Raw genomic sequence first — 57,671 nt, 5'->3', positions numbered from 1 at the left:
ACTGACAGAACAGGCAACCCAAGGTTGCAGACCCCGGTTGTAAGTAGCACTCATGCCCAGAGTATGATTATTCGATCCTGTTCCATTATCCCAGTTGTTGTAGGGGCCATATCCCGGAGCTGTTGATGTAGCAGCACTTGTTCTGTAATTCGGACTAAATGGGCAAGTAACATAATTATTTAATTGAGGACCGACTACATCCAGAAGTACCGCAGAAGTGGACGGATTCAGCAGACGCACCCGGATAAAATCATAATTTGTGGTGCTGCCATTAGCGCCGCTATCCCAGCCTTCCGGCTCAAACCGGATAATCATATTACCGGGGCTGCTGGCTGGTACAGTAATACTTTTTGTTAACGTGGCTGTTCCGCCTGAATCTGTGTTTGTCCGATACCCGATCAAGTAAGAGAATTGACCGGTATTGGGAATACCGCTGGTGTTTACTGTGGTTTGATCTGCAACTGTGACAGTCTCTGACGGACGAATCTGGATATCCATATTGCCATTCGTGCGCGTACTGGCATTCCAACCGGGCGGCGTAGCCGTACCTGTGCCGCCTCTTTCAAAATTACCGTTAATAGGCGTTTGCGGGTTAGTCGCTTTAGGGCCATTAGCCGCTACATCAAAATATAAGTAGTAAGTAGCGGGGCCCGCATCTTCCAGAATAAAACGCACTTCACCCCGGCTATTGCCAGTGGCATCCGTTGTCCCTGCGTAGATTGAATCCGTAAATTCCTGAATAGTACTCAGCGTTGTACCGTCAGCACGCGTCACTCGAGGGGAATTAACATCAAACGTCCCCGCTGCCCCCAGTGTAGTCAGGAGCGCAGCAAAATCAACATCCGCTTTAATGGTACTGTTTACGGTAGTACCTGCCGGGATATTAATGGGAACGCGGTAGCTCCATGTAGCATTAAACCAGGCAGCAGATGCGAAGACCGGCATAAATAATAAAACAGCCAAAATCTTTGCATACCAACTACTTGGCAATAGTAAGCGAGAACACAAGCTGGAAAAAATCCGCTTCATGACTCTATTTTCAACTGCAACTGAATTTATTCTGCTCTGCAGCATTTTTTAATCATTTCCCTTGGCAACGAAGGCTTCCCATTTCCGCAATTAACACTCAATACAATTCACGCATGTAAATCAATTCATTCGCGTTTTTATAAACGCCAAATGTGGCGCGCACACGCGGATTCTGGTTGTAACTGGTTCCCGTCCACTTTCCTTGTAAATACAGTTGATTGGCTGCTGTGGCAGCTTGCTGCGCGGCGGGTAATGGGGCAACACAAGTTTGCCCGGTTGCGGCAGCCCCCAGATTAACTGTCACGTCTACGCTACCGTTATTACCCGCCCCGGGTTTGAACAGCTTCAGATTGCTTTTACCTGAACTCAGACGGCCACTGATAGAGATCGCCGTTTTGCAAGCGCTCAAGTTGGCAAGATAATTCCCCATAGTGACATTGGTCGCGGTAATCATGGTGCAGTTGTCCGCCGAATTCGTCACAAAAACTGTCCCATTCCAATATTGCGCTTCTGCGGGAATCGGTAAATCCAGCAACTCCGAGCCAAACGCATTACCCAGCCTGAAGCGCCCATAGCGAAATTCATTGCCGGAGTCGAATGCAATACCGCTACCTGTTCCATTGAATATGGCAGGGGTTGTGGTACTAATCGTGCCATTACCTGCCACTCCTGCTTCACTGGTATCGGAAACACTCATATTCAGGGAAATGCTGGCATTAAAGGGTGACTGAGGTGTAGTCAGGTTACGGACATAGGCCAACAGATCTGTAATCGCTACATTTTCGCTGCCGGTACCGTTATTGTTTGGCGTAACGGTCGGCACTGTAACCAGACTGACATCCAACGTACCTGAAACGCTGCTGTAGGCAAATGCAGGCGTGGGACGCCATAACGCCCCACTATAGTTCTGGGTTGTGGCCCCGGCAAAATTTCTGGCCGTAATCAGTGCCTGTGGCGCAGTGGTATAGCCAAAACTTTGACCGATGTACGTAAAAGAACGGGAGGGACAGGTTGCGTCATTGAAGGTTTTGAACGCAGGCGTGTTATTTGTTATTACGCTAAAATAATCAGGCACAAAACGTCCGACATTGATGGCAGCGGACTCGATATAACGTTCAGTAGTACTGGAATCTGCAACATCCACATCGGCAAAGCTGGTATCCACCAGCTTCATGGTAAACGCACCCGCTTCACTGTAACTGGCTGTCGTCGAAGTCACTACTCCTGAAGCTGCTGCCCAGCTCCCTGGCGCCAAGGTACCCAGCGTGCAGGTAGTAGGGGTACCTGGCAACAGACATACTGTCAGCATGGCTCCGGGGCTACCACTATAATTCGTTGTTGTTATTCCTGAGGCATTGATGGCTGTCGTATCCATGCGGAAAGGGCGACCGGCCTTATGGACATTGCCGCCTGATACTGCCGTGTTATTGAGGGACCGTGCCGTGCCAGCCGTCACGCTATCTGCATCGCTGATGCTGACACTGCCTAAACTGGCTGGCCGGATGGCGAAATTATCTGTGGAACAAGATAAGACTGTAGGCGATACAGTTGGATAGCTGATCCTTACCCGCACGTCTTTCCACGCGTTGCTTACCGCTGCAAAACTGACAGTAGACCTCCCCCCACTTATTGCCGAAGAAATGGTTTGCAGAACGGTTGAACTTACAGGGCAGTTATTACCATCGAGACCAATACCGGTTGTGGTATTACCGAGCAATTCCACTTTCACCGTATTGCTAAAGGTGCTGGCCTGAACACCCCCACTGATTGCTACCACATCAAGGTTAAATGCGCTGCCTGCGATTTTTGTCTTGATCACCCCAGTCGTTACATTGGCCGCAGTGCTCGTTTCGAAAGCGTTAAAACTGCCTGGCGCAGAACTCGCCACCGTGACCGCAGCGCTTGCGGTATTGTTTGCTGTATTGGAATCAGGATTATCGGCAGAAACGGTGGCAATATTAGTCCATGTTCCCGCACTGGCACCATTGGCTATTATACTCAGGGTCTGCGAACCGTTTACAGCCAGCGTACCTAATGTCCAAAGCCCGCTTGCGGCACTATAAGTGCCAGATGTAACCGTATGCGACACATAAGAAAGCCCGGCAGGAAGCGAATCACTAATAATAAGTGTGCTGGCAATATTGGGGCCCAGGTTGGTCACTGTCACCGTGAACGTAACGTTGGCGCCTAGCAGTATACTGCCGCTACTGGCCGTTTTCGTCACCCTCAGGTCTGTCGTTGCTCCGCCTGGCGTATTCCCGCCACAGCGTGTTTGAAAAGAATTAGATCCGGTTCCTGGTGTGTTTCGCCAAGGACCTACACCGTCCGGACTACGGTCCACTCCTTTCTGAGCGGGATTGATTAGCAAATCAGTAGGGGGACTAATAAAAGAGCAAGTAGGATAAGGCGAATAATAGCCTGAGACTGGGAAAGACTGTCTTGCTCTAAGAATATCCACAACATCATCATTCGCATCCAGCAGAACAATGTCTGCATCCTTAGGCGAAGTGGAAAAACTGAACACATAATACTCATCGCACTGTTCTGTAGTCGGAAAATTCTGTTGCAAATACGTTCCCACTCCCGAGTAGACCCGCACTTTCCAGCCCGTCAACGGTGTAGCAATATTGAGGCGTTTCACTTCAGAAAAATTGAGCTGGTAATTGTATTCATTCAGGGTGGCTTTGCCAATATCTGGCGAACACGCACCAGCAGCCAGCGCCGACATAGTCCAGAACATCAGGAAAAAACTCACTGACAGCAGCCGGATGCACTGCTTGAAGCCGAAACTCAGATTGGCTATTCCATGCATAAACTTGCCATGCTTATTTACCTACAGTCGCTTTCAATTGGCGCTCTACATAGGTAGCGGCACCCACTGTTCCCTGAGTGGCAGTGGCGGTAATTTGATAGAGTGTCACGCTGCTTCCCCCTTCCGTGTAGGGGCCATAGGTTGCACACTGGACCGTCAATGAGAACCCCGAAAGCCCTCCGCCAACCGGAACCACGGTACTGGCTGCACAACTTCCCTGAAGTGCTTTGTAAGCACCCCATTCAATGCCGGTTCGAGCAGCCTGATACGCTTTTGCTCCCTGCAAATCCTGAGCAGAAGTCATATGCTGCACGGTCGAAAAAGTCAGCATGAAAGCACCCAGTGATGCCAGTACAACCAGCAGAAAAATTGCGGCAACTATGGCAAACCCGCGCTGCGGGGTGTTGATAGCTGAAATTTTAGAATCAGGGCACATTGCTGACATGCACCTCATGATAAATGCTGACCGTTTCACCCACTTGCGTTAATTGCAGCCAGGCTGAAACCAAGCCGGCACGCTGGGTAACCACCAATGCGTTATAAGAAATCGAACACCCGCTAACACTTCCCGCCAACAAGGAGTTGGCTGTTCCCCCAGGAAAACTGGTTGGCTGAGCTGCCTGAATCGAATAATTCCAGTAACGTGTCAATTTACCCGTGACAGGATCACACACGTAAGAAACAGGGTAAGACACAATCTGGAAACGGTTAGCCGGAGAAGCAAAGGGAAAAGCTTTGGCTGCAATTTGAACATTATTGCCTGTCACACCGGTAATGGCGCTGCTGTTATCGCCACTATATGCGTCAGCCCCAGCCATCCCCAGATTGTAAACAACCACCAGATTCTGCTCGCCCGCTACAGTAGCAACTGGAGGTCCCAGCACATCAAAACTACTATCCGAGCCTGTAAAGTCGAGAATATCACCCGCAGGACCGTCAGCCCGATAACGCCCGCCACCACTGGTTTGCAAAAATTCCAGGTAATAGACGCCACCCGACTGGGTAACGCGAACACTATTCGGAAGTGCCAGTCGCAAATCACGGGCAATACGGCGAGTTGCCGTATCGGCAATATCCGTCAGTTCAGCACGGCGTGCCGAATCAATATAACCTTGCACAGGAATTTTAATAAACACTGCGACCATTGCGGAAACAATCCCGGTAAGCGCGATCACTATGATCGCTTCTATCAGGGTAAATCCCCGTTGAGATTTCATCATATGTGTCAGCATGTCATCACGGAACTGCATTCGGAGCGTATCGAAAACGATAGCCAGTCATGGGAATATCTATATTGCCGGAAGTCACCCTGACATCGATCTGCAACACATCCGCAGCTGGCAGCGAAAAAGCGGCACCCGCCTGGGAAATGGTCACTGTCGCAGTAAATCCGGCAAGCCCTGCAATCGGGCTATTATTGATATCTACAATCGGATTCATGGTAAAACCGTGATAGTCATTGACGTTATCAAACTGGGGGGCGGCATATCGAGTTTCACCTTCCGGCCCCATAGCCTCTACGGTGGTAGCACACCCCCCGGCGCCTACAAACGCCCCAGTTGCAGTGGCTGCATTAGTATCATCCGGATCGCAATAGGTAAAGGGTTGCAGCTCAATTTCTTCCAGCAGGGATTCGGCAACCGCCTGGGCCTGTTTACGCACCATGGGGTCAGCACTATTTGCGGTAGTCACGTTCATGACAGACAGAATTCCTGCCACACCTATACTGATGATCATGATAAACATGATCAATTCCACCAGTGATACCCCTTTCTGACGGAATGCCATTTTATTAAGCACAATCTCAGGAATGCACATAGCCTGTATCCTGCTCTATGATAATACTGCCTGAAGTACCGGCCACCTGAATGGTCTGACCAAAGTTCGCTTGCCCCAAAGCATTAAACTGGAAATTGCTGGGAGTAGCCTGAAAACTCACACCAGAAAGTGCTGTAATTAGAAATGGGGTTCCACCTGACGGGCTTGTCAAGTTAAGGGTACATGCTCCTGAACCAGCTGCGGCCGCTATGGTCAGTGTCACAGTAGAGGCTGTGAATGTCACACACACGGTCCGCCTTTGCGCAATTGCTGACTTTTGAGCATATCGCAGTGCGGAGAGAGTTTGGTCATAAAACCCTCGTTGGTCGTAAATTTGCCGATCAAAAAAACGCGGCAACGCTGTTACCGCCAAAACCCCAATTATGACAATAACAACCACCATTTCTATTAACGTAAAACCTGCTATCTGTTTATTTTTATTGAGCATTATAATTTAGATACTCGTCAAAACAATCATAAGCTTACAGCGTCTCCACATACAAACCATATCATAGTCCTCTGCAAGAAATCACTGCGTTTCAGCACAGAAACGACATCATTTCACAAGAAATAAAGGGGCACTTCCGCGCCCCTTTAATCCCCACCATTAGGGGTTCTACCCCTGATTAAATTTCCAAATTTCGCAACTTTATACGCAGAAAATTATCTTTTACTACTTTACGCACTAAACTTAAACACCAGTCACACTTGCAGTGGTCGTAGCGCCACCAGAAGTTTGAGTAATAGTACATGCTACTGTTGTATCCACAGCAATAGCAGCGGCTGTAAGAGTATAACCTGTCGTCAACCCGCCTTGCATGGCGCTTGCAATATCAGTGCAATTAGCTACTGGGACCCCTTTTGCACCTGCGCTGGCCTTACGAGCTCCATAATTAATGACACTAGCGGATTCAACTGCACCTTTTACGCCTTGTAGTGCAGCAGCCTTAGCCTCAGAAGATAAATCAATAAATTTCGGCAGGGCGGTCGCAGCCAAAATCCCCAGAATTACGATTACCACTACCAATTCAATCAAAGTAAAACCTGTTTGACTCGTTTTCATTTCCAATTTCCTTTTCACTTTTAAAAAATTCAACTCAAAAAGTTGCTAACTATAAACATAGCAAGTTACATGCCAACCAGTTTGTAAACGCCAATTCTATGCACAAGTAGCCAATGTAGCCGTAATCGCATAAGTTGGTAATGAATTTGCCGCAGCCGCCGCAGTATAGGAGATAGTGCAATCCGTTGCCGCAGCTGCGCCTGTATGATTTGCATCTGGCGCGGCAATCCGGGGCGCCGTTAATCCTGCTATCACATAGTCCGGAGCCACCAATCCTGCCAGTGGAACAATTGTCGCCACGTTAGGATAACCGTTAGTATAAACAACAACGGTTCCCTCGATGATGATGTTCGGGACAGGCGTTCCTGTGAAACTTGCGTCAAAACCGCGCGTAATCAATGTCGCATGGGCCATTGCTGCAGCGGATTTCACCGCACCCATTGCACCATTCATTTTAGCTAAACGGGCATCGGCTTGTAGTGCGGTAAACCTTGGCAAGGCAATCGCTGCCAAGATACCTAGAATAGTAATAACCACCACCAACTCAATCAGCGTAAAACCACGTTGAATTTTTTGCATTTCTTTCGCTCCTTACTTACGATAATTCAAACAAATCTTTCAATCACAAAAAACCATTTCAACTTCTTATCAATTAAAACCATTGATAAGATTCTATCAATACCAGTTTTATGCTGGCAAAGGGTTGATCAACGCCGACACCCGGTGGGTTACGTATGAGCTTCACCTGATACCGCACCTGTTTTTCCCCAGCAATTCCAGATTGGAAATGATTTCCGTTTCTTACCAAGTAAACAAGTGTATGTCTTGTTAAGTCGTAATACCAGCTTCCTGCAGGAAGCTGTTTAGGGTTTGCATTCTTAAATTGCCCAACGTAATTGCCTGGTTTATTCTCTACCCAATCAAACGGATTTTCCAGCGCCAACTTACTATACTCTTGAGCACGCCCTTCAATTAACAGTTTAGCCATGCGCAAGCGCAGTCCACTCTGAAGCTCAGTTGCCTTGTATTCCATATCGGCCTTTTCAGCGAGTTCTTGATAGTAAAGTAAACGATTTATTAAAACGATCGCCAAAATACTGATCAACACCGATATAACCATCAGCTCAAAGAGCGAGAAACCTTGGTGTTTAGAGACACCAACCACGCTCTTCTGCAATTCCTGCTTTAGTCCAAACACACCGTTTTCCTATAGCTCGGGAATTATTTATGCATTGCAACTTTTCCCAGGTCCCATATCGGCAAAAATACACCCAACGCCAGAATCAACACAAGTATACCTAAACCAACAATCAGAATAGGTTCAATTTTGGATGAAAGCGTTTTCAGTTCGTAATCCACTTCGCGCTCATACATTTGGGCAATCTCATCCATCAGGCTGTCCAATTCTCCTGTTTCTTCCCCAACAGCGATCATCTGCAAGACAATAGGGGTGAACACACCCGATGTTGTGGCGGTACGCAATATGCTTTCGCCCCGTTCCACTCCATCACGAATCTGGTCTACACGGCTTTCAATGTGCGCATTATCCACTGTTTGTGCAACCACATTCAGCGCTTGCACAATGGGCACACCGCTTCTGCTGGCCAATGCAAAACTACGGGCGAAACGTGCCAAGGTGCCTTTCAGTATGATCGGCCCGATAATCGGAATCTTAAGCTTAGCTTTATCCCACTTATAACAGCCCTTGGGGGTGGCTACGTATAGTTTAAAACCGAATATTGCGCCCACAATTATCGCGATCACCAACGGCCAGTAGTGCACCGTAAAATTGGAGAAATTGATCAGAATTTGGGTCATAAAGGGCAGCTTGGCATTGAAGCCGGCATACACTTTGGCGAAAGCGGGAATAACAAACAGGTTAATCACCCCGATTGCCACCACCATGGCAATTACAACAAACATCGGATAACGCATTGCTGTGCGAATTCGCTCGCGCATTTCTCTTTCAAATTCCAGGTGATCAAACAACCGCAGAAAAATTTCTTCCAGCCGCCCTGTCATTTCTCCCACACGCACCATACTGATATAAAAAGGAATGAACACTTCCGGATGGCGTCGCATCGCGGCAGAAAGTTCGCGCCCGGCATCCAGCGATTCGCGAATATCCTGCAAAACCCGTGCAAATGACTTGTTGATGGCGGATTCCTGCAATCCAGCCAGCCCGCGCATTATGGGCACCCCTGATTTTAACAAGGTGTAAAGTTGACGACTAAAAAGCTGCACATCAATAGAACGTACTTTTTCTTCGCTAAACCGTTCCCACCAACCTCTTTCTGTGCTTGTTACTGTCTTCTTGGTCAGTAAAATTTCAATAGGGGTCACACCCGTACTAAATAGCTGATCAGCTACCGCACTGCTATCGACACTTTCAAGTACCCCCTGGATCAGTTCCCCCCGGGAATTACGTGCTTTATATGCAAAAAATGGCATTAGTATCCCTGCGCGGAATAAAACAACTTCCGGGTGATCAATAGCGCTACTTTTTCTATTTCAAAGATTTCCAGAACATGCACTTTTCTGTTCCTTTTTATCTTAATCATCGAACTGATTACTAATACGCATTGCCTCAGACACCGTAGTTTTACCCGCTAAAACCAGTGCTACGGCATGGCGTCTTAATGTCTCGCCAGCCATTTGGGCCTGCGCCACTTTCAAGAAGTGTGCCGGGTCGTGGTGGTTTGCTGCATCAGCCACTGCTTCGGTCATTTCCAGCATTTCATAGGCACCGGTTCGCCCACGGAATCCTGTTCCATTACAATGAGAACATCCACGCCCATGCAGGTATTTACGATCTCCAACAGTATCTTTTAATTCGCTTTTCAGCCATTCGCGCTCTGTTGGCTTTAGCTCATAGGGTTCTGCACAGCTTTCACAGATAACGCGCAATAACCGTTGCGCCAACACTGCTTGCAGTGACGTTGCCACCATATATCTTGGCACCCCCATATCCAATAAACGAACCGGGGTGCTTACCGCGTCATTGGTGTGCAATGTTGACAACACCAAGTGACCGGTCATGGCGGCGCGCATACCAATCTGAGCGGTTTCCTGATCGCGCATCTCACCCACCAGCACTACATCCGGATCTTGTCGCAAAGCGGAGCGAAGCACTTTGGCAAAGGTCAGATCAATTTTGTCATTTACCTGCACCTGATTTATGCCGGGCAATCGGTATTCCACTGGATCTTCTACCGTTATCAGCTTTCGTTCAATCGTGTTCAGTTCCGATAACGCACCATACAGAGTGGTCGTTTTACCACTACCGGTTGGCCCTGTAACCAGTACCAATCCATTTGGACGCTGCACGATTGTGCGAAACCGATCCAGCATAGCTTTTGGCATCCCGATCGAATCCAATCGAAGTGCGCCCCCACTTTGATTCAACAACCGCATTACAACGGACTCACCATATTGGGTAGGCATGGTGGAAATACGCACGTCAACATCCTGCTGTTTGACTTTAACGGCAAAGCGTCCGTCCTGGGGTAATCGTTTCTCGGAAATGTCGAGGCCGGCTGTAAGTTTCAGGCGTAGGGCCATTGCACTGGCAATCTTGATATCCGCTTCGGTTTGCAAATGCAACAAACCATCGATACGGAAACGAATTTGAATACGGGTTTCTTGTGGTTCAATATGGATATCTGACGCTCTGACCTGCACGGCGTCATCAAAAACCGATTGCAATAGTTTAACAACTGGCGCTTCTTCCTGACCTGCTGCCGCGCCAATAGTGCCAAAATCAATGACTGTGTCGCCAAGCTCTTCTTCTAGTTTCTTCGCAAAATCGGTAATTTCTTCTGTTCTGCGATAAATACGATCAATGTTCTGAAGCAATTCCCCTTCATTCACCACCGCCAGTTCAATGTTGCGTTTTACCAAGCGGGAAATTTCATCATAGGCAAATAAATCTGTAGGGTCTGCCATCCCGACCAGGATAGCAGAGCCTTGGTCTTCCAATGGAATAGCGCGAAAACGGCGGGCCTGAACTTCTGGCAGCATGTGCGCCACTTCACTTTTCAGGTTATAAAACTTCAGATTGATATAGGGAATATTAAGCTGCTTGGCCAAAGCACCAGAAATTTGCTCTTCGGTTACAAAACCGTTTTCCACAAATACCCGTCCGAGCTTGCGCCCGGAACGTTTTTGTTCTGCCAGTGCCATATTCAGCTGTTCTTCAGACAACAGCTTCTGCTGCACTAAAATCTCACCTAAGCGGACTTTTTCCGGCCGTGCCATAACTATTCCTCTATGATTGCTTAGGTTACAAAATCCAGATTTGCAAATTATATGCCATCACAGCACATCTATAGTAAATTATTATGTTATCGTCGCATTTCATTGAATCTTTAGATTAACTTTTTTCCCTTCATCACACAAGCCAATGTTTGACATCATTTTATATCAACCTGAAATCCCCCCAAATACCGGCAATATCATCCGCTTGTGCGCGAACACAGGTACCGGACTCCATTTAGTTAAGCCACTTGGCTTCGCACTGGAAGACAAGCAGTTGCAACGAGCGGGTTTAGACTATCACGAGTATGCAAAACTGGTGGTCTACGAAAACTGGGCAGAATGTATGCAGCACTTCGCAGGAAGGCGGCTATTTGCCGCAACCACGAAAGGATCTAAACGTTTTAGCGATGTTGAATATGTAAAGGGAGATGTATTTGTATTCGGGCCGGAAACCCGAGGGCTGCCTGCCGATATTCTTGAGTCCTTTTCAGCGGAGAATCGCATTCGCTTGCCTATGCTCCCCCACAGCCGCAGCTTGAATCTTTCCAACTCAGTTGCAGTGACTGTTTTTGAAGCATGGCGCCAATCAGGATTTGAAGATGGCGTGTAATTTCACTGTCGGCTTAGATTTTCTGCCTTTTGGTCCCGGTTCAGCAACGCCTCAACGGCAGTTTTAGCCGGCAATCCTTCATACAGCACCTGACAGACTGCTTCTGTAATCGGCATTTCCACATTCATTTTGCGTGCCAGGTTCTGTACTTCACGAGCGGTAAAAACGCCCTCAGCAATATGCCCTAATTCTTGCAGCACTCTTTCCAGGCTTTCACCCTTCGCCAATTTCAATCCCACGGAACGATTACGCGATAAATCTCCGGTACAGGTCAGAATTAAATCGCCCGCGCCAGTCAGCCCCATAAATGTTTCTGGCTGGCCTCCCAAGGCCATGCCGAGTCTTGTCATTTCAGCAAGACCTCGTGTTATCAACGCCGCGCGAGCGTTATAGCCAAACCCCATACCATCCGATATACCCGCTGCAATGGCCATCACATTTTTAACGGCGCCACCCAATTCCACTCCAATCACATCTTCACTGGTATAAACCCGTAAATGCGTTGAGTGAATTTGCGCAGCGGCTTCTCTGGCAAAAGTTTTATCTGTGGATGCCAGCGTTAGTGCCGTAGGGAGCCCGGATGCAACTTCCTGCGCAAAACTCGGACCAGATATCACGCCACATGGCATAGCATGCCCAAGTTCTTCCGCATAAACCTCATGAAGCAGTTTCATTGTTCCGGACTCAAAACCCTTACAAGCCCAGATCAACGGCACTGACAGGCCGGTAGTTGCAATTTCACGAAGAAGCGGTCGAAACCCCGCTGTAGGGACAACGGCTAAACTAAGATTAGCCGAATGCAGCGCTTTAGACAGGTCGGACTCAACCTGCAACTCAGATGGATAAGTAAAACCTGGTAAATATCGGCTATTACAACGAGCCTCTGCCATTTCAGCCACTTGAAGCGCATTGCGCGCCCACAAAGTAACCTCATGCTGCTTGGCCAAACTGATTGCCAATGCCGTTCCCCAGGCACCTGCACCTAAAACTGCAATTTTCATTCTGGTTCCGACTATTGAACTTGGTATGATAAGGATTCATCACGCTGAAATCCGTACACGTGCATCATATGCCCCACACTTGGGAAATAGGTATATACCCGTTTTGACCATCACGATGACGAACTTTGACCCAGCCAGGCGTAGAAAACTCGAGCAGTTCCAATGCAACACGCTGCTCAGCCTGAAAGGCTAGTGGCGACTTGCTATCAGGCGCTTGCATAATATCGGCAAGCGGCACATTGACCATAACCGTACGCTTTTCGCTCAGCTTTTCTTTTTCTACCCAGGTCAGATCGCCACTGATATCGCGAACCTTGGCCCAATGCTCCAGACTAACAACCACTTCGACCGGATAATATTGGCTTGCAATAAACAAGCGGTTAGCTTTCAGCGAAGGCGCATCATACATTATGGTGGCATTTGCGGCGATGGAACGAAACTCCAACGCCCACGTTGTGGTACTCAGCAACAAACAGGCACCTAACACTCCTGACAGGAATATCAGTGCCTTATTTTTCATGCCACACACCCTTTAACACACACTGTATTAATGAGTCGTACCAGCTGCTGCTGCCTGATCTTGTTGAGCCTGTTTCTGCTGTTGATACAAACCCTCAAAATTCATCGGGTTCAAAATAACAGGAGGAAATCCTGCGCGTGTTACAGCATCTGAAACCACTTCACGCACATAGGGGAACAAAATATTCGGACAGGCAATGCCCAGAATAGGATCCATTTCTTCAGCGGGTACGTTATTAATACGGAATATTCCGCCCTGAGTGGCTTCAATCAGAAACATGGTTTTTTCCTGCAATTTCGCAGTAATGGTCACGGTCAATGAAGTCTCATAAATACCTTCACTCACCACACCTTGTTTGGTGTTCAATTGCACATCAATTTGAGGCGCTTCGCGCTCCAGAAAGATTTGTGGTGCATTTGGAATTTCAAGGGAAAGATCTTTCAGATACAGTTTTTCAATGGAAAAAACGGGTTGTTCTTGTTCGCTCATTTTTTTGGGTCTTTTAGAATAAAAATAGTACTGTTAATGGAATGGATGGGTAGCCCACCCGGTTGAATCATTTTATATTTATAATTTTTCACTTTGAAGACATCATAGTATCTTCAATCTTTCTTGGCAAAACGTCAACGTACAAAATATATTTCAGTGCTGCTTTAACCAATTAACCAAACTAGGGCCATCAAGCGCTCCTGACACCCTGTCTACTTCAACGCCATTTTTGAACAGCGCCAGAGTAGGAATACTTCTGATTTGATATTGGCTGGCCAATGACTGTTCTTGCTCGGTGTTTACCTTGGCAAAACGAAATTGTGTTTTAAGTTGCGCAGCCGTTTGCGTGAAAATGGGTGCCATCATCTTACACGGACCACACCAGGAAGCCCAGAAGTCCACGATTACAGGCAGATCATTTTTCGCAATAAACCGCGCAAAGTCTTTCTGACCTAATTCTACTGGTATGCCTTCCAGAATGGGCGAACTACACTTCCCGCACTTTGGGCCTTGCCCCATGCGTTCTTGTGGTACGCGATTTATAGCCTGACAATGCGAGCAAACAATATTTATCATAAGTTTTAAATATAGTACAAGCAATCCATTACAGAAAATGAATCAAGTTTAAGCTTTCAGCAACTCATCCAGCTTGCCTTCCACATCTAACTCAGAAAGGTCATCAAATCCACCAACATGGAAATCGCCAATATAGATCTGAGGCACTGTGCGGCGTCCGGTACGTTCCATCATTTCTTCACGTTTACCCGGTTCGACATCAACACGGATCTTAGTCACTTCCGAAACGCCTTTGCGTTGCAACAGGCGTTCTGCCATGGTGCAATAAGGACAAACCCCGGTACAATACATACTTACATTTGGCATTTCATTTCCTCTCTACGGGCATATTTGCCTGTTCCCAGGCCAAAATACCCCCTTTCAAATTATATACTTCCGTGAACCCGCTCTTGGCCAAAGTCCTGCAGGCACTGGCAGAACGTGCACCGCTACGACAACTGATCACAACGGGCTTTTCTTTGTATTTAGTCAATTCCTGTAAGCGGCTTGCTAGCTGCCCCAGCGGAATGTGTTTGGAGTTTGGGATACGACCTGCGGCAACTTCCTTGTCTTCACGTACATCCAGTACCAGCGCATCACGATGATTCATGAGTTGAACTGCTCCGACTGAATCCACTTCTTTCACACCGGAAAGTCTTCCACCGAAGGTGGTCCACAGCAGCATCACGCCACTGATCACAGCCAATCCGAAGAGTCCCAGATTATTTTGCAAAAAATCCAACCTTAATACCCCTTAAAAATAATCAAGACCCGCAGGTTTCTTTTACACCAAACTTCTTGAGAATGGTGTCCATCGGACAAAACTTGGTAAACCCACTCTGAAACAGGTTAAATCCTACAAATAATGTAAACCACAGCCAGTTTACATTTTGGAAAATGGGACTACCTTGAACACCTAAAGCCAATGATAACATTACAAAAAAACCTGCGACAATGCGCACAATACGATTTACAGTCATACAATTACCTTTCAAAAATCAAAAATAAAAACTCAGCCAACTTTTTCGTAGCGACGATACATTAAAGCGTAATACAGTACGGGAATCACAACCAGTGTTAACAATGTGGAGACGAGAATACCAAAAATCAAGGAGATGGCTAACCCATTAAAAATGGGGTCATCCAGAATGAAGAACGCACCAAGCATGGCTGCCAGACCCGTCAATATAATTGGCTTGGCTCTGGTTGCACCGGAACGGATGACTGCCTCCTGAAACGGCATGCCTTCTGCTACCTGAAGATTAATAAAATCTACCAGCAAGATGGAATTACGCACAATAATACCTGCAAGCGCTATCATACCGATCATTGAAGTTGCGGTAAACTGCGAGCCCAGCAAAGCATGTCCCGGCATAACACCGATAATCGTCAATGGTATTGGCGCCATAATAACCAGTGGCACCAGGTAAGACTTGAACTGCGCCACTACCAGCAAATAAATCAGTATCAAGCCCACAGCGTAGGCTATTCCCATGTCCCGGAAAGTTTCATAGGTTACCTGCCACTCGCCATCCCACTTAATACTGAATTGGCTATAGGGGTCTTCCGGCTGCTTGATAAAGTATTCACCCAGTTTTCCGCCTTCGCTCAAATTCATACCCAAAGTTTTGGTGCGAATATCAAACATGCCATATAACGGGCTATCGAGCTTGCCTGCCATATCTCCTACTACATAGACCACAGGCAGCAAATCTTTATGATAAATTGATTTCTCTCTCTCCGTGGGAACAGCCTTTACCAGTTCGGATAAAGGAACCAGCGCACCATCGCGCGCGCGCACTGTCAACTTGAGCAATTCTTCCATGCTGCTTTGTCGCTCTGCAGCCAACTTAATTCGCACCGGAATTTCGTATTTCGAAAATCCACTGTGCACAGGGGTCACATCTTCACCTGACAACCCCATTTTCATGACTGCAACAATATCCTTTTGTGCAACGCCTAGGAGCGCTGCTTTATTCTGCTGCACCGTCAGCACGAATTTTTCCGAATTTTCTTCTACCGTGTCATCAATCGCAACGATGTCTTTCGTACCAGCAAATACTGCCTTTACCTTCCCGGCCACACCAATCTGCCCTTGGTAATCCGGCCCGTAAATTTCAGCGACTATAGGAGACATTACCGGTGGACCTGGCGGTACTTCAACGACTTTTACTCTTGCACCATGCGCATTGGCAATTTTTTCTAGCTGAGGACGTACTGCCTGGGAAATTTCATGACTTTTCCGCTTACGCTCATGTTTATCCGTCAAATTAACCTGAATATCCCCAAGTTCACCACCACTACGCAAGTAATACTGGCGTACCAGCCCATTAAAACTGATGGGCGATGCTGTACCAGCATAAACTTCATAATCCGTCACCTCTGGCACGGTTGCCAAATAAGCACCCATTTCCTGCAACACACCGGCAGTTTGTTCCAAAGGCGTGCCTACTGGCATATCCACCACCACTTGGAATTCTGATTTGTTATCAAACGGTAGCATCTTCATAATCACCAATTTGAAAACCACCAGAAATATTGCCAGTACAATTGCGATCAATATGCCAAACAGTAATTGTTTGCGTTTGGCTGAGCCTTTTTCACGGTTAAGAAACGGTGTTAAACGCGCACTGAAAAACTCGTAAAGTTTGGAATTTTCCCCTTCAGCATGGGCATGCTTATGTTTGCCTAATAATTTCAGGGCAAGCCACGGCGTTACAATGAATGCAATCGCCAGGGAAATCACCATACCAATACTGGCATTTATCGGAATCGGGCTCATGTATGGCCCCATCAAACCGCTGACAAATGCCATAGGCAACAACGCTGCAATGACTGTAAAGGTAGCGAGTATTGTCGGCCCCCCCACTTCATCTACCGCATTAGGGATAATTTCCGCCAGGGTGCCGCTGTCCAGTGCGCGACGGCGATGAATATTTTCTACCACTACAATGGCATCATCTACCAGGATACCAATGGAAAAAATCAGGGCAAACAGTGATACACGGTTAAGCGTAAAGCCCCATGCCCAGGAAGCGAACAAGGTAGCCGCCAAGGTGAGCAATACTGCCGTCCCGACAATGAGCGCTTCGCGTTTGCCCAGTGCAAACAGCACCAGCAATACGACTGCAGAGGTTGCGAATATCAGCTTCTGTATAAGTTTTTTGGCTTTATCGTTAGCCGTTACACCATAGTTTCGTGTTTCAGTAACATTCACTCCGTCCGGAATCACGGTTCCTTTGAGTTCTGCAACCCTTTTCAACACGTGATCAGCAACATCTACAGCATTCTCTCCCGGCTTCTTTGATACGGAGAGGGTTACAGCAGGAAATTCTCCTTGCTGAGATATCCCTTTTTTAGCTGCTGCAGGCCCAGTGCCAATCCAGATATATCGGCTCGGCTGATCCGGACCATCGATCACTTGTGCCACATCTGTCATGAAAACAGGTCGATTCTCAAATACCCCCACAACCAGTTGTTTTACATCATTCGCGCTTTCCAGAAAAGTGCCTGTCTGGACCAGCAATTCCTTATTCTGAGAAACCAATGACCCCGAAGGTTGTGACGCGTTACTAACTTGAAGGGCATCGCGGATGTCCTGAGCAGAAACATTAAAGGAGTTCATGCGCTCAGGATCCATCACAACGCGCACTACGTGATTCGGGCCACCGATAGTCAATACTTCACGTGTACCCGGGACGCGCTTGAGCTCTGATTCCATGGCATGCGCGATGTGCTGCATTTCAAATGCGCCCTGTGCAGCATCCGAAGCCCATAGCGTCAGTGTGACAATCGGTACATCATCAATACCAACCGGCTTAATAATCGCCTCGCCCACCCCCAGATTGGGTGAAACCCAGTCCCGATGAGACTGAATGGCATCATAAAGCCTGACTAGCGCTTGGATACGGTCTTCACCAACTTTGTACTGGATAGTCAATACTGCCATGCCGGGTTTGGATACGGAGTAGACATGCTCCACACCCGAAATTTGAGACAAAACCTGTTCCGCAGGCATTGCAACGAGCGATTCCACATCCTTCGCTGAAGCGCCAGGAAAGGGTATAAAGACATTCGCCATGGTCACGTTGATTTGCGGTTCTTCTTCTCTTGGGGTAACCATTACCGCAAACAACCCAAGCAGAATCGCAATTAACGCGATCAAAGGCGTTAATTGTGAAGTAAGGAAGAATTTAGCTGTACGCCCGGAAATACCCAATTTCAATGTCCAATAAAGTGAAGAAGCATGAAAGAGGAAGATAGAAGTGAAGAATATATTTCAAAATTCAATTCAGCCTCCACGGATCTTAATTTTTGCCTTTAATTTTCTCTAGTGAATTGGTCATTTTTTTAGCTGCTTCAAATAAATGCCAGCCTTAACGGGCTCAGTCGCTATGATTTCCCCCGGCATCAAACCTGCCAGCACTTCAATTTCTGCTTGCCCTGCCGACTCTCCCAATCGCACATACCGTAAATGAATCTGTTCTTTTTTGTCCACGACATAGACAGCTGTCACTTCGCTACGACGAATCACTGCTGAGTCCGGCACCAGCAGTTTGCGCGTGCGTCCTACAGTGAAATGAGCGCGAGCATACATACCAGGGATGACATCTTTGGTATTTTCAGGGAGATCAAGACGCACCCGTGTGGTGTGAGTGCGCGCTTCTGCAGCAGGCAAAACACTGATAGTTGTCACCTTGACCCATTTATTGAGTGCAGGAAACTCTACAGTTGCCCGGGGAGATTGCCTGACTTCCGGCAACTTATACTGGGGAATGCTGGCCACAACACGAAGGTCCTTAGGATCAAAGCCTGTCATTAGCGGCTTACCGGGGCTGGCCATTTCTCCCAATTCCGCATGTCGGGCTGCAACAACGCCACTATATGGCGCCACAATAGTGGCAAAACCTTTGGTTGTCGCCGCTACCCCTGCGCCAGCCAACGATGCCTGAGCCTGGGCCTGTGCAGCCTTGTATTCACTCAAGGCTTTATCCAGCGCTGCCTGACTCACGAATTTTTGCGCCACCAGTTGTTTGGTACGATCATAATTGGCTTTTGCGTTCTGCAAGGAAGCCTGTGCCTGCGCCACTTGCGCCTGACTTCCGGCAAGTGCCTGGCTGGCCTCGCGCTCATCAATACGCACGAGCACCTGACCCTTTTTTACAAAATCGCCCGCATCAAAATTAATTTCAACGATACGCCCCGAAATCTGGGAAGAAACAGTCGCTTGCTTTACTGCTTCTACCAGCGCTTCAGCTGCATAGGTTTGATCCACTTCTTTAAACTGTACTGGCGCTACTGCAAAAGGCAATGCAGCATGAGACAGGACAGGGGACATTAACGCTAGCAATACAACGTGTTGAATGGAGACAGTCACCCCAAGAAAACCAGTTTTTTCAGGAAGCGCAGAATGCGCTGACCGGATAAGATTCCGGCTTATTTCCACAAGGTCACTTATTTTGAACACAACACCCCCTATGTGAATGGAATATTAGTCTATACTAATACTAATACTAACTTAAATTCAAGCCACAGAAACACATCGGCGCATCTGGCGCATTATTTAAAGCACAGGTAGTGAGGGTATCCTCTTCAAAAATCAGGCCAATACTTGCTGCAACCTCAACTCTTCTGGAGACGATACCAACAGATGATAGAAGCTACAAATTCAAATACTGACTACGAAATTATTTTGCAAAGCCGCAAAAAACATCGCGCATCATACTGATTAATTTCAAAGTGCGCGTATCACCAACACGGTAATAAACGCGGTTTGCATCCTTGCGGGTACGCAACACTCCTTTATCTCGCAGAATCGCCAGATGTTGGGAAATGTTACTTTGAGAAGTGCCAACATTATCAACAATGTCTTGCACGCTGACTTCCTTGTCGCCAAGAACGCACAGAATTTTCAGCCTAAGCGGGTGAGACATCGCTTTCATAGCACGAGAAGCCTGTTCAATATGTTCGTCTTTGTCGATTAATTCAACTTGATCAAAACTCATCTCTTTCTGCTATCCTGTCAATAATTACTAAATTTACAATAAGTATAATGCGTTTATTATTAAAATATTATAAAATAATATATCATTTAATACACTGTCGTATCAAAAAATTAATCCCAACATGAATGTAACCCCTGCTTTACTCATCATTTTGGACGGCTTTGGCTGTCGCCACAATGGCAATGACAATGCTATCGAAAAAGCAAATAAACCCCACTGGGACGCCCTCTGGAAAAAAAATCCCCACACAACCATTCAGGCTTCTGAGGCTGCGGTTGGACTGCCAGCGCAACAAATGGGAAACTCCGAGGTAGGCCACCTGAACATTGGCGCCGGTCGAGTGGTATACCAAGAGTTTACCCGGATTGACCGCGCAATCAACAGCGGGCACTTCTTTTCGAATCCTACACTTAAAAATGCAGTAGAGCTTGCTAAAAACAATGGCAAGGCCCTGCACATTTTAGGCTTGCTCTCCGATGGCGGCGTGCATAGTCATGAACTCCATATTCATGCCATGCTGGAAATGGCGGCACGAAACGGACTCAAAGAAGTCTACCTGCATATTTTTCTGGATGGGCGAGACACACCGCCGAAAAGCGCTGAACCCTATATCAAGAAATTACAGGAGAAATGTGACCAGCTTAAAGCAGGTCGCATTGCTTCGATGATTGGACGCTATTTTGCCATGGACCGTGACCGTCGCTGGCAACGGGTCAAATCCGCCTATGACCTGTTAACCCAGGGGAAGGCTGAATATCAGGCAAAAAGTGCACTGGAAGGTTTGCAAATGGCTTACGACCGAGGCGAAAGTGACGAGTTCGTTAAAGCCACGGCCATTATTCCTGAAGGTATGGAACCAGTCCGTATGGAAGATGGTGATGCCATCGTAGTGATGAACTTCCGGTCAGACCGTGCGCGTCAGATTTCACGAACATTTATTGAGCCTGATTTTAATGAATTCGAACGTGAATACGTACCAAAGCTAGGCGTATACTGTACATTAACCAGTTACAACGATGAATTTGACATCCCTGTTGCTTATCCGGCAGAACGTATTCGCAATGGTTTTGGAGAATATATTGCGCATCTGGGGCTTAAGCAGTTACGTATTGCAGAAACTGAAAAATATCCCCACGTGACATTCTTCTTTAATGGTGGCGAAGAAAACGCTTACCCAGGTGAAGAGCGAATATTGATTCCTTCGCCAGATGTCGCAACCTATGACATGCAACCAGAAATGAGTGCCTATGAAGTCACCAGAAAACTGGTTGCCGCAATAGAGAGCCGAAAATTTGATGCTATCATCTGTAACTACGCCAATGCTGACATGGTTGGCCACACCGGCAATCTGGAAGCCGCCATCAAGGCGATCGAAGTACTGGATGACTGCATAGAAAAGGCTGTTAAGGCCATGCAAAGTATCGGCGGGGAAGTCTTAATCACTGCAGACCACGGCAACGCGGAAATGATGAGCGATGAGGCGACACAGCAGGCACATACTGCACATACGCTAAATCTTGTTCCACTTCTCTATATTGGAAGAAAAGGAGCTCATATTGCTGAAACAGGTGCGCTTGAAGATGTGACGCCTACCCTATTAAAAATAATGGGAATTGATCAACCAATAGAAATGACTGGTAGATCGTTGATCGAGTTTGAATGATTATAAGCTACGCTATAGCTGGTAAGGCGCGACTGCCTGAGATAGCTGCCTCTTCGATACGGATTTCATTTAGGCAAACCGTATTGAAGGGATCAAAACTGCCAGCCTTTCATAACTCTTTGGTTTTTTGCCCGATATAACTTGTATAAAAGACTCTTCATTATCGCAATTGCTTGCACATTAACTTTCCCTTTGCACGCGGCACCAAAGAAGGAACTTCAAGATGTACGGGGTCGCATAGAAACCCTCAAGAAAGATATCAATACGGCAGAAGAAACGCGCAGTGAAGCCGCTGACGAACTGAAACAATCTGAACAAACCATCAGCAAACTTGCTCGTAGCCTGCATGAACTCTCGCAAAAGCAAAACGAAGTCAAGCTTGCCCTTACGCAATTAGATGCTGAAAGTCAAAAAACCCAAAACGAAATCAAAACGCTCCAGGAGCAAGTTAACCAGATTCTTTATCAACAATACCTGCATGGTCCACAAGATCATATGACTGCACTGTTGAACCAGAAAGACCCCAATCAGATTGCACGCCAACTGTATTATTTTTCATTTATCGCACGCGCCCGGGCCGATCTGATCCAGTCATTGCAAACGAACCTGACACAACTTGCATCACTCAGTCAGCGTACTGAGGAAAAAAATCTCGAAATGTCGCGAATCAGGAATGAACATATTGCACAACAAAAGCAGCTTGAGGCCGAGCAAAACAGCCGAAAACAAGTCCTGAGCCGCATTGCCAAACAGATTGACAGTCAACGCAAAGAAGTAAACCGTTTGCAGCGGGATGAAAAACGCTTAACCAGCCTGATCGAAAAACTCAGCAAAATTGCCGCCAGAAGACCACCTAAACCTACACCCGCTCCCACTCCTGCTCCTTCATCCAAGCTGGTTATCAACAAAACGCCTGATGCCTCCGTCGCTGACACGCCTTTCCTGCGTCTCAAAGGCAAAATGAATTTACCCGTCACCGGGGAACTAACCAATCGTTTCGGCAGCCAAAGAGAAGATAGCGGCGCACAATGGAAAGGCCTGTTTATCAAGGCACACAGCGGCCAGCCTGTGAAAAGTGTGGCCAGCGGCACCGTGGTGTTTGCTGATTGGCTACGGGGGTTTGGCAATCTGATCATTGTGGACCACGGTAACAGTTACATGAGCCTTTACGGGAACAACGAGTCTTTATATAAACAGGCTGGGGATGCCATCCGCGCCGGCGATACAATCGCGACAGTCGGCAATAGCGGCGGCAATCCCACCGCAGGACTTTATTTTGAGTTACGTTACCAGAGCAAGCCTTTTGATCCGCTAAGCTGGGTGCATTGAAATTTTGAACAAATGACTGATATCTTCATTTATACGCCTGCTTATTTTAGTGTAAACTCTTTTGGCGTATGCAATTTTTTATAGGGGATCGGAATGCGCAGCAAGTTGCAACAAGTAGGTTTAATATCATTCGGCGCTGTACTGGGCATCATGCTAAGTCTGAATTATTCTGCTATCGCAGATAAAGAAACTTCAGCCCCGCTGCCAATTGATGATTTGCGCGCTTTTTCTGAAGTGTTTGGCAAAATTAAAAGTGATTATGTTGAACCGGTAACAGACAAGAAGTTATTCAGCGAAGCGATTAATGGCATGCTGTCCGGCCTTGATCCGCATTCCGCCTATCTGGACACTGACGCTTTCAAAGACCTGCAAGTGGGTACGCAAGGCGAAGTTGGTGGCTTGGGTATTGAAGTGGGTATGGAAGATGGCTTTGTTAAAGTTGTTTCTCCCATTGAAGATACTCCCGCTTTCCGCTCCGGCATTAAAAGTGGTGATTTGATTATCAAACTGGATGACACACCCATCAAGGGCATGACGCTAAATGACGCTGTCAAACGTATGCGTGGCAAACCCAACACCCAGATTACCCTGACCGTATTACGCAAGACTGAATCTAAACCGCTCGTGATCACTTTGACGCGCGCAGTTATTCAAATCAAGAGCGTGAAATTCAAACTGGCAGAGCCAGGCTATGGCTATATCCGTATTACCCAGTTTCAGGAGCACACAGGTGAAGATCTGGCAAAGGCCATTGATACCCTGTACAAGGAAAACAAAGCTCCCTTAAAAGGAATGGTTTTGGATTTGCGTAACGATCCGGGTGGCTTGTTGAACTCTGCCGTGGCAGTTTCTGCTGCTTTCTTGCAGCCCAATGCACTGGTTGTTTACACTGAAGGCAGAAGTGAAGATGCCAAAATGAAATTGACAGCCAGCAAAGAGAACTATCTGCGCGGTGCTCAAGACGATTTTCTAAAACATCTTCCGCCTTCTATCAAGAATATTCCATTGATCACATTGATGAATGGCGGTTCAGCTTCTGCTTCTGAAATCGTTGCAGGTGCTTTGCAGGATCATAAGCGTTCCATTGTTATGGGCACCCAGTCTTTTGGCAAAGGTTCAGTGCAAACCGTACTCCCTTTAGGAAATGGCACAGCTATCAAGCTAACCACTGCACGGTATTACACGCCAGGTGGGCGCTCTATCCAGGCCAAAGGTATTACGCCAGACATCGTAGTGGAAGAAGCGACTATTAATGGTGAATCCAAAGATCCTTCATTAAGCCTGCGTGAAGCGGATCTGGAACGCCATTTGTCCAACGGACTGAAAGACGATGGCAAAACTGCCGCACCAGTGGCAAAGCCTGCTGAACCAGAAAAAACCAAGCCTGCAAAAGGCAAAGGCGGCGCTAATGAAAAAATTGATCCAACAGAAGTCATTTCCAAAAATGATTATCAGCTGAACCAGGCGCTAAATCTGTTGAAAGGATTGCAAATACTACAAAACAAATAACAACGGTTTGGGGTGCGCCAACATTAAAGTATGAAGGCATATTCTTTATGGTAGGTTTTCGGCTATACTGAACCCATAAAGAATGAAGGGCTTGTTGCCCTGCACATTTGCGGCACCCCATAGCGCGATGCCGCAACCCAAGGGGACTACGCATCATGCAGCCTTGTGATTTGATCAAGACCAGAGAAATCATGTTCAGCCCGCTTCCTCCGAATCAGGCTGAGCAGGTTCTTATGCTGTTAGGCGGCCTGAGCGATATCGAAGTAGAACTCTCCCCTCATAAATATGCGGTAATCGTTAAGTACGATGTAATGCATTTCACGCTTAAAGGCATTGAAAATGCATTAATTGAACAAAACTTTCATCTGGACAATAGTTTGTTGCAGAAAATAAAACGTGCACTGGCCTATTACTGTGAAGACATTCAGCGGCACAATTTAAAAGTTCCTGAAAGACAGACTAAAAACCATCAGATCTTTGTGCAGGCTTACGAACACCACCCCCACGGCGATCATGATGATACCCCTGTTGAGTGGCGGGAATATCGATAACAAGCAAGTCAGTCAAAATCTTGAATTATCTTAGCTGATGTCTGAATAGCATCCCTTTTTAAGCACTTCGAGCCAATCCAGCAACAACTTCCAATGAATGACAATCAGCTTCTACGATATAGCCGGCACATTCTGCTTCCCCAGATCGGAATTGAAGGGCAGGAGAAATTATCGCAATCCCACGCCTTGATTATTGGTGCAGGGGGCCTTGGCTCTCCAGTCGCGCTCTACCTGGCAGCCAGCGGCGTCGGCAAGTTGACGGTTTGTGATGGGGATGTAGTCGACCTCACCAATCTGCAACGCCAGATTGTTCACCGTACTGAAGCAGTCGGATTGAATAAGGCTGATTCCGCCAAACAATCTTTACTGGCTATCAACCCCGAAATTATTGTGACAGCACTACCCCGACGTATTGATGAAGCCGAATTAATGCAACTGGTCAGCAGTGCGGATGTGGTGCTGGATGCTAGCGATAATTTTGCAACGCGTCATGCCGTGAATCGCGCGTGTGTGGTTCATAAAAAACCACTGGTTTCGGGTGCTGCTGTTAGATTTGACGGACAAATTACGGTTTTCAACTTACGCGAGGGAGATAGCCCTTGTTACCATTGTCTATTCCCTGAAACTGAGGGTGCGGATGAAGTGCGTTGTGCGGAGAACGGGGTTTTTTCACCCCTGGTAGGGATCATCGGCACCATGCAGGCTGCCGAAGCCCTCAAACTGTTAATGGGCATCGGTCAAACACTGCAAGGCCGTCTGCTTTTACTGGATGCACTCACAATGGAATGGCGGTCAATCAAACTAAAAAAAGATCAGGCTTGCCCGGTGTGCGGCTCCGATAAATAATCAGATGCTCACAACAGAAAACAAAGTCATTCCTGTAAAAAGACAAGCATCCATTTCAATTTTTAGCTGATTCAAGCTGCCCTTTAACCAGTTATAGCAACTGTGGCCACTGCGCTTGCCAATATTCCATAGGCTCGCGTTTAAAGCCGCTCTTGGCAAACTGATGCCAACGACCAATCACATAACAGATAATCAAATTAGCCTGTGCGCCTGCATCGATATTACTGGCAATTTCCTGTTGCGTTGCTGCAATACGCAGACTTTGTCGTATAGTTGCTTCCAGACGATCATGCAATTGATTGATCCTCACCTGCAGACGTTCATCTTCGTTGACCAGCGCATCGCCAATCAGAACGCGGGTCATACCGGGATTTTTTTTGGGGAATGCCAACAGTAACGATAACGTCGCTTCCAGTTGTTTAACACCCGACTGCTCATCAACGGTGATTTTATTGATCAACCCAAACAACGTTTGCTCGATAAACTCAATCAACCCTTCGAACATTTGCGCTTTGCTGGCAAAATGTCGGTAAAGTGCAGCTTCTGACACATCCAGCTTAGCGGCAAGCGCAGCGGTTGTGATTTTTGTGCCTTGTGGTTTTTGCAGCATTTCTGCCAAGGTTTGCAGAATTTGCATTTTCCTTTCACCCGGTTTTGCAGCCATTAAAACTCCCCTTTCGCTCTTGTCTGACAGATATTTTAGAAATGTCCTAAATGATGCAGCATTTTAGGCAATTGTGTTACGGATCTCACACTCACATCCACATAGCTCGGACACTTGACCAACGGACTCACCCATACCGTTTTCATGCCAAGTTTTTTGGCTATTTTTAGATTTACAAGTGTATCTTCTACCATAATACATTGCTTTGGGAGCAACTGCATTTGTCTGAATAGCCGATAAAATCCATAGCTATCCGGCTTTGGCCGAAACCGTGTAGATTCAATGGTAAATACCTTTTGAAATAAATCCGAGATATTCAGCAATCGTAAAACCGCTTGAGAATAATGTGCCGGCGCATTGGAAAACAATACTTTCTGACCGGGCAGATTATTGAGTGTGTGCCGCAAAATTTTCTCGGACTGAAGCATTTTCCCCAACGCAGGAAATTGGTGAGTGTGCCAGAGAAAATGGTGGGGATCCGTATTATGATGCCTGATCAGTCCTGACAGAGTGGCGCCATAGCGATGCCAATACTGCATCCGCAACTGATTGGCCTCCTCTTCTTCCAGCCCTAAATGAGTTTTCAAATAATCGGTCATGGCCCGATTAATATGAGGAAAAATATGCGGCGAGGCATTGTGTAGCGTATTGTCGAGATCAAACACCCAGGTTTTACAGGATTTCAATTTTTTCCAATACGCTTTATTTTGGCTTAGCTGCCACAGACTAACGAAACCGTTGCCAGCTCTTTGTTAATTGGCGCGAATCAGTGTGCCAACCCCTTGATCGGTGAGAATCTCCAGCAGCAAGGCATGCTCTACCCTGCCATCAATGATATGGCTGCTCTTTACTCCATTTTTTACCGCGTCCAGTGCTGTTGAAATTTTAGGAATCATCCCGCCGCTGATGGTGCCATTGGCAATCAGTTCGTCTACTCTGGCTGCAGTCAACCCGGTTAGCAGCTTGCCTTCTTTATCCAGCACACCCGCTGTATTAGTCAGTAAAATAAGCTTTTCTGCCTTTAAGGTTTCAGCCAGTTTACCTGCCACCAGATCGGCATTGATATTGTAGGCCTCACCATGCTCGCCGACACCAATCGGCGCGATTACTGGGATAAAATCTCTGGAATCCAGCAAGGAAACCAGTTCCGGGAAAATTTCAGTGACTTCGCCGACATGACCGATATCAATGTTTTCACCCGGCTTATCAACATTTTTCACCATCATTTTTCGGGCACGAATAAAGCCTCCGTCCTTGCCGGTGAGACCCACAGCCTTACCACCATTCTGATTGATCAGATTAACGATTTCCTTGTTTACCAACCCGCCCAACACCATTTCCACCACGTCCATGGTTTCGCGGTCTGTCACGCGCATGCCCTGAATAAATTCGCCCTGCTTTCCCACGCGCTTAAGCAAATCGTTGATTTGGGGGCCGCCACCGTGCACCACCACGGGGTTCATACCCACAGTTTTCAGCAAGACAACATCGCGAGCAAATCCCTGTTTGAGCTTTTCGTCTGTCATGGCATTGCCGCCATATTTGATTACGATAGTTTTATCAAAAAACCGCTGGATATAAGGGAGGGCTTCGGACAGTACCTGTGCTTTTTCTATTGCAGTGGATGGATTGAGCGACATGAAGGGCCTTTGAGATTTATTGAACGGCATCCGTTAACCCGTTCATTTTACACCGAGTAAGGCAAAACAAAAAAGCCTCTTGCCCTGGTTAAGGGTAAGAGGCTTTGGATTCAGACAGTCAATGTTACTGAACAGTCAGCTTTTTAGCTGAAGATGCCGCTTTTTTAGGCAGCGTCAGTTCAAGAATGCCATCTGTGTACTTTGCTTGCGCTGCGCTGTCATCAATATCCTGGCCCAGCGTATAACTGCGATAAGCCTGACCAAAATAACGCTCACTGCGCAACAGCTTTTCACCTTCTTTTTCTTCTGTCTCTTTTTTCACTTCGGCGCTGATTGATACCTGGTTACCATCAATAGATATTTGAATATCTTCCTTCTTTACGCCAGGAATTTCAGCATGAATGGTATAGGATTTATCATCTTCCTTCACGTCTGTCTTAATCTGGACTTGCTGCTGCCCTTCAAAATGGACCGGACGCACAAAAAAACCTTTGAACAAATCATCGAACACATCATCAAGAGCAAATGGATCGCGACGAACTAAATTAGACATTGCTTTCTCCTTCGTTTATTCCAGATAAAAATGAATGACTGCGCTTATGCGCCCTTCTAGTATTGATATAGGGACTATTTTTTTCTATTCAATACCTCAGTATTTATTTATAGCAGCCTGAATACTAAATAACAGCTAGTTTCATTACGCTCAGCCCTACAAATGTAAGGAATGCTATTTTCAATCGACTAACTTGTGGGCTTTCTAAATCCCCCAGTCTAGGGATATTAGGCTGTTCATTTATTAACTGGAATACAAAGTGGTCAGAGGATAGGTGGTCATGAATCGTAAAATTCTTATCGTCGAAGATAACCCTGAAATTGCTTACCTGGTTGAACTCCATCTACGTGATCTTGGGCATACGGTTGTTGTGGAAAGAACGGGAACAGACGGTTTATCCCAGGCTGAGGCTGGGGAATTTGACATGGTGATCCTTGATCTGATGCTCCCCGGCATGAGCGGGCTGGACATATGTCGCCATCTTCGCAGCCAGTCAAATTACGTGCCTATTTTAATGTTAACAGCCCGATCTTCTGAAATTGACCGGGTGCTGGGACTGGAAATTGGGGCAGACGACTACCTCACCAAGCCTTTCAGCATTATGGAACTGGTCGCCCGGGTTAAAGCGATTTTCCGCCGTCTGGATGCACTGAGCAACAAACCTGAAGATATCCGCCTGATTCAAGCCAAAGAACTCAGCATCGACTTTGGTCGGCATGAAGTGGTGGTTGAAGGCAAACCAGTTGATCTGACAGCGAAGGAATTTGATCTGCTGTCGTACTTTGTACAAAATCCGGGTCAGGTTTTTACACGCGCTCAGCTACTGGATAGAGTTTGGGGGTATGGGCATGAAGGGTATGAGCATACCGTCAATTCTCACATTAACCGACTTCGCACCAAGATTGAAACCAATCCAGCGAAGCCCCAGCACATTCTGACCGTTTGGAGTGTAGGTTACAAATTTCGCGATCAGCATGCATTACCGGGATGAAGATACTGCAAACCTTGTACGGCAAACTTTCCGCTACCTTGCTGGCGCTGCTGTGTCTGATCGGCTTGATCTTTCTGGCTGTGACCCATTATTCCACTACGTTATACCAACAGGAGGTCAGCCAAAAACTGAATCGTGATCTGGCACAGCACATTGTGAAAGAAAAGCTTCTTTTACAAGATGGCCGAGTCAACCAATCCGCATTGGAAGAAGTATTCCATATGCTGATGGTAATCAACCCCAGCATTGAGCTCTATCTGATCAATCTCAAAGGGGAAATACTGGCATTTTCGGCCCCACCGGGCAAAGTCAAAAGCAACAGCATTGATATGCAGCCCATTCAGACTTTTCTGACGGGTGCTGCTGCCCTTCCCCTTTTTGGGGATGACCCACGTGACCCTGCACAACGTAAAATTTTTTCTGTTGCCCAGATTACTGATCTGAAAGGTGCGCAAGGTTATCTTTATATCATCCTGGCTAGCGAAGAGTATTCCACCATTTCACAAGCACTACAACGTAGCTATGTTTTGCGAGGAAGCGCCTGGATGATTGGGCTTGCAATCGCCATTGCTGCGGCTGCGGGCCTGCTCATATTTGGCGTATTGACCAAACGTTTACGTAAACTGACTCATTCAGTTGCCCATTTCAAACAGCACAGCTACGCACCTCAAAAACTGCTTGCGTTAAACACATCCAGCAATCAATTTGACGAAATTAATCAGCTTACCTTTGCCTTCAAGGAAATGGCAGAAAAGATCGCGCAGCAATTACAATTACTTAAACAGACCGATACCATGCGGCGCGAACTGGTGGCCAATATCTCACACGATCTTCGTACACCGCTCACCTCTATGCAGGGTTACCTGGAAACATTGCAGCTCAAGTCAAATTGCCTGACGCGTGAAGATCAGGAAAAATACCTGGAAACGGCTATCAATGAAAGCCATCGTCTCGGTTATCTGGTCAGTCAATTTTTTGAGCTGGCCAAACTGGAATGCCATGAGGTTCAACCTGCTCCTGAAAATTTCTCATTGAGTGAATTAGCTCAGGATGTTGTGCAGAAACTGGAATTGTCCGCCAAAAAACGGGGTATTCACCTGAGTTCTGCTCCCTGTTCCACGCTCCCTTTTGTTCAGGCAGATATCGGCATGATTGAGCGTGTGCTTGTAAATTTAATCGACAATGCTCTACGTTTTACGCCATCAGGTGGCAGTGTATGGGTAACACTGGTTCTGCATCGCGACAAAGTTAACGTAAGCATCTCGGATACCGGTTGCGGCATTTCACCCGATGAATTGCCCTTACTATTCAACCATGCATACCGGCTGTCACGAATTTCCCGACATCAACCAGATTCAACCGGCCTTGGGCTCGCCATTGCAAAACGCATACTGGAGCTCCACGGCAGCGAAATAAAAGTGCAAAGTGAAGTCAGTGTTGGAACCACTTTTTCTTTCACTTTGCCTGTAGCAAAGCCCTGATCAAGTTAATATCTATACGCTGTGATAAAAATGTGATATTTCCGTGATAACCCTGTGATTTTAAGCTGCGATGATGTATTTGAACGGAATAAGGCAGACGATGCCAGGCCCGTTTCCAACGACATTTCTAAATCACAAGGAGATCATCATGAAAAAACCCCTATTATCAATCATGGCTGCCGCTATTACCGCCAGTGCATTTTTTTCGATTCCAGCAACTTATGCAGATGAAGGTGGAATTCGCCATTACGCCATTACCATTACCAATATTACACGCGGTCAGATCATCGCCCCACCAGCAGTCATTGCACACAACGACGACTACAAAATGTTTACCCTGGGTGGCGTACCCAGTTATGAACTTGCCCAATTAGCAGAAGCTGGCAACGGATCACTGGTACTGAGCGCAGCTGCATCAATGCCATCTGTTTACAAGACAGTGCTGGGAAGCGGGGGAATTTTGCCTGGTGCATCCCAGACCATCGAAATTGAGACCACAAAAAAATTTCCTGAGATCTCTATTGGCGCTATGCTAGCCACGACCAATGATGGATTCATGGCAATACGCGGAGTAAGCGCACCAAGTCGAGGTTCAGTCACTGTAGAAGCGCAAGGGTACGATGCAGGAAGTGAGGCAAATTCTGACACTTGCGCCTTTATCCCTGGCCCACCATGCGGCGATACCAACCACAATCCGGCTGCACCAGAGGGCTATGTTCATGTGCATGAAGGAATCCACAGCGTTAGCGGTGGAACATTGAATGCTGCCCAATTGGACTGGCGCAATCCTGTGGCTCAAATCGAAATCAAGCGAATTGATTAACCCATATTTGTAATAAAAACTACCTCTGCCACGGCAAATGTCGTGAGCAGAGGTGGGAGATGCGCGCCACTTTTCAGGCTTATCTTGATAAAGTTACCTGCATGCTTCAGTATAAATTGCGTCATTTAGCAATCTACATTACTTAACTTATACATCATCAGCAATATGGCGGAGCGCAGCCAAATCGCAATTATTGCCGAACTCCTGGACATCGAAAATAATTCTCCGACGTTTGAAGTCCGCCATGATACGGCTAGCTGTTTCTGTGGTAATACCCAATATTTCACCCATTTCTTCCCTGCTAACCACATCGCAAGAAACTCCGTGATTCGGACTATTTAAAAATAGTAATAGCCTTGCAAGCCGTGCTTCAGCTGTACCTGTGGAGAATTCTGTAATGAAACGGTCAGCTTCATTCAACTGCTTCTGAAAGCGCAACATAATCTGCTGGTTCAAGTCAGGATGCTCCTTTTTAAGGAGTTGAATTGTCTCAAGTGGAATTTTACATAGTTTGGATTCTCTAATAACTACCGCAGTGTGTTGATAAGCTTGACCTAGCAGCGCTTCCATTCCCACAACATCTCCCTGCCCAAACAATCTTACGGCACGTTGTGTGCCATTTGGCAAATATCTCACCAACTTGACAAGCCCCTGCCGGATTGTGAAAACAACGCCTTCAGTTTCCCCTGATTGATAAAGGACACTGCCTGTCGGGTAAGTCATATTATCAATATTAACCAACATATCATTAAGCTTTTCCTCCGGGATCTGAGAGAAAAGCACCTGGCTTTTTATTGAACAATTGACACAGTCCGCTCGACCTTCCCAAACCTTATTTATGCACTTGGATTTTTTGTTGCCAGCTTTCATAGCAGTAAATAGTGATTGCCTGAGTAACACTTCAATTCATTACTATGCCAGTGAATGCAAATACAGGCTAATTGTTTCTTTGATTTAACAAGTTAGTTGTTCAGTTCACCCTAGATAAACCCATAAAGAAATATTTCAATATTAATTAACAAATGTTCATGAAAATTGATAATTGTCAATGCGTGAAGAATTAACCTTAGCTACTATAGGGTCAAAAAATACCCTTATAAATATACAATTTTTATTTTGGGTTAAATAAAACCCAATATTGGGTTTTTAAAAAATACTTCAGGGAGTATTTGTGATGTTTGCCAGTAAAAAACTTCTGTGCCCAACAGGTTGGCATTTTATTCAATTGAATCTGGATAGGTGGATCAATCGGCAGTTGCCTCTTTTCAGACTCATAAACAAGTTCAGTCACAGGGTACAGGCGACCAGAGTCTTGAAATACTGCAGACTAATGCAGCGATGACCATCGCTCTCTCATTCAATCAGCCCCACTCAAAAATATTGTTTGAAACCACGCCTCAAATTGATGCTTCGCGTGCGGAATTTTCCAATGCCAGCAGTCAGACAGACTGCTGGGTAATTAGCTCTCAATCTGCCCAGGAGGATTATTAAAACTTCATAAAGAACAAAGAGTTAATCAATTAACACCGAATTATTAAAATCAGGGGCTTCTACCCTGCCCAATTTTTTTGGAGCAAAACGTATGAAAATCAACAAAAACTATAGCAAAATAACCGTTGCGCTCATTGCCGCTTCAGTGGCTACAGCTGCCATTGCTGCGACACTTATCCAACTCGATGCTCCAGTTGTAGTATCCACGAGCGACCCTGCCAATAACGCCTATAAAGCCAAGATGGGCTGGATTTCATATAAGTCCAGTACTGCAGCTGCACAGTATGATGTCAAGGCGCAAATACTGGTCTATGCAGATGGCGCTGCGGGTTCGCAGAACATCTGGATTGCGCGTTCTATTGATAACGGTGCAACCTGGACACAACAAAAAATCACAACCAGTGGCGGCGTTTCCACAGGCTTAATCACCGATCCTGCCACTTTAACCACCGGCACGTATACCATCAACCATAACAAACCTAATATTTACGTTGCACCAGTGGGTGTGATCAGTAGTGGCAAAGGTGCCGATGCTTTATTGACCTGGACCAGTTCGGACTGCACCGACAATGGCAACGTTGCTGGCGACTTGGCAGGGCCAGTTTCAGCACAGCGCATCAACACTGTACTGCACCAGCCATTCATGTGCCTGTGGACAGCCCGCTCAGCCGATGGCGGGGTAACGTGGATCAAGCAACGCCTGACCAATGGCTCTCTGGACACGGATGAAGATGTGCCCGCCGGGTATGTGAAATACACGTCAGACACCGCATCAACTGGTGGCTTCGCTATCACCTATCAGGCTGATCCGGCAGGATTGAAACTGGGTGAAGCCGAAGGACCTGGTGAAGGTGCTTCGGGTGCTTCGGTAAACCCCGGCACTAACGTCTGGTACACGTTTTTGAGTAAAGCAGCCTTTGAAAATACAACCACGCCATTTCCGTCACCAACAGTTGTCAGTGACAACACGGGTGTTTCAGCGGGTGACCCTGGCGCATCGCGCGCCAACCTGGCCATCAGCGGTGGAACGGCTGTGCTTGCCTATGAGGAAACAAAAGGCGGTGGCAGCACCGGCAAACAAATCATTTACCATAGTTTCCCCTATGCCACGCCCGACAGTAGCAGTGCTGGCACGCCAATTAGTAACCCTGCAAACAGTGCGCGTCGCGTTCGCTTTCTGCTGCAAGGCAACGAAGCTTTGACTGACGGAGGCGATGCCGGTGCTCTGAATGCGACAACCAAGGGTGTACACGTGATGCTGCTATGGCGTGAAACCAGTTTGACTACAGCTGCAGCCGCATCTGACGTCATCATGCTTCGTGGTATCAGAAACACGGCATTGCGCCCTGGTTCCACCGGCTTTTTGCCTACCGATATTGAGCCTTTCGCCGCTGCCAAGAATTTGAGTGATCCAACAGCAAATTTGGGTAACGATGACAACGCTCTGGCACAACGTGGCGTTCTGCGTGGTGAATTCGCGGCTATTGCCTACGACCGAACGCCAAACAAGACGCAGGCCGATCTGTATCAGGACACATACAACTTTTTCATCACCCGCTCCATCGATGGTGGCGAGACATGGAGTGCCGGAAAGAACATGTCAAACATCACCGACAACACAATTCGCGTAGTGGAGCCACGCCTTGTAGGGACACCGGGTACGATCAAGCTACCAGTTGGTACTGCCACAGCCGATCTTTCGGATGTGCAGAACCTTAATATCTTGTATGTGTCGTGGGGTACTGAGACTAACGCTGCTGTCAGTGTACCGGGGGACATCTACATGACCCGCAGCACAGACAAAGGGGTTACTTACGAGACTGTACAACTGCTGGCTGGTGGCGTGACCGAACAGTCCGAAGCGCAATTACGTTCACCACCAGATGGCAAGACGCTGGGCGCTTTATGGATGCAGCGTGACGCGACTACAGGCCAGACTGATGTAATTTACCGAAATGGAACTGAAGGTACCGTTCCTGACCAAGTGGTAACAACGACTGCCGGTGGTGGTGGCGGTGGTGGTTGTATCATTGCTTCTGGCAAGGCACCATTTGATCCAGTACTGCCAATGCTGGCTGGGCTGAGCCTGATCGGTCTGGCTGTACGTCGCATGCGCCATCGTTAAATTATGCACGATACCTGGTCTTAAAGACCAGTTTCAAAAAAGCGCCATCTGGTTACAGGTGGCGCTTTTTTCATAGTGCGCCAGCGGTGAAACTTATTTGTATAGGTCCACCCCATAGAAATAACAATGACATGCACATGAATTCGCTCAACGCATCAAACTTATCCCTGCATTTTAATTCGAGGAATCTTTCTGATAAAACAATGCCAATTGCCTATATGCACGTGGGCAAGCTGCTTTCAAAATTCCTGGTGCGGTAAAAAAATACTCACTCAATACGGCAAAGAATTCTGCCGGATTAGTGGCTGCATAGGGATTAATGCAAGCTTTCCTGGATGATGCCAGATTTTGCTGCAATATAGCATAGGCTTCGCTCATAGCTTCGGCCCAACGCTTTCGACTCATACTACGCCGCAACGGCGGCAAGCCGTTCATCACGCCATTCATGGCATCCAGTTTATGGGCAAATTCGTGTAACACCAGGTTATGTCCAATATGCGGTTGATAGCTGTCGCGTTCCACCTCAGGCCAGGATAAGATTACAGGACCCCGCAACCATGACTCTCCCGACAACGCAGTGGCTTCATGGTGAATCAGGCCGAACTCATCTGCCTGCTGATGATTAACACGAAACGCGCCAGGGTAAATGATGACTTCGACCCAATTATCAAAGTATCCGGTATCCAGATTCAAAATCAGCAAACATGCTTGAGCCGCCACGGTTACGCGCATCGACAACGTCACGTCCAGACCTTGCACACCATAAATCAACTTGTTATGCAGGAACCATGTTGTGAGTTCACGCAGGTGTGCCATTTGAACGGCATCCAAACCTTTCAGCACCACTATGCGTCGTGTCACGCCATGCCAAATATGGTGGGGTATTGGATTTCGTCGAAGTATACGACGCATTCGCCAGCGCCGAAGCGTACCGCTAAATGATCTCACAGTATTTTATCTGCAATTACTGTATAGGCTTTTTTCAACAATTAATCTGTCAATTTAGCCGTAATATCGTCTAGCGCAGTGTGCATTGCCGCCAATATCAGTTTATCGGCAGCAGATTGGTCAATTTCCGGAATATCCCAATCGAAGATAGTACGATATTTTTCTACCAGACTGCGCATATCCGCAACGATGTCGCTACGATGCGCATCCAGTTCCAGTTGTTCCATTTTTTGCATGTTCATTTCTCTTTGATTGGTAAGTGTGCCACCCCCGAAAGGAGTATTACTTCCACATGACGTCAGATTTTGCCTTTGCTGCGGCAGTCAGCAGATTGATGATAGGCAACGCTCGATGAGCCATGCTCACCGGCGGTTCATCCCCACTCTTATCCGCGTCTGGTGGTGGCAAACCCTTTTCTGCATCAATTGCGGCAGTTAGCCGGCTTAATGCAAGAGGAACATCTGCCGCAAGAATTGCGCCAGGGACCGTTGCGCTATGTCCCATTTTTTTAAGCAGGGCAAGTGCGACATCCCCAAACATGGTGATGTCCGCATAGGCTTTGGTGGTAAAGGTAACTAGCACGCTGTTCTCCTGATTGAATTAAGGTGTCGCGTCATGGGACAGTTCGCTAACAAATCAATTCTACTCCTCCCCCAGGCTAATTACAGACTGACTATATCCCAGCAATCATCTGAGGTAAGCTACAGACTAAAATTGGCGCCGAACAAGCAGTGTGAAAAATCATACTGACACCTTAACTTGTGGGCCAAAAGTGAAATCAACAATGGGGAAAGAGATGGAAGTGTGGTTTGTATGGCTGGTACGATTGATGTTTTTAGGTCTTTTTCTGATGGCTGGCGGGATGCTCTTTCGTGCCTGGGCTATTGCCATACGAAAGGATGCTCGCTACGTTGCGGACTGGCGAGGCAGAAAAATTGGCGAAGGAAATACTTGGGCGACAATCGTCCTGCTGGTAAATGCTTTTTGTGGGTTAGGCCTGTTAGGCGTAGGTATTTCTGTTTTGCTGCTGGGACTGGAATTAACTACCTGGATGAGCTTGGCGGCCTTTGTTCTATGGACTTACTATTTTGTGCTGCAATTAGCATTTCAACGCGCAAAACACTTATCACCCTGATTTTTCACAAACTAGACAATACCAAATGATATAACACATTGAATTAAATATATTCACATGACATTACGATTTAATTATTTTTCTACTTTACCAATAAATTTATCTCATCCATATTCTTGCCTGAATAGTCCAAAATACCTATTGAATATGCCTAGTTACAAGCTCAACTTGTGAAATAAATACCAACAGACAATTTATTGAAAAACATTGGCAAATTATGGTGTAAACTCATTTACGCAAGTTTGCTATAAATAAGTGTGCGCAATTAATAATCAATAAAGTTCACTCAATTATAAAAGGAGAGAGACATGTCTAGTCCACAAAACTTCAATCCCAAAGCGTATTGGAGCGCCACGCTAAAACTGCTCATTACTACCCTGGTCATTTGGTTCATTGTTTCATTCGGTGCCGGCATCTTGTTCAGAGATGCATTGGACAGCTTTCACATTGGAGGTTATCCACTAGGCTTCTGGTTCGCTCAGCAAGGATCTATCTTTATTTTCGTTGGCCTGATCTTCTGGTACGCAAAGCGTATGGACAAGATCGACCGCGAACATGACGTCCACGAAGACTAAGGGGAATAACACATGGATCTGAAAACACTAACTTATGTTGTGGTGGGTCTGTCATTCGCCCTCTACATTGGTATTGCCGTCATGGCACGCGCAGGCTCCACTAAAGAGTTTTACATCGCCGGTGGTGGCGTGCACCCGATCATCAATGGTATGGCAACTGGTGCTGACTGGATGTCAGCTGCTTCCTTCATCTCCATGGCAGGCCTGATTGCCTTTCTGGGATATGGTGGTTCCGTCTACCTGATGGGCTGGACTGGCGGCTATGTGTTGTTAGCAGTACTTTTGGCCCCGTACTTGCGCAAGTTTGGCAAGTTCACTGTACCTGAGTTCATCGGCGACCGTTATTACTCTCAGACGGCTCGAATCGTGGCGGTTATCTGCCTGATTTTCATCTCCTTCACTTATGTTGCCGGTCAGATGCGCGGTGTGGGTATTGTGTTTTCCCGCTTTCTGGAAGTAGACATCACAACCGGGCTGATTATCGGTATGGGCCTGGTGTTCTTCTACGCCGTAATTGGTGGCATGAAGGGAATTACCTACACCCAGGTGGCTCAATACATCGTGTTGATTTTCGCCTACACCATTCCTGCGGTATTCATATCCCTTCAGATATCGGGAAATGTTTTCCCACAGCTAGGACTTGGCGGCCACATGGGCGATATGTTTTTCCTGGATAAACTGAACAAAACCGTGACTGATCTGGGTTTTTCCGCCTATACCACCGGCAACAAAACCATGATCGACGTGTTCTGCATCACCTTGGCACTGATGGCTGGTACTGCAGGCTTGCCTCATGTAATTGTGCGTTTTTTCACAGTACCCAAGGTACACGATGCTCGTCTGTCTGCCGGCTGGGCTTTAATCTTCATTGCTATCCTCTATACCACTGCCCCAGCAGTTGGCGCCATGGCACGTTACAATCTTCATGCTACAGTGAACAGTGCAGTTGCAACAGGTGGCGACGTATTTGCCCCAGAGGCCAGCCTTCAAGGCGAAGCGCGTCCTGACTGGATGAAGCGCTGGGAAAAAACCGGCCTGATCCGCTGGGAAGATAAAAACGGCGATGGTCGCATCCAGTATTACAACGAAAAGAGCAAAAATCCTGAATTTCTGGCGAAGGCCGAGGCTGCCGGCTGGAAAGGTAACGAGCTCGGATCCAAAGGTAAAGACGGCAAGTTTGAAGGCAAAGTGGACAACGACATCATGGTGTTGGCCAACCCTGAAATTGCACATCTGCCAAACTGGGTAATCGCCCTGATTGCTGCCGGCGGTATTGCCGCTGCTCTGTCGACCGCAGCTGGTTTGCTACTGGTAATTTCCGCCTCCATCTCACATGACCTCTTGAAAGGCGTGTTCACCAAGAACATTTCCGAAAAGAACGAATTGATGGCGGGTCGTATTGCAGCGGCTGTTGCTGTGGCAATCGCCGGTTATCTGGGGTATAACCCACCGGGCTTCGTTGCTCAGGTGGTGGCTTTCGCCTTCGGTCTTGCCTGCGCATCACTATTCCCGACTATCGTGATGGGTATCTTTAGTAAATCCATGAACCGGGGCGGTGCCATCGCAGGGATGCTTACGGGTTTGATTTTCACCCTGACCTATATCGTTTATTTTAAACGTGATGTGCTGCTTAGCATGGAGAAAGTACCCGATAGCCAGTGGCTGTTTGGCATTTCGCCTGAAGGCATTGGTGTGATCGGCATGATTCTTAATTTCACAGTGGCTTATATTGTGATGAAGATGACTGCTCCGTGTCCGGAACATATCCAGCATCTAGTGGAGAATATCCGTTATCCACGTGGTGCCGGAACTGCACAGTCGCACTAAAGCAACTTGTATCGAATAAAAACCCCGCTGCGGCGGGGTTTTTATTGCACAGAACCAAATCCTGGAGCGATCAGACTGGATGCGTCTGTCGCCTTCGTTCACGTTCCATATCTCGCAGCCCCTGAAAGTTCAAAGCCTGTCGCTTTTTTAGCTCCGGCCCCAATGCAAGTAATAGTTCAGCGGTAGAAAGTGCATCTGCCAAAGCACTATGACGCGCGTAATTGCCTATCCGGAAAAAAGACATCCACTGATCAAGTGAACGATATCGAAGCGCATGCTGGGGATACAAAGCTGGCGCGACGTAGGCCAGATCGGCCCATGCGTGCTTAAACCGAAATCCGAGTGACGCCTTTACCGCTTGAGCTATCATTGCCTGGTCGAAGGCAACATGGAAAGCAATCAGTGGTGATTTACCCAGATACTCCAGAAAATCGAGCAAAGCCTCTGCCGGAAGCATACCTTCGCGCTGAGCCTCTCCGCCGATACCGTGGATCAGGATATTATCCTTACCGCTTACTAAATTTTGCTGGAGGACCATATCCATGCTGTCAGCCAAAGCGATCTTGCCATTTACCAACGCTACCGCACCAATGGCTATAAGACTATCTTTATTCACGTCCAGCCCACTGCTTTCCACATCAACCACAACAATTCGACTGCTATCCAGAGGCTGCCGCGCATCAGGCTCAGGCAAGGCCTGCCATGTCTGCAGGCGGGCAAACTGATTGGCTGTCAGTTGCGGCTTTTCACCGAACAGCCGGTTCAAAAAACTCATACCTGATAATCCAGACCCAGCTTGGTTTGCAATTTTCGCGCCTGACGAAAGGCCTCCTTCAGAATTCGTTGATCGAGGTTATTGAGACTATCCGGGTCTACCTTATTCGTAAGCGGCTCGTTTCGCTCTGTCTGCTCGTGATGCAAGCGCAGACGCAAGAGCTGGATAAACAGAAAAGCATCGCAATAAGCCTTGACGTCCTGAGGCCGCATATTGAGCGGCTGGGCAATGTCGCGCAAACGTTCCAGCGTATTTGTCGCTGCTACACCGTGAGCCAGACTATAAATTCTGGCAGCATCAACAAAAGGCGTGATGCCGTTCATTTTCAGGTCAAGTGTATGACCCTCGCCAATAACAAAATCGCGCACGATACCAAGCGGCGGTCGATTTTTAAGCGCATTGATCGCCAATTGGTGCAAAAATCGGGTGTTCTTGGGCGCCTCGATACTTAACCAATCGCGCAATGCCTCGGCCAAGTGTTCGGCACCAAACAATGAGCGGAAGTCGAAGAAAATAGTGGCATGGAGCAAGTCCATCGGCGCACCGTGATAAATCCAGTTATCAAAGGTGCCTTTCCATTCATCAAGGGATAGACACCATTTGGGGTTAGAAGCCATTACCCCCCCATTGCACAGGGGGAAACCGCATTCAGCCAGCGCATTGTTTATTCTCAGCGAGAAAGGCAACAGCCTTCCGCGTAGCTCTTCCGCACTAAGTCCTGCAGGGACACTGAAGATAATCCCGTTATCCTGATCCGTATTCAACGTTTGTTCAATCCGCCCTTCTGACCCAAGAGCCAGCCAGCAGAATTCGATATCTTCTACTGCATTGTCACGCATTTCCAGCTCAATAATCCGACGGGTGAGAAGGTCATTCAGCGTGGAAATAATCTGGGTTAATTGTTCAGCCGCAATACCCTGCGCCAGCATATTGTGGGCTAACTGACGGATATCCAGAGCCGACTGCTGCAAAGCCTCGAGCTTGTCAGCGTTACGGATGGCGCTACTGACCTGACGCAAGCCCACTCGCTGCAAGCTGAACAAATCCTTTTCGGATACCAGCCCTTTGAGGCGGCCATTTTCTACCATCAGAATATGCCTAAAACCATGTTTCGCCATGGTCAGTGCCGCTTCGTGAACCAGCGCGTGAGGCGGCAGCGTAAAGGGATTGGGACTCATCACACTGGAAAGCGGCGTATCCAGACTCAGGCCAGGGAGCGTAACGCGGGATAACACGTCATGCAGGGTAAAGATGCCTACTGGTCGTCGCTGTTCATCCACTGCCACCATAGACCCAATGCTGTTTTGCTGCATACTTTCCAGCACCTGTCGCAAAGGTGTATCAGGCGCACAAGCGATCGGCTCACGACGCATAATGGTTGATAACTGGCTGGACATGGACTGTTGTTCGCTGGTCGACTTAGCGTATTTTGCCTGAATAATATGCTTGGATTGTTCCAGCAAATTGGCAATTCGGCGGGTACAAAAATCATGGAATGCGGGACTTTGGTGTGTCAGGGTGAGGAAATCTTCTGCAGACAGCTCATAACAAAACACATCCTCATAGGCGCGGTACAAACTGCTGACAGGACGCTTGGAAAGTAGCGCACCTAGCGGAAAGCATTCGCCCTCATGCAGTTCAAGCCAGGCAGCTTCCTCAGTCTGGGCACTTACCACTCCCTGTTCACCCTGAACTACGCCCTGCTTGATAATGAAGAAATGCTGAACGACACCTTGGTCAGGGGAGAGAATCATTTCGCCTTTGGCATAATATCCAAGGGTAAGCCGCTGCGCCAGCCAAATCAGATCGTCATGCACCATCTGATCAAAGGGTGCGAAACCTCGAAGGTGATCCAAGGTTGCGGTGATCAGAGAATTGAGCGGTGCGCTGGCCATATCAAAATCCTTTTTGAACCCTTAAACGCCCCACCAAGTTATTTATCAGAATTCAAAATAACAAAGCTGGTTTGGCCTCACTGATTAATTCATTCATACGCTAAGTGGAAAGATTAGCACGACAAGAAATAAAGTGATATTAAGCCTGTTCAGGAAGTGCATATGCACCGTCTTTATCATGCACTTCGCGGCCTGTAACAGGGGGGTTAAATACACATACCATACGCATTTGCGAGCCCTTATTGGCTCTCAGTATGTGCTGGTCATGCTCATTGAGCGCATATACCGTTCCCGGTCGGATCGAGTGGATCTTGCCATTTTTCTTTTCTTCAATTTCCCCCTCACCTTCAATGCAATAGACCGCCTCCAGGTGATGCTTATACCAAAGGTGTAATGCCTCACCTTTTTTGATCAAGGTGTCATGCAGTGAAAACCCCATGCCATCCTGGGCTAGCAATAACCGTCGACTGCGCCATTGTGCTGTATCGACATCCGCGTCTGTGTTAATGATTTCATCGAGATTTTTTACAATCACTTTGGATTCCTTTTTGTTACAAATACGCGCTTTACCAAAAAACATTCCTATTGGCAAAGCGCTCACCAGCCTAGAGCACCTCTGCTACTTCTTCTAATGGCGCATTTGCGGGCAGTTCCGCTTCATGAGCACTTTTGGCATCAAAAATTGCCTGCTCCAGCAGATCAAAACCTTCATTAATCAGCACTTCTGTAATCACCAGCGAACCGAGGAATTTGATCACTTGCCCTTGTGCTCCTGCTGTTTCAATGACAAGACCAAGTTCGAAAGCACGACTGCAAATATTTGAAGCCAACTCAGTATCTTTAAATTCCAGACCACGGATCATCCCTAAACCACGCAGCTCAACAATTAATTCCGGGTATAAATCTTTAATCTTTTGCATTCTGGATTCCACCAGTTTGCCTTTTTGTTGTACATCTTTAGCAAAAGTCTCATCACGCCAATAAGTTTCCAGCGCCGTATGAGCTGCTACAAAAGCAAGATTATTACCACGGAAGGTACCGGAATGCTCACCTGGGCTCCATTTATCCAGTTCAGGCTTCATCAAAACCAGCGACATCGGATGCCCACCACCAATGGACTTTGAAAGGGTCACGATATCCGGTTGAATGCCAGCACGCTCAAAACTGAAAAAATTACCGGTACGGCCATTTCCCACCTGAATATCATCCACAATCAACAACACATCAAAGTCATGGCATATTTTCTGTATGTCTCGCAACCAGCTTTCGCTGGCCACGTTAATGCCACCCTCCGCCTGAATGGTTTCCAGCACCACGGCTGCTGGAAGTTCCAGACCGCTGGACTGATCTTCCAGAATACGGCGCAGATAGGCAACTGTATTTACCTCATCGCCCATGTAGTTAAAAAACGGCACTTGGGTGGTATACGCAGGTACACCATAGTTTTCGTCATGGTAATAACGGTTGCCGGTAATACTCAGCGCACCCATGGACATACCATGAAAACCATTGGTGAACGAGATCACACTGGTACGCTTCTTCACTTTACGGGCAATTTTAAGTGCCGTCTCAATGGCATTGGTCCCTGTCGGGCCAACAAACTGCAATTTATAATCCAGCTTGCGCGGCTCTAAAATACATTCAACAAAACTTTTAATAAAATTACGCTTGGCCACAGTCCCCATATCCAGGGCATGACCAATACCATCGTTTTGCAAATACTCAATCACAGCACGATTAATTTCAGGGTTGTTATGGCCATAATTCAATGCACCGGCACCAGCGAAGAAATCAATGTATCGCTTGCCATCTTCGTCCCATATTTCAGCGCCTTTGGCACGGTTAAATACTTTAGGAAAAGAACGGATATAGCCTCTTACTTCAGACTCATATTTGTTAAAAATTTCGAGAGAATTCATATTTAAGCTCCTTGATGCTTATTTATATAACTTTCAGGTTGCGTACTCAGGCGATATAACACTTCTGCCTCGTGGCCCGACTGACTAAATTGTTGCGCTTCTATGAAGGGTTGCTGCGCAATCGTCAGGCCAAAGCGATCAGCCAGTTTTTCAAACAGCCGTTGTGAAGCGCGATTGGATGGGCTGATGGTGGTGCTGATTGAGCGCACCTTTTTACATTCAGGACGCTTTAATAATTCTTCAATCATGCGCAATGCTAATTGTTGCCCACGAAACTCAGACGCCACAGCTACTTGCCAGATAAACAGTTCTTCTGGTTGGTTATTAATCAGATAGCCGGACACAAAGCCCGCAAGCGTATCAGCTTGCTCTGCCAGTACGCAGGTATTAGCAAAGTGACTGGATTGCAGAAAATAAAGGTATTCCGAATTTACGTCTAAAGGTGGCGATTGCTTCACCAAGGTATAAATCCGGCTTCCATCTTCCAAACGAGGAAGTCTAAGTGTAATGGTATCGGTCGACCGTTGTGTTTGTGTGTCCATAAAATTGAGTTACCTGATTATGTCTTCGTATGAAGAAAGTAATGAGGGCCCCAAACCACGAAAGAAACTGGTGAAAAAAAATAATGGCCTGCAGCACAGCAGAAAATTGATTCCGCGGGAAAAGCTACCCTTTGGAAGAACAAAGGCTTTTGCCTGAAATGATGATGTGTTTTGATCCAGAAAACCACGGATTAGCTTTAAAAAAGATAAAATGTGTTTTATTTAGAATAATGATAATAAATACCAGTTTTATTTGAAATAATCTGCAATTATAACAATATATTGCATTATAATCAAACGTGTCTAATTTACACGCCATACATAAACAAAGCCAATAAAACATTAAAATACAATATAAACAATATGTTGCATAAATATAACAAGCGAACATTCATTTTATGTTATTGGCGTAATTACAATTACAAAATATCATTAATATATTGAAAACAATCATAATTAATAAAATTATTATTGTTTTATTACAAATTACAAGTTTAGTATTTTACCATTCTAATATTTAAATATTATTTATTAACTCAACCCGGACTATTTGGAATAAATCAATTTTTATTAATATGTTAGTGAAAATGGCAATAAATACTTGCAACTACAATTATCTGTGCTATAAAAATTATAAAATGCATCAGACATAGCTTCCGCTGATAAGAGTAAAAACCACATCTTGGGTAACCTCCTATATTCAGCCAAATTAAATCAACTGGATCAGGAAATAACCCATGAATACACGCACTTACTTCACCTCAAACTTGTTTGTGTTTTCTTTAATAGCCAGCGCTAATGCTAGTGCTATTGGTGTACTGGCAACAAACGCATTGCCAACTGAAATACAGTCCTGCTTCACCAGTGGATCATGCACCGCAGCTTTCCAAACCGCCTCAGATACTTTTTTCCAGAATACTTATGATTCGACGAACATTTCTGCCTATCAGTACAAAGAAGGTACTATAGATAAATGGCTGGTTCGGTACAACGCGTTTGCACCATCACATTCTGCTGGCGATTCGTATGACAGTTTTACCAATACTTATAATAGCTACAACACCGCTTTAACTGGCAGCTTATGGCTTAGCGCAAACCAATCTTACGATCTAACCTCTTCAAGCCATTCGTTCAGCCTGTATTTTGATAAACTATCGCCATCCCTGACGTTTGCTGGGGGGTTTACCTCTGCACACTTCAATTTAAATTCAGCTGATTTGCTTTCAGGTGGCGGATATTCTCAAATCACCAATTATGGCAATACGATTCAAGGCTCCCTGATAAGCGGGCCAGGGCCGGATGGTCTATTCGGAATGAATTATTGGTCCTGTATAGAGTGTGACTCAACAGTACAATTTAACTTGGCCATGCTGAAATATGCCAGTACTGGCGGGTTAGCCCAGCTTTTCTTCAACCCCGCAGACCCGCAAGCTTTGGCATTCAAATTCAATGAGTACCACCCTGATTTTGGATCTGGTTCAAGCACATCAGAAGTGGCATTGTATGTACAACCTGTTCCTCTGCCTGCCAGCTTGTGGCTTCTTGCTTCAGGGTTAATAGGTTTGCGTGGTTTTATGAAAAGAAAAACTGCTTGATCTATAAATCCATTGCAACTACAAAAAATTGTGAAAGCCGCACCGTGTATTACACCCCTTCCGTTTGAATGAACCCCTTTTCAAATCACGAATAATTCTCACAGTTACTACATGAAATAAATTTAATTTTTTCGTGATATTTACGTGATTATTGTCTGGCACGCTACGTGAAAAATACGCAATGCTGCTTCCTGCTTCATTGAATTTTTTGCTGCGCAACCTGGCTATCCCCTATGGCTGCGCAATTTGCGCAAGCGCCTCAATTGCAAAAAATTAAATTTATACGTCCGGGAATAAATTTTTCGTGTCATACGTTTATAGTTTATTCACATGACATTTATTGACGATTTTGGGTGAAATCGGCTCACCGATTCAGCGTGCCGACAGCAGGTTGGTTACAAATGGCAGTTAAATTTCAACATGGAGGAAGTATGTTAAACGCATTGACTGATTCAAATCGTTATTTCTGGCGTGCATGCTTGGCAGCTGCAATTTTTTCCACAGCTTCTATGGTACATAGCGCCCCCTTAAGTAACGGTACGGTATTGACCATCAATCAGGGGAGCGTCGGATATCCTGAGGGAACTTGTTTCGGATCGTATGTCCGGTTCCTGAATGATGCAATCCTTTGCCACCCTATTGGACCTGGATTGGATGGTGGCTTGGTTATTGGGAAAAACCAAAAAAGCGGTGGACAAGAACAGGCACCAAGCGGGAGCAATTCCAAACCGGGAGAGATGGCCAGTGCATTCTATGTCCCTCAAGTGTATGAATCCCTGGCTACTGCGCCAATGATCGGAGCGCAAGGTGGCATTGCTACAACAGACGCGTCATTAAATCGGTTTGACGACGTCTCTTGTTCCGGCGCTGCATGCCTTGGAAAAGTGGAGATCAACACCATGCACTTGGCTGCTGATGGCAAAGTATACCCTGGTGGCTGTGCGGCCCAGGACTGCGCGAGCACAGGCGGATCTGGTGTGAAAACGTGGACCGTGGCTGCGGATCGTACTTATGTATTGGATATATTATATGGAACAGCTTCGCCAATACAGGTGCATCTTGTGGGGGCTATCGCCCCGGCAGGTAATACCTTGCCCGTGGCGTCATCCGTTACCGTGAAAACCACTCCGGGTGTCGCTGTCGATTGGAAACCAGTGGTTTCAGATGCTAATGGCGATCCGTTGACCTGCTCCCTGGTAAGCTTGCCTTATTATGGCACGCTCACGCTTGCCGCAGATTGCTCTGGAGGAACGTACACGCCCCCCAATCCACTTTTTACCGGATCAGAATGCGGGCAGTATCAGGCCTTTGATGGAAAAAACGTCAGCCTTTCCGCCAATATCTGCGTAACCATCTCGTCAACGGTAGCGAGTACGTGCGAAACGCTTCATCCTAAAACGCAAATTGTACTGAATGGTGATGGATTTGGAGCAGCCAACAAGACATTGCAAATCAGTTTTATTGGCAACATTATTCAGACTTCGAGTACCTCCGTAACTGCCTGTAAGTCAGCCCCGCTTTCTTACACCGCTATTAGTACCGTCGGAACCGCTACGTGTAAAGTGAACGGCATTGCTAAAACAGCCAGCGGACCATTAGTGCCCGGAGATGCACTGATATGCACCAACAAACCAACGGGCTCCGATACCGACAAATTCACTATATATGGAGGTTAAACGTTAAATAGCCGTTGAACATTGCAATATTTAGTCATTCGCTAAATTTTTGAGTGACAGTTGATTACCCTCATCCCACTTTTACCTTCCGCATTTTTTTCTGAAGGAATATGGGATGAGGGGGTTTCAATGTTTTACATACGTCTCATATAACCAAAAGAAATATTCATTTATTACTTACTGATTCATCAGGCAAAAATTTACCACACTATGTGCATCTTTGTAAGGAATCCCTTGTCACGTCGACCAAGCATTACTATAAATTCAAAAAAGGTATGGGTATGCTGTCGATTTTTAAATCATGGAAATGGGTCACAAAAGAACTTAACTGCATGGGAAACTATTTCCCACAACTTTTATTACGGCTATTTCTGGCATACGAATTCTTGGAGTCCGGCTTAATGAAATTTAATGGTACAAACTGGTTTTCTGAAATTCAGTCAGACTTCCCTTTTCCATTCAGCATCATCCCACCGGAAATCAGCTGGCAAATAGCTACATGGTTCGAACTCATCGGTCCAGTTGCACTGATATTAGGTTTAGGTACGCGCTTTTTCAGCGCCTCACTGATCATATTGACTATCGTTGCATGGGTAGCCGTTCATGCAGGCAATGGTTACAATTTTTCTAATAATGGTTATAAGCTGGCGTTAATTTATCTGATCATGTTTACTCCGTTGTTATTTAAAGGTGCAGGCAAATTGAGCATTGACCATCTGTTAAGCAAACGTTTCGCATCAAACGCCTGATACACTCCGAATATCGAGAAATAACCGGTGTTCGGTCATCCACCATTTGAAGCCGGGAATTGAATTGCCGCTTTAACCTGTATAAAGTAGACTCAATTCCCATTTATTTTTTTCCGGAAAATGAATAACAAATCGATAAAAGTAGATAATCCACTTTTAAGTCCTGAACGTTGGTTAACCGAATATGGTGATTATTTATTCCGTTATGCCATGCTTCAATTACGGGACGAGCATTTAGCGGAAGATGTGGTTCAAGAAACGCTGCTTGCCGCACTTGAATGCCATCAGAATTTTTCAGGCAACGCCTCGGAAAAAACCTGGCTGGTGGGAATTCTGAAGCATAAAGTCGTTGATCTTATCCGTAAAAAGGTACGCGAGCCTACCCAGGAAAATCTCGACGAACAAATGGATCATGCTCAAAACGATGCAATAGATGCCATGTTTGATGACCGCGGTCACTGGGTCACACCACCTCAGGACTGGGGAAATCCCGAAAAAATGATGGAACAAAAACGTTTTTGGGAAATTTTTACTGAGTGCATGAAGCGCTTACCCCCCCAACTCGCGCTGCTTTACTCACTTCGTGAAATTTCCGGGATGGCAACAGATGAAATTTGTAAGGATATGAATATTTCCCCGACTAACAGTTGGGTGATGCTGCACCGTGCACGCCTTGGGCTGAAACAGTGCTTTGAAATTAACTGGCTAGGTCAGGAATAAAGGGAGAGACAATAGTGTTAACTTGTAAAGATGCCAGTAAATTGTTGTCACAATCCTTTGATCGCAACCTGACGTTAACAGAAAAGATAAGCATGAAATTGCATTTATTGATCTGCAATGCTTGTTCAAAAGTGGATCAGCAGTTAGCGTTTCTGCACAAAGCTGGTAAAAAGCTTGCATCTGAACCTGAAGATATTCCCTCCTCACAACCCGGGCTTACGCCCGAAGCGCAGGAACGGATATTGGAAGAATTGCACCGCAAACAGGATGCGAAATCCGCATCAGAATGAATGCATGCACTGTTCCGGGAAACCGGTATTTTTTTAATTGAAAACTTGGAGATATACAAACATGGCTATCAATAAATCTGCACTGACTATTGCTTTAGGTACCGCTTTCGTAGCTACGCTAAGTGCTTCACCTGTTGTAAACGCAGCAGGAAATCCTTTTGCAATGCAGACCCTGGACAAAGGCTACATGGTTGCCGGCGCTGATGCCAAAGCCAAGGATGGCAAATGTGCAGGCGATAAGGCTGCAGCAACCAAAGCAAAAGATGGAAAGTGCGGCGATATGTCCGAGAACAGCAAAGACAATATGAAAGCCACTGACAAAAAAATGCCTGATGGCAAATGTGGTGAAGCCAAATGTGGTGCATCAAAAGCTAAAGCTGGCGATAAAGCAGCCCAGTAATACTGGCTCAATACCCTAATCATGAATCATAAAACCATTTATGGTGCGGGACTTGGTCTTCGGCGCGAGCTGATTGCTCCGCTGAAGAACCAGCCACCTTCCGTTATTGACTTCTATGAAATTGCGCCCGAAAACTGGCTGGATATGGGTGGTGCGCTAGGCAAGGATCTGCATTTTTTTACAGAACGCTATCCTGTAGTCTGCCATGGCCTTTCTTTATCTTTGGGCGGACCGTCACCTCTGGACGAAGTTTTTCTCAAACGCATTAAAGCGTTTCTAAAACAACATCAGATTCAACTCTATACCGAACATTTAAGTTATTGCAGTGATGATGGTCACCTGTACGATTTACTGCCTATTCCGTTTACTGAAGAAGCTGTCAAATACGTAGCAAAGCGAATCCGTCGTACTCAAGACATTCTTGAACAAAAGATTGCTGTAGAAAACGCCTCATTTTATGTTGCAGCACCAATTGCAGAAATGGACGAAATCACTTTTATTAAAGCGGTGCTGGAAGAGGCAGATTGCATGCTGCATCTGGATGTAAATAACATCTATGTCAACAGCGTCAATAACCAATATGATCCAATTGCATTTTTGCGCGCCTTGCCTGGCGACCGAATCGCTTATATCCATACTGCCGGGCATTATCAGGAATCAGAAGATTTGATCGTGGATACCCATGGCGCCGATATCATCGAGCCGGTATGGGATTTGCTGGAAGAAACCTATCGCACTTTCGGTGTTTTCCCTACCCTGCTGGAACGAGATTTCAATATTCCACCTCTGGCAGAACTGTTACCGGAAATTGAACGTATTGCCCACCTTCAACAACATTACCAAACAACACAACATGTCAGAAAAGCCTGACATCCCGTTATTTCAACAGTATCAGTACGCTTTTACCGGCCATATTCGCAACCCCCGGGAAAATAAGCGACCGCAGGGTGTGCCTGCGCGTCGCATGAAAGTCTACAACGAACTGCTATATAACAACCTGGAAGGTTTTCTGCTTGCCTGTTTTCCGGTGCTGCATAAAGTATCAGGTAAACGAAAATGGGCAAAACTGGTGCGTGACTTTTTTTCTACTCACCGTTGCCATTCTCCTTTTTTTCGCCAGATCCCTGATGAATTCATTCATTACCTGAAAAATGAGCGCGGCGAACAGCCAGAAGACCCGGCGTTTATGCGCGATTTGGCACATTACGAATGGGTAGAACTCATGCTTTCCATTTCCAACAAGGAAATAGAGCACAATCGCATCGACCCTGATGGCGATCTGTTAAATGCCAGGCCAGCCATCACACCTTTGTTATCACTGCAAAGTTATGCTTATCCCGTGCACAAAATCGGGCCGCGTTTCAAACCAACTACCGAACAGAAAGAAGACACCCACTTTGCTATCGTCCGTAACAAAAATGACGAAGTAAAGTTTATTCTGATTAATCCGATAAGTATGAGACTGCTCACACTTTTGCAATCCTCTTCCCTCACAGGAAAAGGTGCTTTACTGCAAATTGCGACTGAGCTACAACATCCCGATCCCGCTGTAGTATTGGCCGGTGGACTTGATATCCTGCATTCTCTTTATCAGTCGGAAGTTATTCTTGGCACGTGGAAAGGGTGTGATAACATGTAATTTGAAACAAAAATCCTAATTAGCGAGCACATCCAACACTCTATATTTTATTGCTCGGTGGTAAATGTCATCCCTATCTAAAAAGATTCTCGCTATTTACATGCTGGTACTCGCACTAGGCGTGACGCTATCAGTACTGATTTACATGAATGGGCACGCTGTATCTTCTGCCACGCAATCCCTGGTTGAAATCAACCTTCCCCGCCTTAATGACATCTCAAAACTGCATGTTGCCATTGCAGGGCAAAAACCGATTCTTTATGAATACTATGCAACAGCTGACAGAGCAATTTTTCTGAAAGCATTTTCTGCAAATCAAATTATTATTGAAGCTGGCTTGCGAACGATTCACAATATGGACGAAAGCCAATCTTATTTGACCCAAATTGAAAAACTGACTGATGAAATAAATGGCCAGGCAAATCAGCTGGATAAAACACTCACGACCGCTCCCATTGATTGGGACCACGCTCGTGAAATTCTGGAACGGGTAAGCATTTTAGAAAAAAGCATAGCCCCTATTATTGATAAATTAGTTTTTTTTAATCAAAAGCGCGTTACCAGCAGCGGACTATCCACCCAATCCAAAACCCAATTCATGATCAATCTGGTCATTGGGTTCAGTATTGTCATTTTTATCATCGCCATTCTGATCGGTTATTACGTCAACATTTATATTGCCGAAAGCGCAGAACGCCGGCGGCTGTCCATGTTCGTAGAAAGAAACCCCAACCCGGTATTACGTTTGTCATGGAATGGTCAAGTCACCTATTCCAACCCTGCCACAGCCATACTGCTTTCCAAACTCGGGCTGGATTTTGCAAAAGCGTTATTACCAGAAGACTTTGATTTACGTTTAGCTTCAATTAAAAAATCAGGCGCAGAAAGTCTGGGATTTGAATATGGCATTCAAAACAGAACACTGGATTGCATGATTCATATGCTGGAAGATCTGCATATTTGCCATATCTATATTACGGATGTCACTGACCGTAAAGAAGCTGAAAAACAACTAGTTTTCCAAGCCTACCATGACACAGTAACCAGCCTGCCCAATCGCCGCATGTTCAATGAAAGCATGCAAAATGCCATTAATCAGGCGAGTCCGGAAAGTCAATTTGCCGTAATCATGCTCCGGATAGACCGTATCAAACTGGTGTTGGAAAGTCAGGGTTATGAAGCCAGTGATAACCTGTTACGCGCTATGGCAAGCCGCCTTGAAAAGCTGCTACAGCAACATTCAGATTTTTCTACGGGCGTTGTTTTCTTCCGCTTTGAAGGCGCCACTTTCGGCGCTTTAATGCCAAACCTGTCAGATTCTCACCAGCTACAACTGCTAGTGGAACAGCTACAGATCAGCATGCGCGAGCCTTTACACGCAAATGGCCAGGACTTTTTCTTCACCCTGAGCATTGGTGCCAGTATATTCCCGCAGGATGGCAGCGAACCGGAAGGCCTGATGAGAAACGCGGAAGCCGCTGTGAATAACGCCCAGAAGCTAGGGGGCAATACTTTCCAAAGCTACACACAGGACATGAACGCAAAAGTAGCCCACTGGCTGGCTTTGGAAAATGGATTGCGCTACGCACTGGAACGCAACGAGCTTGAGTTGCACTATCAGCCGCAAGTCGTTATTGCCAATAACCAGATCAACGGTGTAGAAGCACTATTGCGCTGGCGACGGGACGGACAAAACTTTTCTTCCCCTGCCGAATTTATCCCTATAGCTGAAGAATCCGGCCTGATCATTCCTATTGGTGAATGGATACTGCGCACTGCCTGTTTGCAGGCAAAAGCCTGGCAAACCGCAGGCTTTAATCACATCACCATGGCAGTTAACATTTCGGCACGTCAGTTTCAGCACCCTGAATTTACCAAGCTTGTTGCTACCACTCTGCAACAAACCGGCCTGGAACCGCATTTTCTTGAATTGGAAATCACAGAAAGCGTTGCAATGCATGATGCAGAAAAAACCATTGCCACCTTGATTGAATTGCGCAATTTAGGCCTCCAGCTATCCATTGATGATTTTGGCACCGGTTATTCTTCGCTCAGTTATTTAAAACGGTTCCCCATCAGCAAACTCAAAGTAGACCAATCTTTTGTGCGCAATATGGTCAGCGATACAAACGATGCCGCTATTACAAAAACGGTGATCTTGCTTGGACAGAGCTTGAATCTGAAAGTGATAGCAGAAGGCGTGGAAACAGCTGAACAACTAGCGTTATTGAAGCAGTTTGACTGCGACGAAGTGCAGGGGTACTTTTTCAGCAAACCTGTTCCCGCTAGGGATCTGGAGAAACTTCTGTCTGTCAGGGAAATTTAAACAATTTATTTTCAGAGACTTGCAGGTTCTCCGCGTGAAGCTTACGGATTGCATTGGGCTCAGGCAATTTATCGCGACTTTTGCCCGCCAGGTGCGGGTTAGATTCACGCTCCGAAGTCTTGTTGGAAATATGTTTGTGATGGTAGTCGTGGCCAGGGGTGGCAAAACAGTCATTGTTTCTGTGCCAGTATGCATAATTCCATTACCTGTCAATAGAACAGTGACATACTTGGACCCGTATTTGAATGGCTGCAATCAACGGTCATAGGGCAGCCTGTTGCGGCATGTCAGCTTGCTCCCACTGTGTGCCTGACACGCGCCGATGGACAACACTTTCCTCGTCTATGCGGAACAGGTGCAGCCAACCATTCTCCACCAACTGGCTCACCAGTTCATGGCGAGCCATAATGTTTTCTATGGCCGCCTGAGGTGCCTCAATAAACACGCTCAACCGCAACGGTTCATGCACCCAACGCTCGCCGTTGTGCAGGGACTGCATCGGCAGACCGACGCGCAGGTCGCCGCCGTTGCCCTCCAACACGCCGATGGCACCGCCCGTCACGTTGTGCAGTACCTTGTTGCCGCTGCCGAAACGCTGGTTGTCGACCACCGATCCGTAGTACTGCATGTTGATCCAGTTGGCCACCACCATGGGAGCGGTCATGATCAACTCCAGAATCTTGAACTCACTGTCGTTCTGCCAGGCATACTCGTGCAGGAAGGCGCGGCCATCCAGATTCATGCTGACCGTGCGCTCCCTCGGCGCGGCGATGAAGGCGGCGTTGTTAGCCAGAGCCCATTCCGGCCGCACCTGGGACCAGTCGCGACTGCGCTGGCGCACATTGGTCTCTATCTCGTGGTTGGGCAGGCTGGCGATACCCAGCAACGCGGAACGCTGCATGCGGGTCAGGTCACTGGCCTGTTCCAGCCACTTATGCAGTTGTTCCAAGTCCGGGGCCAACTGCTTGGGCACCTCGTCGGTATCAAACAGACGTACTTCATCCGTAGTGGTGTCGTGAAGTCCGGCCAGGAACCATGTGTCCTCGGGGATGACGATACCCCGTTCACGCAGGTCGCGTCGCACTGCCGGCTGATTTAGCAGAGCGACCACCACACGGGCGCTGGCCTCGCCAGTCTGCCCGGCGCAAGCGCCGCAGTCCAGGCCGGAGGCGTGGGGATTGTTCACCGTGGTACTGCCGTGGCCGGCCAACAGCACCAGGCGCCCGAAGTTGTTGGTCATGGACATGGCACGCAGAATGCGCTCTGCATGCCCAACCCAATCGGACGCCGGAATGCCCGAATCCGCATGATGGGGACAGGACTGCGCCTTAGGTACCTCGGCCAGCGTCGGCCCTATCCGATCGATCACCTGCTGGTCGAGACCATAGGTGAAGGGATCGGGAACCGGCCGGCTCCAGCCGAAGCTGTCGGTCAGCAGCTTGGGTGCATACATCAACCCAACGGCCTCGACAAAGGAGAAACAGGAGGATGCCGACAGTTTGAAGCCTTTCCAAGCCTTGGACAAACCGATTCGTCGGCGCCGATTGTTCAGCTCATTGCTCGTCTGCTGATTACCATCCTTGACCTTTTCATAGATACGATAGGCCGGCTTGAAGATCACCGGCACATGGCTATGACCAACACTGGCGCCCAAGGGTACGTGCTCGATGAAGATGCCGAAGAAACCGGCGAAGCCAATGGTCTGCACCGATGGCGTCACGGTCTCCAGGGAACGGCGAAACACTTCGGAACGCACGTCAATGCAGAAGGCTGCCTGGACCGCTGGCCGGGCGGTGGGCTGGGTACGCAGCCCGTTCCGGGCTGCACTGTTCAGGCCGGCGATTACAGTGCGCTGAAAGCCAATTTCCATGGCGTTGAGCATAATGCGGTCTATCTCCGCCGCCACCTGACGCTTGGCGGAGGGAGGGCGCATGCTGGCGGCCAACATCTCGCGCCAGCCCGCCACCAGGCCTACCGATTCTTTTTCCTTGAACAACAGCACATCCCACATCAGACGGATGGCCAACAGGTCAACGATGGAATCGTCCCGCCCTCCGCTGAGTTCTGCCTGCCAGCGCAAGTAACGGGCCCAGGCCGCCCAGCCGCCGATACTCAGCAGCGAGGCATGCAGATAACGCTCCATTCCCGCATCAGGGATATCCAGTTGGGCAACGGCCCACGCGATAGCGGTGCGCGAATCGGCAGGCAGCCGGCTGACTTCCGAGCGAAAGTGGTGCAGGCCCATCATCGCCGGACTGAGGTCGATGGCGGCAGCCTTGCGCCAGGATGTATAGAGGGACTGGTCACGCCAGGGCATGGCTACGATAGCCTGACCCAGATCAAAATAGGCAGCGCAGTGAAGGCTTATGCGCTCGGTAACGAAACTTGACCAGAGTCCGCCTTCAACCTGCTCCAGCACCGCGCTGACCGGGGCCATGCCCAGCCTGGGGCGAGGCGCAGCGGCAGCCAGCGTCCACTCAACTATCGCCATATCCAGGCTGCTGCCGCAGCGGGCGATGGCCTGCTGCAGGTCATCTTTGGAAATGCGGCCGGTTGCCAGTTGCTCGTGGTAATAGTCACGCGGCATATAGAGGTTGGAGCCGGTGATGCGGGCCAGGGTGTCCGAGGCATCCTGGAAACTGTAATCGCTTAGCCCGACGAAGGGATTGACGGCAACGAAGTGCTTAAGCGGCCACAGTGGCGCAATCCGCCCGCAGGCTGCATCAATGCACCGGTTCAGCTCTGCAGCATTCAGCGCAGGCAATGTGCGCGATTGCGTTTGCATTACCTGCTCTGCCTTCCCGTGTGTTGTGTACTCTTTGCCGACCGCGCTTT

Annotated in this window: 58 protein-coding genes (2 of these 58 cut by a window edge); 23 read left to right on the top strand and 35 right to left on the bottom strand. The window is 47.1% G+C overall.

Annotation, left to right across the window (positions count from 1 at the left end; genetic code table 11):
- The 11 genes from EDC63_RS11105 to EDC63_RS11055 all read right to left on the bottom strand — a co-directional run.
- Nucleotides 1–1,029: the 5' portion of a DUF6701 domain-containing protein gene (locus EDC63_RS11105; RefSeq protein ID WP_124945380.1), read on the bottom strand. Its footprint begins 1,974 nt before the window's first position; the window shows 1,029 of its 3,003 coding nt (coding positions 1–1,029); the start codon lies at nucleotides 1,027–1,029; its stop codon lies off the left edge, out of view.
- Between the two features lie 97 nt (nucleotides 1,030–1,126).
- Nucleotides 1,127–3,841, bottom strand: coding sequence for a DUF11 domain-containing protein (locus EDC63_RS11100; RefSeq protein ID WP_124945379.1), 2,715 nt, complete (start codon nucleotides 3,839–3,841; stop codon nucleotides 1,127–1,129).
- A gap of 13 nt (nucleotides 3,842–3,854) precedes the next feature.
- Nucleotides 3,855–4,277, bottom strand: a complete 423-nt coding sequence (locus tag EDC63_RS11095; protein WP_124945378.1) for a hypothetical protein — start codon at nucleotides 4,275–4,277, stop codon at nucleotides 3,855–3,857.
- On the bottom strand, nucleotides 4,267–5,091 hold the full coding sequence (locus EDC63_RS11090; protein ID WP_124945377.1) for a type II secretion system protein: 825 nt from the start codon (nucleotides 5,089–5,091) through the stop codon (nucleotides 4,267–4,269). Before EDC63_RS11090 ends, EDC63_RS11095 begins: the two co-directional genes overlap by 11 nt.
- Complete coding sequence (locus tag EDC63_RS11085) at nucleotides 5,078–5,659, bottom strand: type IV pilus modification PilV family protein (RefSeq protein ID WP_223248174.1); 582 nt, start codon at nucleotides 5,657–5,659, stop codon at nucleotides 5,078–5,080. The genes EDC63_RS11090 and EDC63_RS11085 overlap by 14 nt, the downstream gene beginning before the upstream one ends.
- Complete coding sequence (locus EDC63_RS19085) at nucleotides 5,646–6,107, bottom strand: pilus assembly FimT family protein (RefSeq protein WP_124945376.1); 462 nt, start codon at nucleotides 6,105–6,107, stop codon at nucleotides 5,646–5,648. The genes EDC63_RS11085 and EDC63_RS19085 overlap by 14 nt, the downstream gene beginning before the upstream one ends.
- Nucleotides 6,108–6,350: 243 nt before the next feature.
- Nucleotides 6,351–6,722: a pilin gene (locus tag EDC63_RS19080; protein WP_124945375.1), complete on the bottom strand. Its 372-nt coding sequence runs from the start codon at nucleotides 6,720–6,722 to the stop codon at nucleotides 6,351–6,353.
- Nucleotides 6,723–6,818: 96 nt separating this feature from the next.
- Nucleotides 6,819–7,301: a pilin gene (locus EDC63_RS19075; protein ID WP_124945374.1), complete on the bottom strand. Its 483-nt coding sequence runs from the start codon at nucleotides 7,299–7,301 to the stop codon at nucleotides 6,819–6,821.
- A 73-nt stretch (nucleotides 7,302–7,374) separates the two neighbouring features.
- Entirely contained in the window at nucleotides 7,375–7,920 is a 546-nt protein-coding gene (locus EDC63_RS11065; RefSeq protein ID WP_124945373.1) for a pilus assembly FimT family protein, read from the bottom strand.
- 23 nt (nucleotides 7,921–7,943) lie between these two features.
- Nucleotides 7,944–9,173: a type II secretion system F family protein gene (locus EDC63_RS11060; protein WP_124945372.1), complete on the bottom strand. Its 1,230-nt coding sequence runs from the start codon at nucleotides 9,171–9,173 to the stop codon at nucleotides 7,944–7,946.
- 102 nt (nucleotides 9,174–9,275) lie between these two features.
- A complete protein-coding gene (locus tag EDC63_RS11055) occupies nucleotides 9,276–10,979 on the bottom strand; it encodes a GspE/PulE family protein (protein ID WP_124945371.1) in 1,704 nt (567 codons plus the stop codon).
- Between the two features lie 145 nt (nucleotides 10,980–11,124).
- Here EDC63_RS11055 and trmL point away from each other — a divergent pair, with 145 nt between their 5' ends.
- Nucleotides 11,125–11,589 (top strand): tRNA (uridine(34)/cytosine(34)/5-carboxymethylaminomethyluridine(34)-2'-O)-methyltransferase TrmL, encoded by a 465-nt coding sequence (gene trmL / locus EDC63_RS11050; protein WP_124945370.1) that lies wholly within the window; start codon nucleotides 11,125–11,127, stop codon nucleotides 11,587–11,589.
- Nucleotides 11,590–11,591: 2 nt separating this feature from the next.
- Here the strand turns inward: trmL and EDC63_RS11045 are convergent, their stop codons facing one another.
- From EDC63_RS11045 to EDC63_RS11000, 10 genes are all read right to left on the bottom strand, one after another.
- Nucleotides 11,592–12,590, bottom strand: coding sequence for an NAD(P)H-dependent glycerol-3-phosphate dehydrogenase (locus tag EDC63_RS11045; protein ID WP_124945369.1), 999 nt, complete (start codon nucleotides 12,588–12,590; stop codon nucleotides 11,592–11,594).
- A gap of 64 nt (nucleotides 12,591–12,654) precedes the next feature.
- Nucleotides 12,655–13,110, bottom strand: a complete 456-nt coding sequence (locus tag EDC63_RS11040) for an SH3 domain-containing protein (protein ID WP_124945368.1) — start codon at nucleotides 13,108–13,110, stop codon at nucleotides 12,655–12,657.
- A 27-nt stretch (nucleotides 13,111–13,137) separates the two neighbouring features.
- Nucleotides 13,138–13,599, bottom strand: coding sequence for a protein-export chaperone SecB (secB, locus tag EDC63_RS11035; protein WP_124945367.1), 462 nt, complete (start codon nucleotides 13,597–13,599; stop codon nucleotides 13,138–13,140).
- Nucleotides 13,600–13,752: 153 nt separating this feature from the next.
- Nucleotides 13,753–14,175, bottom strand: coding sequence for a thioredoxin TrxC (gene trxC / locus EDC63_RS11030; protein WP_189836480.1), 423 nt, complete (start codon nucleotides 14,173–14,175; stop codon nucleotides 13,753–13,755).
- 48 nt (nucleotides 14,176–14,223) lie between these two features.
- Complete coding sequence (gene grxC, locus EDC63_RS11025; RefSeq protein ID WP_124945366.1) at nucleotides 14,224–14,481, bottom strand: glutaredoxin 3; 258 nt, start codon at nucleotides 14,479–14,481, stop codon at nucleotides 14,224–14,226.
- A gap of 1 nt (nucleotide 14,482) precedes the next feature.
- Nucleotides 14,483–14,887, bottom strand: coding sequence for a rhodanese-like domain-containing protein (locus EDC63_RS11020; protein WP_306307879.1), 405 nt, complete (start codon nucleotides 14,885–14,887; stop codon nucleotides 14,483–14,485).
- Nucleotides 14,888–14,918: 31 nt separating this feature from the next.
- A complete protein-coding gene (locus EDC63_RS11015) occupies nucleotides 14,919–15,134 on the bottom strand; it encodes a YgaP family membrane protein (protein ID WP_124945364.1) in 216 nt (71 codons plus the stop codon).
- Nucleotides 15,135–15,166: 32 nt separating this feature from the next.
- Complete coding sequence (locus EDC63_RS11010; protein ID WP_317615898.1) at nucleotides 15,167–18,379, bottom strand: efflux RND transporter permease subunit; 3,213 nt, start codon at nucleotides 18,377–18,379, stop codon at nucleotides 15,167–15,169.
- A gap of 117 nt (nucleotides 18,380–18,496) precedes the next feature.
- Nucleotides 18,497–19,621, bottom strand: coding sequence for an efflux RND transporter periplasmic adaptor subunit (locus EDC63_RS11005; RefSeq protein ID WP_223248173.1), 1,125 nt, complete (start codon nucleotides 19,619–19,621; stop codon nucleotides 18,497–18,499).
- A 220-nt stretch (nucleotides 19,622–19,841) separates the two neighbouring features.
- Nucleotides 19,842–20,159 carry an ArsR/SmtB family transcription factor gene (locus tag EDC63_RS11000; RefSeq protein ID WP_124945362.1) on the bottom strand — a complete coding sequence of 106 codons (318 nt, stop codon included), beginning with the start codon at nucleotides 20,157–20,159 and terminating at the stop codon, nucleotides 19,842–19,844.
- 121 nt (nucleotides 20,160–20,280) lie between these two features.
- Between EDC63_RS11000 and gpmI the strand changes: the two genes are divergently transcribed.
- From gpmI to EDC63_RS10975, 5 genes are all read left to right on the top strand, one after another.
- Nucleotides 20,281–21,822, top strand: coding sequence for a 2,3-bisphosphoglycerate-independent phosphoglycerate mutase (gene gpmI, locus EDC63_RS10995; protein ID WP_124945361.1), 1,542 nt, complete (start codon nucleotides 20,281–20,283; stop codon nucleotides 21,820–21,822).
- 141 nt (nucleotides 21,823–21,963) lie between these two features.
- The gene (locus EDC63_RS10990; RefSeq protein WP_124945360.1) at nucleotides 21,964–23,151 is read left to right on the top strand and encodes a murein hydrolase activator EnvC family protein; all 1,188 of its coding nucleotides are present in this window, start codon (nucleotides 21,964–21,966) and stop codon (nucleotides 23,149–23,151) included.
- Between the two features lie 93 nt (nucleotides 23,152–23,244).
- On the top strand, nucleotides 23,245–24,660 hold the full coding sequence (locus tag EDC63_RS10985) for a S41 family peptidase (protein ID WP_124945359.1): 1,416 nt from the start codon (nucleotides 23,245–23,247) through the stop codon (nucleotides 24,658–24,660).
- A gap of 155 nt (nucleotides 24,661–24,815) precedes the next feature.
- A complete protein-coding gene (locus tag EDC63_RS10980; RefSeq protein ID WP_124945358.1) occupies nucleotides 24,816–25,211 on the top strand; it encodes a hypothetical protein in 396 nt (131 codons plus the stop codon).
- Nucleotides 25,212–25,304: 93 nt separating this feature from the next.
- Complete coding sequence (locus EDC63_RS10975; protein WP_124945357.1) at nucleotides 25,305–26,057, top strand: HesA/MoeB/ThiF family protein; 753 nt, start codon at nucleotides 25,305–25,307, stop codon at nucleotides 26,055–26,057.
- 91 nt (nucleotides 26,058–26,148) lie between these two features.
- On the opposite strand, the gene slmA is transcribed toward EDC63_RS10975, so the two are convergent.
- From slmA to EDC63_RS10955, 4 genes are all read right to left on the bottom strand, one after another.
- On the bottom strand, nucleotides 26,149–26,721 hold the full coding sequence (slmA, locus tag EDC63_RS10970) for a nucleoid occlusion factor SlmA (RefSeq protein WP_124945356.1): 573 nt from the start codon (nucleotides 26,719–26,721) through the stop codon (nucleotides 26,149–26,151).
- 35 nt (nucleotides 26,722–26,756) lie between these two features.
- A complete protein-coding gene (locus EDC63_RS10965; RefSeq protein WP_124945355.1) occupies nucleotides 26,757–27,407 on the bottom strand; it encodes a pyrimidine 5'-nucleotidase in 651 nt (216 codons plus the stop codon).
- A 66-nt stretch (nucleotides 27,408–27,473) separates the two neighbouring features.
- The gene (gene argB, locus EDC63_RS10960) at nucleotides 27,474–28,361 is read right to left on the bottom strand and encodes an acetylglutamate kinase (RefSeq protein ID WP_124945354.1); all 888 of its coding nucleotides are present in this window, start codon (nucleotides 28,359–28,361) and stop codon (nucleotides 27,474–27,476) included.
- Between the two features lie 124 nt (nucleotides 28,362–28,485).
- On the bottom strand, nucleotides 28,486–28,914 hold the full coding sequence (locus EDC63_RS10955) for an Hsp20/alpha crystallin family protein (RefSeq protein WP_124945353.1): 429 nt from the start codon (nucleotides 28,912–28,914) through the stop codon (nucleotides 28,486–28,488).
- A 280-nt stretch (nucleotides 28,915–29,194) separates the two neighbouring features.
- Between EDC63_RS10955 and EDC63_RS10950 the strand changes: the two genes are divergently transcribed.
- The 3 genes from EDC63_RS10950 to EDC63_RS10940 all read left to right on the top strand — a co-directional run bounded on the left by EDC63_RS10950 (nucleotide 29,195) and on the right by EDC63_RS10940 (nucleotide 32,209).
- The gene (locus EDC63_RS10950; RefSeq protein ID WP_124945352.1) at nucleotides 29,195–29,905 is read left to right on the top strand and encodes a response regulator transcription factor; all 711 of its coding nucleotides are present in this window, start codon (nucleotides 29,195–29,197) and stop codon (nucleotides 29,903–29,905) included.
- The gene (locus EDC63_RS10945) at nucleotides 29,902–31,386 is read left to right on the top strand and encodes a sensor histidine kinase (RefSeq protein ID WP_124945351.1); all 1,485 of its coding nucleotides are present in this window, start codon (nucleotides 29,902–29,904) and stop codon (nucleotides 31,384–31,386) included. The genes EDC63_RS10950 and EDC63_RS10945 overlap by 4 nt, the downstream gene beginning before the upstream one ends.
- Nucleotides 31,387–31,534: 148 nt before the next feature.
- On the top strand, nucleotides 31,535–32,209 hold the full coding sequence (locus EDC63_RS10940; protein ID WP_165922983.1) for a spondin domain-containing protein: 675 nt from the start codon (nucleotides 31,535–31,537) through the stop codon (nucleotides 32,207–32,209).
- 147 nt (nucleotides 32,210–32,356) lie between these two features.
- Here the strand turns inward: EDC63_RS10940 and EDC63_RS10935 are convergent, their stop codons facing one another.
- Nucleotides 32,357–32,953, bottom strand: a complete 597-nt coding sequence (locus EDC63_RS10935) for a Crp/Fnr family transcriptional regulator (protein WP_165922982.1) — start codon at nucleotides 32,951–32,953, stop codon at nucleotides 32,357–32,359.
- Between the two features lie 495 nt (nucleotides 32,954–33,448).
- Here EDC63_RS10935 and EDC63_RS10930 point away from each other — a divergent pair, with 495 nt between their 5' ends.
- Together EDC63_RS10930 and EDC63_RS10925 are read left to right on the top strand one after the other, a co-directional pair.
- Nucleotides 33,449–33,700 (top strand): hypothetical protein, encoded by a 252-nt coding sequence (locus EDC63_RS10930; RefSeq protein ID WP_124945348.1) that lies wholly within the window; start codon nucleotides 33,449–33,451, stop codon nucleotides 33,698–33,700.
- Nucleotides 33,701–33,791: 91 nt separating this feature from the next.
- Nucleotides 33,792–35,825 carry a choice-of-anchor O protein gene (locus EDC63_RS10925; RefSeq protein ID WP_124945347.1) on the top strand — a complete coding sequence of 678 codons (2,034 nt, stop codon included), beginning with the start codon at nucleotides 33,792–33,794 and terminating at the stop codon, nucleotides 35,823–35,825.
- Between the two features lie 174 nt (nucleotides 35,826–35,999).
- Here EDC63_RS10925 and EDC63_RS10920 read toward each other — a convergent pair whose 3' ends face one another.
- From EDC63_RS10920 to EDC63_RS10910, 3 genes are read right to left on the bottom strand one after another with little or no spacing between them, the layout of a single operon-like run.
- Nucleotides 36,000–36,773, bottom strand: a complete 774-nt coding sequence (locus EDC63_RS10920) for a M90 family metallopeptidase (RefSeq protein ID WP_223248172.1) — start codon at nucleotides 36,771–36,773, stop codon at nucleotides 36,000–36,002.
- A gap of 41 nt (nucleotides 36,774–36,814) precedes the next feature.
- Complete coding sequence (locus EDC63_RS10915) at nucleotides 36,815–37,009, bottom strand: hypothetical protein (protein WP_124945345.1); 195 nt, start codon at nucleotides 37,007–37,009, stop codon at nucleotides 36,815–36,817.
- Between the two features lie 46 nt (nucleotides 37,010–37,055).
- Nucleotides 37,056–37,355: a DUF1840 domain-containing protein gene (locus EDC63_RS10910; protein WP_124945344.1), complete on the bottom strand. Its 300-nt coding sequence runs from the start codon at nucleotides 37,353–37,355 to the stop codon at nucleotides 37,056–37,058.
- A 190-nt stretch (nucleotides 37,356–37,545) separates the two neighbouring features.
- On the opposite strand from EDC63_RS10910, the gene EDC63_RS10905 reads away from it, so the two are divergent.
- The 3 genes from EDC63_RS10905 (at nucleotide 37,546) to EDC63_RS10895 (ending at nucleotide 40,310) form a co-directional block, all read left to right on the top strand.
- Complete coding sequence (locus EDC63_RS10905) at nucleotides 37,546–37,908, top strand: hypothetical protein (RefSeq protein WP_223272288.1); 363 nt, start codon at nucleotides 37,546–37,548, stop codon at nucleotides 37,906–37,908.
- Nucleotides 37,909–38,216: 308 nt separating this feature from the next.
- Nucleotides 38,217–38,483: a DUF4212 domain-containing protein gene (locus EDC63_RS10900; RefSeq protein ID WP_124945342.1), complete on the top strand. Its 267-nt coding sequence runs from the start codon at nucleotides 38,217–38,219 to the stop codon at nucleotides 38,481–38,483.
- 12 nt (nucleotides 38,484–38,495) lie between these two features.
- Nucleotides 38,496–40,310: a sodium:solute symporter family protein gene (locus EDC63_RS10895; protein WP_124945341.1), complete on the top strand. Its 1,815-nt coding sequence runs from the start codon at nucleotides 38,496–38,498 to the stop codon at nucleotides 40,308–40,310.
- A gap of 70 nt (nucleotides 40,311–40,380) precedes the next feature.
- Here EDC63_RS10895 and EDC63_RS10890 read toward each other — a convergent pair whose 3' ends face one another.
- The 5 genes from EDC63_RS10890 to ectA all read right to left on the bottom strand — a co-directional run bounded on the left by EDC63_RS10890 (nucleotide 40,381) and on the right by ectA (nucleotide 45,441).
- On the bottom strand, nucleotides 40,381–41,085 hold the full coding sequence (locus EDC63_RS10890; protein WP_124945340.1) for a 3'-5' exonuclease: 705 nt from the start codon (nucleotides 41,083–41,085) through the stop codon (nucleotides 40,381–40,383).
- Nucleotides 41,082–42,980, bottom strand: coding sequence for a DUF294 nucleotidyltransferase-like domain-containing protein (locus EDC63_RS10885; protein WP_124945339.1), 1,899 nt, complete (start codon nucleotides 42,978–42,980; stop codon nucleotides 41,082–41,084). The genes EDC63_RS10890 and EDC63_RS10885 overlap by 4 nt, the downstream gene beginning before the upstream one ends.
- Nucleotides 42,981–43,119: 139 nt before the next feature.
- Nucleotides 43,120–43,515, bottom strand: a complete 396-nt coding sequence (locus EDC63_RS10880; protein ID WP_124945338.1) for an ectoine synthase — start codon at nucleotides 43,513–43,515, stop codon at nucleotides 43,120–43,122.
- A gap of 70 nt (nucleotides 43,516–43,585) precedes the next feature.
- Nucleotides 43,586–44,899 carry a diaminobutyrate--2-oxoglutarate transaminase gene (ectB, locus tag EDC63_RS10875; protein ID WP_124945337.1) on the bottom strand — a complete coding sequence of 438 codons (1,314 nt, stop codon included), beginning with the start codon at nucleotides 44,897–44,899 and terminating at the stop codon, nucleotides 43,586–43,588.
- A gap of 2 nt (nucleotides 44,900–44,901) precedes the next feature.
- Nucleotides 44,902–45,441 carry a diaminobutyrate acetyltransferase gene (ectA, locus tag EDC63_RS10870; protein WP_124945336.1) on the bottom strand — a complete coding sequence of 180 codons (540 nt, stop codon included), beginning with the start codon at nucleotides 45,439–45,441 and terminating at the stop codon, nucleotides 44,902–44,904.
- A 737-nt stretch (nucleotides 45,442–46,178) separates the two neighbouring features.
- On the opposite strand from ectA, the gene EDC63_RS10865 reads away from it, so the two are divergent.
- The 9 genes from EDC63_RS10865 (at nucleotide 46,179) to EDC63_RS10825 (ending at nucleotide 54,836) form a co-directional block, all read left to right on the top strand.
- Nucleotides 46,179–47,036 (top strand): VPLPA-CTERM sorting domain-containing protein, encoded by an 858-nt coding sequence (locus tag EDC63_RS10865; protein WP_124945335.1) that lies wholly within the window; start codon nucleotides 46,179–46,181, stop codon nucleotides 47,034–47,036.
- A 431-nt stretch (nucleotides 47,037–47,467) separates the two neighbouring features.
- The gene (locus EDC63_RS10860) at nucleotides 47,468–48,712 is read left to right on the top strand and encodes an Ig-like domain-containing protein (RefSeq protein WP_124945334.1); all 1,245 of its coding nucleotides are present in this window, start codon (nucleotides 47,468–47,470) and stop codon (nucleotides 48,710–48,712) included.
- Between the two features lie 332 nt (nucleotides 48,713–49,044).
- Nucleotides 49,045–49,461, top strand: a complete 417-nt coding sequence (locus tag EDC63_RS10855; RefSeq protein ID WP_189836479.1) for an HvfX family Cu-binding RiPP maturation protein — start codon at nucleotides 49,045–49,047, stop codon at nucleotides 49,459–49,461.
- 120 nt (nucleotides 49,462–49,581) lie between these two features.
- Entirely contained in the window at nucleotides 49,582–50,181 is a 600-nt protein-coding gene (locus EDC63_RS10850; protein WP_124945333.1) for a sigma-70 family RNA polymerase sigma factor, read from the top strand.
- 14 nt (nucleotides 50,182–50,195) lie between these two features.
- The gene (locus EDC63_RS18670; RefSeq protein WP_124945332.1) at nucleotides 50,196–50,471 is read left to right on the top strand and encodes a zf-HC2 domain-containing protein; all 276 of its coding nucleotides are present in this window, start codon (nucleotides 50,196–50,198) and stop codon (nucleotides 50,469–50,471) included.
- 61 nt (nucleotides 50,472–50,532) lie between these two features.
- Nucleotides 50,533–50,871: an HvfA family oxazolone/thioamide-modified RiPP metallophore gene (locus EDC63_RS10840; protein WP_124945331.1), complete on the top strand. Its 339-nt coding sequence runs from the start codon at nucleotides 50,533–50,535 to the stop codon at nucleotides 50,869–50,871.
- A 21-nt stretch (nucleotides 50,872–50,892) separates the two neighbouring features.
- Nucleotides 50,893–51,741: an HvfB family MNIO-type RiPP peptide maturase gene (locus EDC63_RS10835; RefSeq protein WP_124945330.1), complete on the top strand. Its 849-nt coding sequence runs from the start codon at nucleotides 50,893–50,895 to the stop codon at nucleotides 51,739–51,741.
- Entirely contained in the window at nucleotides 51,725–52,510 is a 786-nt protein-coding gene (locus EDC63_RS10830) for an HvfC family RiPP maturation protein (RefSeq protein ID WP_124945329.1), read from the top strand. The genes EDC63_RS10835 and EDC63_RS10830 overlap by 17 nt, the downstream gene beginning before the upstream one ends.
- Nucleotides 52,511–52,574: 64 nt before the next feature.
- Entirely contained in the window at nucleotides 52,575–54,836 is a 2,262-nt protein-coding gene (locus EDC63_RS10825) for a putative bifunctional diguanylate cyclase/phosphodiesterase (protein ID WP_124945328.1), read from the top strand.
- 262 nt (nucleotides 54,837–55,098) lie between these two features.
- On the opposite strand, the gene EDC63_RS10820 is transcribed toward EDC63_RS10825, so the two are convergent.
- Nucleotides 55,099–57,671 carry the 3' portion of a YbcC family protein gene (locus EDC63_RS10820; RefSeq protein WP_124945327.1) on the bottom strand. 37 nt of this gene lie beyond the right edge of the window, so only the last 2,573 of its 2,610 coding nucleotides appear in the window; the start codon falls outside the window, past its right edge; its stop codon occupies nucleotides 55,099–55,101.

It is taken from the genome of Sulfurirhabdus autotrophica (assembly GCF_004346685.1).
Taxonomy (GTDB): domain Bacteria; phylum Pseudomonadota; class Gammaproteobacteria; order Burkholderiales; family SMCO01; genus Sulfurirhabdus; species Sulfurirhabdus autotrophica.
This window is presented reverse-complemented; position numbering and strand designations above follow the sequence as displayed.

Coding starts and splice junctions, on each gene's coding strand:
- EDC63_RS11100 (WP_124945379.1), bottom strand. CDS start 3,841: ATGCATGGAATAGCCAATCTGAGTTTCGGCTTCAAGCAGTGCATCCGG.
- EDC63_RS11095 (WP_124945378.1), bottom strand. CDS start 4,277: ATGTGCCCTGATTCTAAAATTTCAGCTATCAACACCCCGCAGCGCGGG.
- EDC63_RS11090 (WP_124945377.1), bottom strand. CDS start 5,091: ATGCAGTTCCGTGATGACATGCTGACACATATGATGAAATCTCAACGG.
- EDC63_RS11085 (WP_223248174.1), bottom strand. CDS start 5,659: ATGTGCATTCCTGAGATTGTGCTTAATAAAATGGCATTCCGTCAGAAA.
- EDC63_RS19085 (WP_124945376.1), bottom strand. CDS start 6,107: ATGCTCAATAAAAATAAACAGATAGCAGGTTTTACGTTAATAGAAATG.
- EDC63_RS19080 (WP_124945375.1), bottom strand. CDS start 6,722: ATGAAAACGAGTCAAACAGGTTTTACTTTGATTGAATTGGTAGTGGTA.
- EDC63_RS19075 (WP_124945374.1), bottom strand. CDS start 7,301: ATGCAAAAAATTCAACGTGGTTTTACGCTGATTGAGTTGGTGGTGGTT.
- EDC63_RS11060 (WP_124945372.1), bottom strand. CDS start 9,173: ATGCCATTTTTTGCATATAAAGCACGTAATTCCCGGGGGGAACTGATC.
- EDC63_RS11055 (WP_124945371.1), bottom strand. CDS start 10,979: ATGGCACGGCCGGAAAAAGTCCGCTTAGGTGAGATTTTAGTGCAGCAG.
- trmL (WP_124945370.1), top strand. CDS start 11,125: ATGTTTGACATCATTTTATATCAACCTGAAATCCCCCCAAATACCGGC.
- EDC63_RS11045 (WP_124945369.1), bottom strand. CDS start 12,590: ATGAAAATTGCAGTTTTAGGTGCAGGTGCCTGGGGAACGGCATTGGCA.
- EDC63_RS11040 (WP_124945368.1), bottom strand. CDS start 13,110: ATGAAAAATAAGGCACTGATATTCCTGTCAGGAGTGTTAGGTGCCTGT.
- secB (WP_124945367.1), bottom strand. CDS start 13,599: ATGAGCGAACAAGAACAACCCGTTTTTTCCATTGAAAAACTGTATCTG.
- trxC (WP_189836480.1), bottom strand. CDS start 14,175: ATGATAAATATTGTTTGCTCGCATTGTCAGGCTATAAATCGCGTACCA.
- grxC (WP_124945366.1), bottom strand. CDS start 14,481: ATGCCAAATGTAAGTATGTATTGTACCGGGGTTTGTCCTTATTGCACC.
- EDC63_RS11015 (WP_124945364.1), bottom strand. CDS start 15,134: ATGACTGTAAATCGTATTGTGCGCATTGTCGCAGGTTTTTTTGTAATG.
- EDC63_RS11000 (WP_124945362.1), bottom strand. CDS start 20,159: ATGAGTTTTGATCAAGTTGAATTAATCGACAAAGACGAACATATTGAA.
- gpmI (WP_124945361.1), top strand. CDS start 20,281: ATGAATGTAACCCCTGCTTTACTCATCATTTTGGACGGCTTTGGCTGT.
- EDC63_RS10985 (WP_124945359.1), top strand. CDS start 23,245: ATGCGCAGCAAGTTGCAACAAGTAGGTTTAATATCATTCGGCGCTGTA.
- EDC63_RS10980 (WP_124945358.1), top strand. CDS start 24,816: ATGCAGCCTTGTGATTTGATCAAGACCAGAGAAATCATGTTCAGCCCG.
- EDC63_RS10975 (WP_124945357.1), top strand. CDS start 25,305: ATGAATGACAATCAGCTTCTACGATATAGCCGGCACATTCTGCTTCCC.
- slmA (WP_124945356.1), bottom strand. CDS start 26,721: ATGGCTGCAAAACCGGGTGAAAGGAAAATGCAAATTCTGCAAACCTTG.
- argB (WP_124945354.1), bottom strand. CDS start 28,361: ATGTCGCTCAATCCATCCACTGCAATAGAAAAAGCACAGGTACTGTCC.
- EDC63_RS10955 (WP_124945353.1), bottom strand. CDS start 28,914: ATGTCTAATTTAGTTCGTCGCGATCCATTTGCTCTTGATGATGTGTTC.
- EDC63_RS10950 (WP_124945352.1), top strand. CDS start 29,195: ATGAATCGTAAAATTCTTATCGTCGAAGATAACCCTGAAATTGCTTAC.
- EDC63_RS10945 (WP_124945351.1), top strand. CDS start 29,902: ATGAAGATACTGCAAACCTTGTACGGCAAACTTTCCGCTACCTTGCTG.
- EDC63_RS10940 (WP_165922983.1), top strand. CDS start 31,535: ATGAAAAAACCCCTATTATCAATCATGGCTGCCGCTATTACCGCCAGT.
- EDC63_RS10935 (WP_165922982.1), bottom strand. CDS start 32,953: ATGTTGGTTAATATTGATAATATGACTTACCCGACAGGCAGTGTCCTT.
- EDC63_RS10925 (WP_124945347.1), top strand. CDS start 33,792: ATGAAAATCAACAAAAACTATAGCAAAATAACCGTTGCGCTCATTGCC.
- EDC63_RS10915 (WP_124945345.1), bottom strand. CDS start 37,009: ATGCAAAAAATGGAACAACTGGAACTGGATGCGCATCGTAGCGACATC.
- EDC63_RS10900 (WP_124945342.1), top strand. CDS start 38,217: ATGTCTAGTCCACAAAACTTCAATCCCAAAGCGTATTGGAGCGCCACG.
- EDC63_RS10895 (WP_124945341.1), top strand. CDS start 38,496: ATGGATCTGAAAACACTAACTTATGTTGTGGTGGGTCTGTCATTCGCC.
- EDC63_RS10890 (WP_124945340.1), bottom strand. CDS start 41,085: ATGAGTTTTTTGAACCGGCTGTTCGGTGAAAAGCCGCAACTGACAGCC.
- EDC63_RS10885 (WP_124945339.1), bottom strand. CDS start 42,980: ATGGCCAGCGCACCGCTCAATTCTCTGATCACCGCAACCTTGGATCAC.
- ectB (WP_124945337.1), bottom strand. CDS start 44,899: ATGAATTCTCTCGAAATTTTTAACAAATATGAGTCTGAAGTAAGAGGC.
- ectA (WP_124945336.1), bottom strand. CDS start 45,441: ATGGACACACAAACACAACGGTCGACCGATACCATTACACTTAGACTT.
- EDC63_RS10865 (WP_124945335.1), top strand. CDS start 46,179: ATGAATACACGCACTTACTTCACCTCAAACTTGTTTGTGTTTTCTTTA.
- EDC63_RS10860 (WP_124945334.1), top strand. CDS start 47,468: ATGTTAAACGCATTGACTGATTCAAATCGTTATTTCTGGCGTGCATGC.
- EDC63_RS10855 (WP_189836479.1), top strand. CDS start 49,045: ATGGGAAACTATTTCCCACAACTTTTATTACGGCTATTTCTGGCATAC.
- EDC63_RS10850 (WP_124945333.1), top strand. CDS start 49,582: ATGAATAACAAATCGATAAAAGTAGATAATCCACTTTTAAGTCCTGAA.
- EDC63_RS10840 (WP_124945331.1), top strand. CDS start 50,533: ATGGCTATCAATAAATCTGCACTGACTATTGCTTTAGGTACCGCTTTC.
- EDC63_RS10835 (WP_124945330.1), top strand. CDS start 50,893: ATGAATCATAAAACCATTTATGGTGCGGGACTTGGTCTTCGGCGCGAG.
- EDC63_RS10830 (WP_124945329.1), top strand. CDS start 51,725: ATGTCAGAAAAGCCTGACATCCCGTTATTTCAACAGTATCAGTACGCT.
- EDC63_RS10825 (WP_124945328.1), top strand. CDS start 52,575: ATGTCATCCCTATCTAAAAAGATTCTCGCTATTTACATGCTGGTACTC.